This is a genomic window from Oceaniglobus roseus (genome assembly GCF_002869745.1).
GTDB lineage: Bacteria > Pseudomonadota > Alphaproteobacteria > Rhodobacterales > Rhodobacteraceae > Oceaniglobus > Oceaniglobus roseus.
In genome coordinates, this window is the sequence record NZ_PNOS01000003.1 from 57672 (window position 1) to 111551 (window position 53880).

Annotated in this window: 60 protein-coding genes (2 of these 60 running past the window's edge); 24 read left to right on the forward strand and 36 right to left on the reverse strand. The window is 69.8% G+C overall.

The features are described 5' to 3' along the window. Positions 1–218 carry the beginning of a zinc ABC transporter substrate-binding protein gene (locus A7B20_RS02765; RefSeq protein WP_245866491.1) on the reverse strand. The gene continues 739 nt to the left of window position 1, outside the view, so only the first 218 of its 957 coding nucleotides appear in the window; the start codon lies at positions 216–218; the stop codon falls past the left edge of the window. A gap of 85 nt (positions 219–303) precedes the next feature. Between A7B20_RS02765 and A7B20_RS02770 the strand changes: the two genes are divergently transcribed. From A7B20_RS02770 to A7B20_RS02780, 3 genes are all read left to right on the forward strand, one after another. Then, positions 304–774, forward strand: a complete 471-nt coding sequence (locus A7B20_RS02770; protein WP_102107027.1) for a transcriptional repressor — start codon at positions 304–306, stop codon at positions 772–774. Then, complete coding sequence (locus tag A7B20_RS02775; RefSeq protein WP_102107028.1) at positions 771–1568, forward strand: ATP-binding cassette domain-containing protein; 798 nt, start codon at positions 771–773, stop codon at positions 1566–1568. The genes A7B20_RS02770 and A7B20_RS02775 overlap by 4 nt, the downstream gene beginning before the upstream one ends. A gap of 139 nt (positions 1569–1707) precedes the next feature. Further along, entirely contained in the window at positions 1708–2517 is an 810-nt protein-coding gene (locus A7B20_RS02780) for an iron chelate uptake ABC transporter family permease subunit (RefSeq protein WP_102107102.1), read from the forward strand. A gap of 19 nt (positions 2518–2536) precedes the next feature. Here A7B20_RS02780 and A7B20_RS02785 read toward each other — a convergent pair whose 3' ends face one another. Genes A7B20_RS02785 through A7B20_RS02795 form a run of 3 tightly spaced genes read right to left on the reverse strand, consistent with a single transcriptional unit; the run spans position 2537 to position 6180 of the window. After that, entirely contained in the window at positions 2537–3628 is a 1092-nt protein-coding gene (locus A7B20_RS02785) for an ABC transporter substrate-binding protein (protein ID WP_102107029.1), read from the reverse strand. Positions 3629–3653: 25 nt separating this feature from the next. Next, on the reverse strand, positions 3654–4676 hold the full coding sequence (locus tag A7B20_RS02790) for an ABC transporter permease (protein WP_102107030.1): 1023 nt from the start codon (positions 4674–4676) through the stop codon (positions 3654–3656). Between the two features lie 10 nt (positions 4677–4686). Further along, positions 4687–6180: a sugar ABC transporter ATP-binding protein gene (locus tag A7B20_RS02795; RefSeq protein ID WP_102107031.1), complete on the reverse strand. Its 1494-nt coding sequence runs from the start codon at positions 6178–6180 to the stop codon at positions 4687–4689. Positions 6181–6337: 157 nt separating this feature from the next. Between A7B20_RS02795 and A7B20_RS02800 the strand changes: the two genes are divergently transcribed. Both A7B20_RS02800 and A7B20_RS02805 read left to right on the forward strand, forming a co-directional pair. Beyond that, complete coding sequence (locus tag A7B20_RS02800; protein WP_102107032.1) at positions 6338–7357, forward strand: LacI family DNA-binding transcriptional regulator; 1020 nt, start codon at positions 6338–6340, stop codon at positions 7355–7357. Positions 7358–7408: 51 nt separating this feature from the next. Then, positions 7409–7912 (forward strand): gluconokinase, encoded by a 504-nt coding sequence (locus A7B20_RS02805; protein WP_216641158.1) that lies wholly within the window; start codon positions 7409–7411, stop codon positions 7910–7912. A 53-nt stretch (positions 7913–7965) separates the two neighbouring features. On the opposite strand, the gene A7B20_RS21690 is transcribed toward A7B20_RS02805, so the two are convergent. The 4 genes from A7B20_RS21690 to A7B20_RS02820 all read right to left on the reverse strand — a co-directional run bounded on the left by A7B20_RS21690 (position 7966) and on the right by A7B20_RS02820 (position 10158). Further along, a complete protein-coding gene (locus tag A7B20_RS21690) occupies positions 7966–8097 on the reverse strand; it encodes a hypothetical protein (protein WP_281260086.1) in 132 nt (43 codons plus the stop codon). 1 nt (position 8098) lies between these two features. Continuing rightward, positions 8099–9349 carry a formate dehydrogenase subunit gamma gene (locus tag A7B20_RS02810; protein ID WP_102107033.1) on the reverse strand — a complete coding sequence of 417 codons (1251 nt, stop codon included), beginning with the start codon at positions 9347–9349 and terminating at the stop codon, positions 8099–8101. Positions 9350–9533: 184 nt separating this feature from the next. Further along, complete coding sequence (locus A7B20_RS02815; RefSeq protein ID WP_102107034.1) at positions 9534–9800, reverse strand: glycine zipper 2TM domain-containing protein; 267 nt, start codon at positions 9798–9800, stop codon at positions 9534–9536. A gap of 88 nt (positions 9801–9888) precedes the next feature. Then, entirely contained in the window at positions 9889–10158 is a 270-nt protein-coding gene (locus A7B20_RS02820) for a glycine zipper 2TM domain-containing protein (protein ID WP_102107035.1), read from the reverse strand. Positions 10159–10387: 229 nt separating this feature from the next. Between A7B20_RS02820 and A7B20_RS02825 the strand changes: the two genes are divergently transcribed. Beyond that, on the forward strand, positions 10388–10981 hold the full coding sequence (locus tag A7B20_RS02825; protein ID WP_102107036.1) for a hypothetical protein: 594 nt from the start codon (positions 10388–10390) through the stop codon (positions 10979–10981). A gap of 75 nt (positions 10982–11056) precedes the next feature. On the opposite strand, the gene fdh3B is transcribed toward A7B20_RS02825, so the two are convergent. The 6 genes from fdh3B to A7B20_RS02855 all read right to left on the reverse strand — a co-directional run bounded on the left by fdh3B (position 11057) and on the right by A7B20_RS02855 (position 16808). After that, the gene (fdh3B, locus tag A7B20_RS02830) at positions 11057–11650 is read right to left on the reverse strand and encodes a formate dehydrogenase FDH3 subunit beta (protein WP_102107037.1); all 594 of its coding nucleotides are present in this window, start codon (positions 11648–11650) and stop codon (positions 11057–11059) included. Positions 11651–11663: 13 nt separating this feature from the next. After that, positions 11664–14648 carry a formate dehydrogenase subunit alpha gene (locus A7B20_RS02835; protein WP_102107038.1) on the reverse strand — a complete coding sequence of 995 codons (2985 nt, stop codon included), beginning with the start codon at positions 14646–14648 and terminating at the stop codon, positions 11664–11666. Positions 14649–14747: 99 nt separating this feature from the next. Further along, positions 14748–14942 (reverse strand): twin-arginine translocation signal domain-containing protein, encoded by a 195-nt coding sequence (locus A7B20_RS02840; protein ID WP_102107039.1) that lies wholly within the window; start codon positions 14940–14942, stop codon positions 14748–14750. Positions 14943–15025: 83 nt separating this feature from the next. Beyond that, a complete protein-coding gene (locus A7B20_RS02845) occupies positions 15026–15631 on the reverse strand; it encodes a TorD/DmsD family molecular chaperone (RefSeq protein WP_102107040.1) in 606 nt (201 codons plus the stop codon). Further along, positions 15628–16251, reverse strand: coding sequence for a DUF3306 domain-containing protein (locus A7B20_RS02850; protein ID WP_102107041.1), 624 nt, complete (start codon positions 16249–16251; stop codon positions 15628–15630). The genes A7B20_RS02845 and A7B20_RS02850 overlap by 4 nt, the downstream gene beginning before the upstream one ends. Continuing rightward, positions 16248–16808 carry a DUF3305 domain-containing protein gene (locus tag A7B20_RS02855; RefSeq protein WP_245866493.1) on the reverse strand — a complete coding sequence of 187 codons (561 nt, stop codon included), beginning with the start codon at positions 16806–16808 and terminating at the stop codon, positions 16248–16250. The genes A7B20_RS02850 and A7B20_RS02855 overlap by 4 nt, the downstream gene beginning before the upstream one ends. A 304-nt stretch (positions 16809–17112) precedes the next feature. On the opposite strand from A7B20_RS02855, the gene A7B20_RS02860 reads away from it, so the two are divergent. Continuing rightward, a complete protein-coding gene (locus A7B20_RS02860) occupies positions 17113–19068 on the forward strand; it encodes a 4Fe-4S binding protein (RefSeq protein WP_102107042.1) in 1956 nt (651 codons plus the stop codon). Between the two features lie 4 nt (positions 19069–19072). On the opposite strand, the gene A7B20_RS02865 is transcribed toward A7B20_RS02860, so the two are convergent. Beyond that, positions 19073–19801, reverse strand: a complete 729-nt coding sequence (locus A7B20_RS02865) for a hypothetical protein (protein WP_245866495.1) — start codon at positions 19799–19801, stop codon at positions 19073–19075. A 93-nt stretch (positions 19802–19894) separates the two neighbouring features. On the opposite strand from A7B20_RS02865, the gene A7B20_RS02870 reads away from it, so the two are divergent. The 4 genes from A7B20_RS02870 to A7B20_RS02885 are packed head-to-tail and all read left to right on the forward strand — an operon-like array spanning position 19895 to position 22349. Further along, complete coding sequence (locus tag A7B20_RS02870) at positions 19895–20089, forward strand: DUF6494 family protein (protein ID WP_102107043.1); 195 nt, start codon at positions 19895–19897, stop codon at positions 20087–20089. Beyond that, positions 20090–21157 carry an Mrp/NBP35 family ATP-binding protein gene (locus tag A7B20_RS02875; protein ID WP_102107044.1) on the forward strand — a complete coding sequence of 356 codons (1068 nt, stop codon included), beginning with the start codon at positions 20090–20092 and terminating at the stop codon, positions 21155–21157. It begins immediately after the preceding gene. Beyond that, positions 21154–21858: a biotin/lipoate--protein ligase family protein gene (locus A7B20_RS02880; protein WP_102107045.1), complete on the forward strand. Its 705-nt coding sequence runs from the start codon at positions 21154–21156 to the stop codon at positions 21856–21858. Before A7B20_RS02875 ends, A7B20_RS02880 begins: the two co-directional genes overlap by 4 nt. After that, complete coding sequence (locus tag A7B20_RS02885) at positions 21855–22349, forward strand: DUF6505 family protein (protein ID WP_102107046.1); 495 nt, start codon at positions 21855–21857, stop codon at positions 22347–22349. The genes A7B20_RS02880 and A7B20_RS02885 overlap by 4 nt, the downstream gene beginning before the upstream one ends. 85 nt (positions 22350–22434) lie before the next feature. On the opposite strand, the gene A7B20_RS02890 is transcribed toward A7B20_RS02885, so the two are convergent. Then, on the reverse strand, positions 22435–23292 hold the full coding sequence (locus A7B20_RS02890) for a helix-turn-helix domain-containing protein (protein WP_102107047.1): 858 nt from the start codon (positions 23290–23292) through the stop codon (positions 22435–22437). Between the two features lie 121 nt (positions 23293–23413). Between A7B20_RS02890 and A7B20_RS02895 the strand changes: the two genes are divergently transcribed. Together A7B20_RS02895 and A7B20_RS02900 are read left to right on the forward strand one after the other, a co-directional pair. Continuing rightward, positions 23414–24352 (forward strand): fatty acid desaturase, encoded by a 939-nt coding sequence (locus A7B20_RS02895; protein ID WP_245866497.1) that lies wholly within the window; start codon positions 23414–23416, stop codon positions 24350–24352. A gap of 32 nt (positions 24353–24384) precedes the next feature. Next, entirely contained in the window at positions 24385–25287 is a 903-nt protein-coding gene (locus A7B20_RS02900; RefSeq protein WP_102107049.1) for a DMT family transporter, read from the forward strand. On the opposite strand, the gene A7B20_RS02905 is transcribed toward A7B20_RS02900, so the two are convergent. After that, positions 25282–25965 carry an NUDIX hydrolase gene (locus A7B20_RS02905; RefSeq protein ID WP_102107050.1) on the reverse strand — a complete coding sequence of 228 codons (684 nt, stop codon included), beginning with the start codon at positions 25963–25965 and terminating at the stop codon, positions 25282–25284. The two genes, A7B20_RS02900 and A7B20_RS02905, sit on opposite strands and share 6 nt — an antisense overlap. Positions 25966–25992: 27 nt before the next feature. Continuing rightward, entirely contained in the window at positions 25993–26394 is a 402-nt protein-coding gene (locus A7B20_RS02910) for a DUF983 domain-containing protein (RefSeq protein ID WP_102107051.1), read from the reverse strand. Positions 26395–26616: 222 nt separating this feature from the next. Between A7B20_RS02910 and A7B20_RS02915 the strand changes: the two genes are divergently transcribed. The 4 genes from A7B20_RS02915 (at position 26617) to A7B20_RS02930 (ending at position 28778) form a co-directional block, all read left to right on the forward strand. After that, on the forward strand, positions 26617–27225 hold the full coding sequence (locus tag A7B20_RS02915) for an EF-hand domain-containing protein (RefSeq protein ID WP_102107052.1): 609 nt from the start codon (positions 26617–26619) through the stop codon (positions 27223–27225). Positions 27226–27318: 93 nt separating this feature from the next. After that, entirely contained in the window at positions 27319–27903 is a 585-nt protein-coding gene (locus A7B20_RS02920) for an RNA polymerase sigma factor (RefSeq protein ID WP_102107053.1), read from the forward strand. Then, entirely contained in the window at positions 27896–28279 is a 384-nt protein-coding gene (locus A7B20_RS02925; RefSeq protein WP_102107054.1) for a dihydroorotate dehydrogenase, read from the forward strand. Before A7B20_RS02920 ends, A7B20_RS02925 begins: the two co-directional genes overlap by 8 nt. Position 28280: 1 nt before the next feature. After that, positions 28281–28778 (forward strand): periplasmic heavy metal sensor, encoded by a 498-nt coding sequence (locus A7B20_RS02930; protein WP_102107055.1) that lies wholly within the window; start codon positions 28281–28283, stop codon positions 28776–28778. Here A7B20_RS02930 and A7B20_RS02935 read toward each other — a convergent pair. Next, on the reverse strand, positions 28724–30163 hold the full coding sequence (locus A7B20_RS02935; protein ID WP_102107056.1) for a diguanylate cyclase: 1440 nt from the start codon (positions 30161–30163) through the stop codon (positions 28724–28726). The two genes, A7B20_RS02930 and A7B20_RS02935, sit on opposite strands and share 55 nt — an antisense overlap. A gap of 94 nt (positions 30164–30257) precedes the next feature. On the opposite strand from A7B20_RS02935, the gene A7B20_RS02940 reads away from it, so the two are divergent. From A7B20_RS02940 to A7B20_RS02950, 3 genes are all read left to right on the forward strand, one after another. Then, a complete protein-coding gene (locus A7B20_RS02940) occupies positions 30258–30536 on the forward strand; it encodes a DUF3572 domain-containing protein (RefSeq protein WP_102107057.1) in 279 nt (92 codons plus the stop codon). Positions 30537–30640: 104 nt separating this feature from the next. After that, positions 30641–31339 carry an HAD family hydrolase gene (locus tag A7B20_RS02945; protein ID WP_102107058.1) on the forward strand — a complete coding sequence of 233 codons (699 nt, stop codon included), beginning with the start codon at positions 30641–30643 and terminating at the stop codon, positions 31337–31339. Positions 31340–31421: 82 nt separating this feature from the next. Continuing rightward, positions 31422–32978: a trimethylamine methyltransferase family protein gene (locus tag A7B20_RS02950; RefSeq protein ID WP_102107059.1), complete on the forward strand. Its 1557-nt coding sequence runs from the start codon at positions 31422–31424 to the stop codon at positions 32976–32978. Positions 32979–33098: 120 nt separating this feature from the next. Here the strand turns inward: A7B20_RS02950 and A7B20_RS02955 are convergent, their stop codons facing one another. The 10 genes from A7B20_RS02955 to A7B20_RS03000 form a co-directional block, all read right to left on the reverse strand. Then, the gene (locus A7B20_RS02955) at positions 33099–33905 is read right to left on the reverse strand and encodes a lytic murein transglycosylase (protein ID WP_102107060.1); all 807 of its coding nucleotides are present in this window, start codon (positions 33903–33905) and stop codon (positions 33099–33101) included. Positions 33906–33961: 56 nt separating this feature from the next. Beyond that, complete coding sequence (locus A7B20_RS02960; RefSeq protein WP_102107061.1) at positions 33962–34753, reverse strand: creatininase family protein; 792 nt, start codon at positions 34751–34753, stop codon at positions 33962–33964. Further along, complete coding sequence (locus A7B20_RS02965; RefSeq protein WP_102107062.1) at positions 34750–35667, reverse strand: isopenicillin N synthase family dioxygenase; 918 nt, start codon at positions 35665–35667, stop codon at positions 34750–34752. The genes A7B20_RS02960 and A7B20_RS02965 overlap by 4 nt, the downstream gene beginning before the upstream one ends. Then, on the reverse strand, positions 35664–36287 hold the full coding sequence (locus A7B20_RS02970) for an NAD(P)H-dependent oxidoreductase (RefSeq protein WP_102107063.1): 624 nt from the start codon (positions 36285–36287) through the stop codon (positions 35664–35666). The genes A7B20_RS02965 and A7B20_RS02970 overlap by 4 nt, the downstream gene beginning before the upstream one ends. A 2-nt stretch (positions 36288–36289) precedes the next feature. After that, positions 36290–36871, reverse strand: coding sequence for an NAD(P)H-dependent oxidoreductase (locus A7B20_RS02975; protein ID WP_102107064.1), 582 nt, complete (start codon positions 36869–36871; stop codon positions 36290–36292). A 160-nt stretch (positions 36872–37031) separates the two neighbouring features. Then, complete coding sequence (locus A7B20_RS02980; RefSeq protein WP_102107065.1) at positions 37032–38432, reverse strand: FAD-binding oxidoreductase; 1401 nt, start codon at positions 38430–38432, stop codon at positions 37032–37034. Continuing rightward, the gene (locus A7B20_RS02985) at positions 38429–39694 is read right to left on the reverse strand and encodes a cytosine deaminase (protein WP_102107066.1); all 1266 of its coding nucleotides are present in this window, start codon (positions 39692–39694) and stop codon (positions 38429–38431) included. The genes A7B20_RS02980 and A7B20_RS02985 overlap by 4 nt, the downstream gene beginning before the upstream one ends. Further along, positions 39694–40563, reverse strand: coding sequence for an ABC transporter permease (locus A7B20_RS02990; RefSeq protein WP_102107067.1), 870 nt, complete (start codon positions 40561–40563; stop codon positions 39694–39696). Before A7B20_RS02990 ends, A7B20_RS02985 begins: the two co-directional genes overlap by 1 nt. Further along, the gene (locus tag A7B20_RS02995; RefSeq protein ID WP_245866499.1) at positions 40560–41348 is read right to left on the reverse strand and encodes an ABC transporter ATP-binding protein; all 789 of its coding nucleotides are present in this window, start codon (positions 41346–41348) and stop codon (positions 40560–40562) included. Before A7B20_RS02995 ends, A7B20_RS02990 begins: the two co-directional genes overlap by 4 nt. 44 nt (positions 41349–41392) lie before the next feature. Further along, entirely contained in the window at positions 41393–42397 is a 1005-nt protein-coding gene (locus tag A7B20_RS03000) for an ABC transporter substrate-binding protein (RefSeq protein WP_102107068.1), read from the reverse strand. A gap of 228 nt (positions 42398–42625) precedes the next feature. On the opposite strand from A7B20_RS03000, the gene A7B20_RS03005 reads away from it, so the two are divergent. Further along, positions 42626–43012 (forward strand): RidA family protein, encoded by a 387-nt coding sequence (locus A7B20_RS03005; protein ID WP_102107069.1) that lies wholly within the window; start codon positions 42626–42628, stop codon positions 43010–43012. A gap of 15 nt (positions 43013–43027) precedes the next feature. Here the strand turns inward: A7B20_RS03005 and A7B20_RS03010 are convergent, their stop codons facing one another. Beyond that, on the reverse strand, positions 43028–43768 hold the full coding sequence (locus tag A7B20_RS03010) for a sulfite exporter TauE/SafE family protein (RefSeq protein ID WP_102107070.1): 741 nt from the start codon (positions 43766–43768) through the stop codon (positions 43028–43030). Positions 43769–44159: 391 nt separating this feature from the next. Between A7B20_RS03010 and A7B20_RS03015 the strand changes: the two genes are divergently transcribed. After that, on the forward strand, positions 44160–45251 hold the full coding sequence (locus tag A7B20_RS03015) for an AbrB family transcriptional regulator (protein WP_102107107.1): 1092 nt from the start codon (positions 44160–44162) through the stop codon (positions 45249–45251). Between the two features lie 63 nt (positions 45252–45314). Here A7B20_RS03015 and ggpS read toward each other — a convergent pair whose 3' ends face one another. The 3 genes from ggpS to A7B20_RS03030 are packed head-to-tail and all read right to left on the reverse strand — an operon-like array spanning position 45315 to position 48748. After that, on the reverse strand, positions 45315–46823 hold the full coding sequence (ggpS, locus tag A7B20_RS03020; protein WP_102107071.1) for a glucosylglycerol-phosphate synthase: 1509 nt from the start codon (positions 46821–46823) through the stop codon (positions 45315–45317). Between the two features lie 21 nt (positions 46824–46844). Next, on the reverse strand, positions 46845–47597 hold the full coding sequence (locus A7B20_RS03025) for an HAD-IIB family hydrolase (protein ID WP_245866501.1): 753 nt from the start codon (positions 47595–47597) through the stop codon (positions 46845–46847). Between the two features lie 11 nt (positions 47598–47608). Further along, complete coding sequence (locus A7B20_RS03030) at positions 47609–48748, reverse strand: NAD(P)H-dependent glycerol-3-phosphate dehydrogenase (protein ID WP_102107073.1); 1140 nt, start codon at positions 48746–48748, stop codon at positions 47609–47611. Between the two features lie 347 nt (positions 48749–49095). Between A7B20_RS03030 and A7B20_RS03035 the strand changes: the two genes are divergently transcribed. Then, positions 49096–49989 carry a UTP--glucose-1-phosphate uridylyltransferase gene (locus A7B20_RS03035; RefSeq protein WP_102107074.1) on the forward strand — a complete coding sequence of 298 codons (894 nt, stop codon included), beginning with the start codon at positions 49096–49098 and terminating at the stop codon, positions 49987–49989. 152 nt (positions 49990–50141) lie between these two features. Continuing rightward, positions 50142–50615, forward strand: coding sequence for a carboxymuconolactone decarboxylase family protein (locus A7B20_RS03040; protein WP_102107075.1), 474 nt, complete (start codon positions 50142–50144; stop codon positions 50613–50615). Between the two features lie 248 nt (positions 50616–50863). Here A7B20_RS03040 and xylA read toward each other — a convergent pair whose 3' ends face one another. The 3 genes in view from xylA to A7B20_RS03055 are tightly spaced (at most 1 nt apart) and all read right to left on the reverse strand, a layout consistent with a single transcriptional unit that may run on beyond the window. Beyond that, the gene (gene xylA / locus A7B20_RS03045; RefSeq protein WP_102107076.1) at positions 50864–52168 is read right to left on the reverse strand and encodes a xylose isomerase; all 1305 of its coding nucleotides are present in this window, start codon (positions 52166–52168) and stop codon (positions 50864–50866) included. Position 52169: 1 nt separating this feature from the next. Beyond that, positions 52170–53606 carry a xylulokinase gene (xylB, locus tag A7B20_RS03050; RefSeq protein ID WP_102107077.1) on the reverse strand — a complete coding sequence of 479 codons (1437 nt, stop codon included), beginning with the start codon at positions 53604–53606 and terminating at the stop codon, positions 52170–52172. Beyond that, a protein-coding gene (locus tag A7B20_RS03055; RefSeq protein WP_102107078.1) for an ATP-binding cassette domain-containing protein crosses the window boundary here: on the reverse strand, positions 53603–53880 show its 3' portion. Its footprint extends 481 nt past the window's final position; the window shows 278 of its 759 coding nt (coding positions 482–759); the start codon falls outside the window, past its right edge; the stop codon is at positions 53603–53605. Before A7B20_RS03055 ends, xylB begins: the two co-directional genes overlap by 4 nt.

Sequence of the window (53880 nt, forward strand, 5' to 3'; positions counted from 1 at the left end):
TCGGACTCGGCCAGGGCCCCGGCCTCGGACGGGCGCATGTGGTAGTCGTGGGGCGAGACGCCCTTGCCCATCAGCAGGGCGGGGGTGCCGATGTCCTGCATGACCATCGCGGCCAGGCTCTGCACCGGCGGGATGTCGGTCACGACACGGGGCGGTTCGGCCAGGGCGGCGGCTGGGGAGAGGATCAGGGCGGCGGCGATGGAAAGGCGGAATGTCACGGCGAGTCTCGTCGGTCTGGGAAGGATTGCGCTGTCGTAGCAAGGATGATATAACATATCAATATCGAAACCGGAGGGCGGCGCGATGCAGGCATTCGAAAGCCACGACCACGGGCGGTGCATCCGCGAGACGGTGGAGACCGCGGCGCGGCTCTGTGCCGAGCGGGGGGTGCAGTTCACCGCGATCCGGCGGCGGGTGCTGGAGATCCTGCTCGACGATCATCGCGCCCTCGGGGCCTACGACATCCTCGACCGGTTGCGGGCCGAAGGACGCGGCGCGCAGCCGCCGGTGGCCTACCGCGCGCTCGATTTCCTCGTCGCGCAGGGCTTCGCGCACCGGATCGAGCGGCTGAACGCCTTCGCCGCCTGCGCCGCGCCCGGGGCGGAGCATTCGCCGGCCTTCCTGATCTGCCGCAACTGCGACGCGGTGTCGGAAGAGCGGACGGAACCCGCGCGCGGCGCCCTGGGCCGCGCGGCGAAGGCGCGGGGCTTCGTGATCGAGCAGACGGTGGTCGAGGCCGAGGGACTGTGTCCGAACTGCGCGGGCCACCCATGAGCCTGATCCGTGTCGAAGGGGTGAGCGTCCGGCAGGGCGGGGCGCGGGTGCTGCACGACGTCTCGCTGAGTGTCGAGCGGGGCGAGATCGTCACCATCGTCGGGCCGAACGGGTCGGGGAAATCGACCCTCCTGAAGACGCTGATCGGCGCGCTGCGCCCCGAGTCCGGGCGGGTGGTGCGGGCAGAGGGCCTGCGGATCGGCTATGTCCCGCAGACCCTGCACATCGACCCGACGCTGCCGATCACCGTCGCGCGCTTCCTCGGCCTGCCGGTGCGCATCGCCCACGCGCGGGCCGCGGAGGCGCTGTCGCGGGCCGGTCTGCCGGACGTGGGCGGGCAGCAGATGTCGGAGCTGTCGGGCGGGCAGTTCCAGCGGGTGCTGCTGGCGCGCGCGCTTCTGGAGACGCCCGACCTGCTGCTGCTCGACGAGGCGACGCAGGGGCTGGACCAGCGCGGCTCGGCCTCGTTCTATCGCCAGATCGAGGAGGTGCGCCGCGAGATGGGCTGCGGCATCCTGATGGTCAGCCACGAACTGCACGTGGTGATGAGCGCGTCGGACCGGGTGATCTGCCTGAACGGCCATGTCTGCTGCGAGGGGCGGCCCGAGGTCGTGGCCTCGGCGCCCGAGTACCGGGCGCTGTTCGGAACCGGGACGGAGGGCGCGCTGGCGCTCTATCGCCACGAACACGACCATTCGCATGACCATTCCCACGGCCACCCGCATGACCATGGGCTGGCGCACGGTCGGGACGGGACGCAGGACGGGGCCCGGGGCCGGGAAGCGGCGGAATGACCGGCGGGTGTCGGGGCAGACCCGCCGAGGCGGGCCTGGCGCCTGCGGCGGGCGGGGAGGGGGGCTCCGCCCCCCGGCGCTGGCGCGCCTCCCCCCGGAGTATTTGGACAAAGAAGAAGCAGGGGCGGGGTTCTCGGTGATTCTCGATGCGTTTCTGGTGCGCGCGGCGCTGGCCGGTGTCGGCGTGGCGCTGGCGGCGGCGCCGCTCGGGTGTTTCGTCGTCTGGCGGCGAATGGCCTATTTCGGCGATGCGACCGCCCATGCGGCGATCCTCGGCGTCGCGCTGGCGCTGGCGCTGTCGTGGTCGGTGTTCCTCGGGGCGCTGCTGGTGGCGCTGGCGATGGCGGCCACGGTCTCGGGGCTCGGGCACCGGGGGCTGGCGATGGACACGCTGCTGGGGGTGCTCGCGCATTCGGCGCTGGCCGTCGGGCTGGTCGCGGCGTCCTTCCTGAGCGGCGTGCGGGTGGACCTGATGGCCTATCTCTTCGGCGAGATCCTGGCCGTGGGCTGGGCCGACCTGGCGGTGATCTGGGGCGGCGTCGCGCTGGTGCTGGTCCTGTTCCTTTGGCGCTGGCCGGCGCTGCTAATGGCGACCTTGAACGGCGACCTGGCGCGGGCGGCGGGGGTCGATCCCCGGCGCGAGCAGATGGTGCTGACCCTGGCGCTGGCCGTGGTGGTGGCGGTGGCGATCAAGGTGGTGGGGGTACTGCTGATCGGGGCGCTGCTGGTGATCCCCGCGGCGACGGCGCGGCCCTTCTCGCGCACGCCCGAGGGGATGGCGCTGCTTGCGGCGGGGGTCGGGGTGTTCTCGGCGCTGGCCGGGCTTGCGGCGGCGTTCCGGTTCGACACGCCGACGGGGCCGACGATGGTCTGCGTGGCAGCCGCCTGTTTCGCGCTGTCGGCGGTGGCGGGCGGGATCCGGCGGGGGGCGGCCGGCGCCCGCGGCTGAGGCCGCGGGCGGGGGGCGGTTACATCTTGCCCCAGATCCTCTTGTAGGCGTCGCGGTAGCCGTTTTCCGGATCGAAGGTGTTCCGGTCGCCGCCGTCGTAGGCCACGTTCTCCTGCGTCACGACATGCAGCGGCGAGATGTAGCCCGAGGCGGGTTCGCCCTGCATCGCGCGGTTCAGCTCGTCCACCAGCTGCCAGCCCTGGAGGTTCAGGGGTTCCGCCACCGTCACCGCCTGGTACTGGCCCGCGCGGATTCGCTGGTAGGCGCCTTCCGAGCCGTCGCCTGCCGCCACCGCCAGCGGCGCGCCGTCACCGGGGATGCCGGCCGAGGCCAGGGCGGGGCCCATGAAGTCGAAGTAGATGTCGTTGATGGCGAGGCTGTGGGTCCACTTGTCGCCGTGGCGCTGGAGCAGCGCCGTGGTCAGCGTCGGCATCCGCGAGGAGGTGTCTGCGATGGGGGTGTCGACGTATTCCAGCACGGTGCCGCCGAGCGCCTCGATCGTCTCCTTGATCTTGTCGGCCTTGGCGATGGCGATGGTGTAGGTCGAATCGGTGAAGATCACGACGCCGGGCTTGCCGCCGGCGTCGACGAAGGCCCACTCGGCGGCGACCTTCGAGACCTCCATCGCGTCGGTCGAGACGTTGACGAACAGCCCGTGGCCCGGATCGGCGCCGATCACGGGGCCGGAGTGCCAGCTGACCATGGGGATCCCGGCCTTCGTCGCCTCGTCCAGCGCCGCCTGCTGCTCGTTCGCGTCGAAGCCGTTGATGACGATGCCGTCGGGCTTCAGCGCCAGGGCCTGGCCGAAGGCCGACGTACGGCTTTGCACCGAACCGGCACCGTCCAGCACGCGGACCTCCCAGCCGATGGCCTTCGCGGCCTCCTGCACGCCGTTGGTGGCGCCGAGGATGCCGCCGTTCTTCATGTCGCCCGCGAGAACGACGATGGTCTTGCCCTCGGCAGCCTTGGGGCCGGTCGTCGGGCCGTCCCACTCGGTCACGCGGCTGGCGTATTTCTCGACATCGGCCTTGGCGTCCGACATGGCGTCGGCGAAGGCCGGGGCCGCGAGCGCGAAGGCCGCGGCGGTGGTCAGAAGCGTGCGTCTCAGCATGTGTGGTCTCCTCCCGTTCTGCTGTTCACTTGTGGGCCGCGCCCTTCTTGCGCTGCGCATAGCCCGCGATGCCGATGGCGATGAGAAGGGTCAGGCCGTTGAACATCGGTTCGACCCAGAAGCTGCCGCCGAACTGCTGGATTCCGGAGATGCCGACGGCCAGGATCACGACGCCGACGATGGTGCCCCAGACGTTGACGCGCCCCGGCTTGATCGTGGTCGAGCCGAGGAAGGCGCCGACGAGCGCGGGCAGCAGGAACTCGAGCCCCACCGACGCCTGCCCGATCCGGAGCTTGCTGGCGAGCAGGACGCCGGTCAGCGCCGTCAGCGTGCCGGAGGTCACGAAGGCGCCGACGACGAACTTGCGGGTCGGGATGCCATTCAGCTCGGCAGCCTTCGGGTTGGCCCCGATGGCATAGAGGTAGCGGCCGATGGGGGTGTATTCGAGGACCAGCCAGAGGATCACAGTAATGATCAGGACGTAATAGCCGGTGATCGGCAGGCCGAGGACGAAGGTGCCGTTCAGGTCGTAGAACCCTTGCGGCAGGACGCCGATCATCTGCCGCCCGCCGGTGTGCCAGAGGGCGAGGGCATAGAGGACGGTGCCGGTGCCGAGCGTGGCGATGAAGGCGTCGATCTTTGCGATTTCCACGAGGAATCCGTTCAGCAGCCCGGTGAAGGCGCCGAGGCAGAGCACGGTGACGACCGCGACGGGCCAGGGGAAGCCGTAGAGCGTCTGGAGCGAGATCGCGAGGATGTGCCAGAGCACGATCCCGTAGCCCACGGTCAGGTCGATCCGCCCCGCGACCATGGGGATCATCGCGGCCAGCGACAAAAGCGCGATGATCGACTTGTCCGAGACGATGGCGCGCAGGTTCAGCATCGTCGGGAAGGTTTCGGGCAGCAGGACCGAGAACAGCAGGATCAGGCCGACCATCAGGATGACGAGGCCGTAGACCGGGGTGAGGCGGATCAGCTTCTGCACGGGCGAAAGGTTGGAGAGTTCGTCCCGCGTCGGTTCCAGCGCGTCGGATTCGATGGAGTTCATGGGGGCTCTCTCAGGCGGCTTCTCCGGCCGATGCGGCCTGGATCAGGGTTTCGGTGGACAGGCTGACGCCCGACAGCTCGTTCACCACGCGCCCGCGCGAGAAGACGATGGCGCGGTGGCAGATGTTGGCGACCTCCTCGAAGTCGGTCGAGACGACGAGGACGCCCATGCCGGTCGCCAGCGCGTCGAACAGCAGCTGGTAGATCTCGGCCTTGGCGCCGACATCGACGCCCGCGGTCGGATCCTCGGCGATCATCAGGCGCCGCCCGGTGTCGAGCCAGCGGCCCACGACGACCTTCTGCTGGTTGCCCCCCGACAGCGCCTCGATGGCGAGGGTGGGGTCGTTGGGGTAGAGACCGACGCGTCTGCCGAGGGCGTGGGTCGCCGCCTCTTCCTCGCGGGGGCGGGTGAAGCTCAGGAGCTTGCGGCCGGTGGCGACGGGGTTCAGGAAGGCGTTCTCGCGGATCGTCAGGGCGGGGGCGATGGATTCCACAACCCGGTCGCGGGCGACGAAGCCGATGCCCGAAGCCATGGCGGCGCGCGGGGACGAGAGGTCGGGCGCCTTGCCGTCGAGCATCACCTCGCCGGTGTGGGCCATGGTGCCGAACAGGGCGCGGCCGATCTCCTCGTGACCCGCGCCGCGCAGGCCGACGAGGCCCACCAGTTCGCCGCGGCGGATTGAGAAATCGACCGGGCCCGCGGTCTTCGTCTTCAGGCCCCTGACCGTCAGCGTCTCGGCACCTTCCTGCACCTCGGGCCGGGTGATGTCGCGCGCCTTGCGCCCGACGATGAGGTTCACCAAATCCTCGGGGTTGGTGTGGGCGATGTCGCGCATCCCCACCAGTTGCCCGTCGCGCAGCACCGCCACGCGGTCGGCGATGCGGAACACCTCGTCCAGCCGGTGGGACACGTAGATCATGCCGACGCCTTTTGCCTTCAGGGGCCGGAGCGCGGCGAACAGGCGTTCCACCTCGTCGGCGGGGAGCGACGCGGTGGGCTCGTCCAGCACGAGGAAGTCGCATTCCACGGCCAGCGCGCGGGCGATGGCGACCAGCGACTTCTCGGTGCGGGTGAGGCTCGCGATGCGGGCCGTGGGCGCGAAGGTGGCGTCGACGAGGGAGAGGGCGCGGCGGGCGACGTCCTCGGTCGCGGCCCAGTCGATACGGCCGCCCTTCTTCACGTAGCCGACGGCGAGGGCGATGTTCTCGGCCACGCTCATCCACTCGATCAGCCCGAGGTCCTGGTGGATGAAGGCGACTGCCTGACGATGGCCGACCTTGCCCGCGATATGGTTGTAAGGCGCACCGTCGACCATGACCTGGCCCGCGTTCGGGGTGTGGATGCCGCCGAGCACCTTGATCAGGGTGGACTTGCCCGCGCCGTTCTCGCCCAAGAGCGCGACGATCTCGCCCCGTCCGACGCGCAGGGACACGCCCCTGAGGGCCGCGGTGCCGCCGAAGCTCTTCTCGATCCGGTCGAAGAACAGACCGTCGGTCAGGGTCATGCAGCCTCCTCCCACAGGCGACCGGCGATGCATGAGTTACCGGTAACGCGTGCGATCCTTCGCCGATCCCTCAATTCTGTCAAGGGAAAAGGCGGGCAGCAACATTTACCGGTAACGCGGGATGTGCATAAGCTCTCGCGGGCAGGAGAGAGAGCGGATGGCGAAACGCGGCGGATCGGGACTGGAGGAGATCGCGAGGGCGGCGGGCGTGTCGAAGATGACCGTCAGCCGGGTGCTGCGCGGCGGCTCGGGCTTTTCCGAGGAGACACGCGCGAAGGTCATGCGCGAAGTCGACAGGCTGGGCTATGTCCCGAACCGGCTGGCCGCGGCCTTCGGTCCGGCGGGCAGTTCGACGCTGGTCGGCGTCTGCGTGCCACGCTTCACCTCGTCGCTCTTCGGCGCCCTGCTCGAATCGCTGAACGCGACGCTGGCGCGGCTCGGCTACCAGACGATGATCGGCAGCCACGGCCAGATCCCCGAGGAGGAAGAGACCTGGCTGAAGGGCCTCGCCTCGTGGCGGCCCGCGGGGGTGATCCTGGCGGGACGGCGGCATACGGCGGGCACGCTCGACATGCTGCGCTCCATGGGGGTGCCGGTGGTCGAGATCTGGGACCTGACGACCAGCCCGCTCGACATTTCGGTGGGGTTCTCGCACTTCGACAACGGACTCGAGATGGCGCGCTGCGTGCTGGCGCGGGGGCACCGGCGGATCGGCTATGTCGGCGCGCTCGGCGGGCGCGAGACCATGGGGCGGCAGCGGCTGGAGGGGTTCCGCGCCGGGCTGGCCGAGGCGGGGCTGAACCTGATCGCCTCGGAGATGCTGGAGGACGATTCCGGCTTCTATCCGGGCTTCTACGGCACCGAGACGCTGCTGAGCCGGGAGGGCAACCTGGACCTGATCTACTATCACGACGACGAGATGGCGATCGGCGGGCTGGCCTTCCTTCGGGCGCGCGGGCTGGACGTGCCGGGGCGGATCGGCGTCGCCGGCTGGGGCGGGATGGAGGCCGCGTCGGTGCTGCCGCAGCGGCTGACGACGACGAAGGTGCCGACGGCGCGGTTGGGCAAGGCGGCGGCCGAGGCGCTGGTGGGACGGCTGAAGGGCAGCCCGGTGCAGGACGTGACCGTCGTGCCGACGCAACTGGTGCCGGGCGCCACGATCCGGCCCGATGCTTGACCTCCCCGCCACCGGCACCCACAAGACGCGTACAGACGCAGGAGGGCAGGGATGAACCGTTTCGTGATCATGGGCGTGGCCGGGTCGGGCAAGAGCCTGATCGGCGACGGCCTGGCCCGGGCCCTTGGCGGACGCTACGTCGACGGCGACGACCTGCACCCCGCGTCCAACATCGCCAAGATGTCCCGGGGGGAGCCGCTGACGGACGATGACCGCTGGCCCTGGCTCGACCTTGTCGGCGGCGCGCTGGCCGCGCCGGCGGAGGGGCCGCTGCTGGTCGGCTGCTCGGCGCTGAAGCGGGCCTATCGCGACCGGATCCGGACGGCGGTGAAGGGGCCGGTGATGTTCCTGCACCTCGCCGGTAGCCGCGCGCTGATCGAATCGCGGATGTCCTCGCGCAAGGGACATTTCATGCCGACCTCGCTTCTCGACAGCCAGTTCGCGGCGCTCGAGCCGCCGGGGGCGGACGAGGAGTCGGTCACGGTGAATATCGACCAGACGCCGGACGCCATCGTCGCCGAGCTGGCGACGCGGATCCGGGCGCAGGTGGGATAGGGCGCCGCCGGGGCGGCGCTGCGGTTCAGGCGTTCAGGGTCGATCCCGAAGGTTCAGTCCGACAGGCGGACGTTGTTGCCCACGGTGGTGCGCTCGGCGGCCGAGAAGCCGACTTCGTGCAGGCCGTAGTAGGCGCCGGTGGCGATCACGGCCATGGCGACGAGGGCGAGAAGGAAGGACTTCATCTCAGACCCCCTTCGCCTGCGCGCCCGCGGGCGGCGCGTCGCGCTTCCCGATCACTTCCTCGGCCCAGAGGCTGTGGTGCTCCTTCGCCCATTCCTCTTCCACCTCGCCGCTGCCCATCGCCTCGAACGCGCCTTCCATGCCGATGGTGCCGATGTAGATGTGGGCGAAGATGATCGCCGTCAGCACCAGCGCCACGATCGCGTGCCAGAGCTGCGCATACTGCATCTCTTCCTGCGGCGTCAGGTCGACGGGAAAGGGGGCGAGGTCGAACCAGCCGGGCACGCCCCAGTCGTTCAGCATCGCGAAGGTGGGCGAGAACAGGTGGAACTGGAACGGGAACAGCATCGACAGGCCCGAGACCGAGATCGAGGCGCCGAAGACGACCACGGACCAGAAGATCAGCTTCTGCCCGGCGTTGAACTTCCACGCGGGCGGGTGGCCCTTGCCGAAGATGCCGCCGCCCTTCAGGAGCCACTTGATATCGGTCTTGTGGGGCAGGTTCTCGAACACCCACATCACGAAGATCAGCACCAGCGCCACCATGAAGGCCCACGAAACGTTGTCGTGGATCCACTTGGCCACCGTGGCGGACGAGGCGAAGGCCTCGTGCCCGAAGGCCGGGATCAGCACCTTGCGCCCGAAGAGGGAGTAGAGCCCGGTGAGGCCGAGCAGGATGAACGAACTCGCCAGCAGCCAGTGGCTGAACCGCTCGACCGCCTTGAACCGCTCCAGCTTGCGCCCCGTCTTCGGGCCCTCGATGCGGATGCGGCCGCGGATCAGGAAGAACAGCGCCAGCAGCACCAAAGTGCCGCCGAGCAGGTAGAGGCCATATTCCTGGAGCGGGCCCTGGCGGAAGTTCAGCCACCACATGCCGCCGTCCTGCACGAGGACCGAAGCGGCGGGGCCCTTCGCCTGGGTCGAGATGTCGGCGGTGTCGAAGCGCAGGCCGCGCCAGAGGTCGGCGTCCGAGGCCGGGCCGCGGGTGCCGAGCGCCTCGACCCCCGGCGGCGGCGCCTCGCTGCCGTCGAGCGCCTTCCTCGCGTCGTCGCTGACGTCCAGACCGGCCTGCCGCGCCAGGATGTCGGCGAGGGTCGGGGTGGCATCGCCGGCCTCGCGCGGGGCTTGGACGGGGGTGTTGTTGTCGGTCGACACGGCGGTGTCGGCGCCGGGGGGCCGCACACTCTGGGCCTGCACCACGGTGGCGCAGCAGATCAGGGCAAGCACCTGAACGAGGTGGCGCAGTCTCAACATTCCCGGTCTCTCCTCCCGCAAGGTTGCGGGCGACTTTAGACCAGCCCGCGGCCGCTGCAAAGGGCCTGCGAGATCAGCCGCTTGGCCTTCGATGTCGCAACCCGGCCCGGGTGCGGGGCCCGCAAACGGCAACAGGCGCCCGGGGATCCGGACGCCTGCTGCGGAACACGGTGTCGGGGGACGCTTACGACGGGCAGGTGTCGTAATAGCGCTGGCCGTTCGGGTACTGGTAGATGCACTGGCCCGGACGGTTCTGGGCGCGGCCAAGGTAGTTGCCGGCCGCCGCGCCAAGCGCGCCGCCGATCAGCGCACCCTTGGTGCGGTCTTCGTCGCTCGACACCGCGGCGCCGATGGCGGCACCCGCGGCAGCGCCGCCGACGGTGGACTGGGTCTGGGTGTTGCAGGCCGCCAGGGTGAAGGCGAGCGGGAGGGCAAGGATCAGTTTCTTCATGGTAACTCCAGGGATTCGGTACGCGGTTCGAAAGACCTGATCCACCGCGCCCCGGTCTCGCCAGGGCGCGGAGGATCGGGTCGATGGGTCAGGACGGGCAGGTGTCGTAGTAGCGCTGGCCGTTCGGGTACTGGTAGATGCACTGGCCCGGGCGGTTCTGCGCCCGGCCGAGATAGGCCCCGGCTGCCGCGCCGAGGGTGCCGCCGATCAGGGCGCCTTCCACCCGGTCGCCGTCACCGGCAACGGCGGCGCCGATCGCGGCACCGGCGGCCGCACCGCCAACCGTCTGATCCGTCTGGGTGGCCTGACAGCCGGCGAGGGCCGCGACCATCGGAACGATATAGAGAAAGGACTTCATGCTTGCCTCCGGGTAAGAATTGTCTGCAAACGCCGCAAATGGCTGGATGTTCCCCGCAATCTTCAGGGCGCGCGCGGGGTCGGCGATCCTCTGCCGAAACGGCCACTCGGCTTCGGGTTGAGCGGCGTGCCGGTCATTCGCCGAAAGACCTTGCGAGACGGCTGCCGTCACGTCACCCTGTCGGGGCGGGCCCGCCCCTTGGTCCGCCTTGCCCGAGGGAGACACCGCCATGACGACCGGCCAGGAATTGATGTCCGCCTTGCTGAAGAAGAAGACGCTGCTCGACAGCGCGGCCTGCAACCTTGTGCCGCCGCGGATCGGTCTCGCCGTCTACGGCCACGAGGCGGACAACAAGGGCGGGGTCGAGATCAGGGCCGGGACCGGCATGGAACTCGCCATCCGCCGGGCCCTCGGCTTTCCCGGCGCCAATTCCGAGACGGCGGTCTGGCACGTGATGGTCTCGAACGACGAGACGGCGGCCGACCGGCGGGCGGTGCACCACATCGCCATCCTGCCGCTCTACCGCCACGCCGCGCCCCATGGCCAGGCCTATGCGGTGCTGATGGCCTACGAGAACATGTACACGCTCAATGAATACTGCAAGGGCGAGGGGACCGTGGCGCCGCGGACGGGCGGCAAGGGCTACAGGCCCGAGTGGTCCTTCGACGAGGTGGCGCAGATGTTCCGCGACCTGCTGGCCGGCGGAAACGCCTGGCGCGACTATTTCGGCAGCGTCCCGGCGAGGGCGGCGACGAAGATCACCTGCTGGCAGCGTCCGCCGATCGGGCTGGACAAGGCGATGGCGAACGTCGCCCGGTACTGAGCGCCGGAATCGGAACGCCCCGGCGCGGGCCGGGGCGTTCGGTGTCACAGCTGTGCCGGAGGGTCGGCCGAAGGCTCAGCCGCCCTTCTGGTCGTAGGCGGTGCCCCAGCCCCAGGCGCCCGAGCCGAAGCCGCGGGCAACCACACGCTCGCGGTAGATGCCCGAGACCACGTTGCCGTCCCCGGCGAGCAGCGCCTTGGTGGAACACATCTCGGCGCAGATCGGCAGCTTGCCCTCGGCGATCCGGTTGCGGCCGTACTTCTGGAACTCGACGGTCGAGTTGTTCTCTTCCGGGCCGCCGGCGCAGAAGGTGCACTTGTCCATCTTGCCGCGGCTGCCGAAGTTGCCCGCCTGCGGGTACTGCGGCGCGCCGAAGGGGCAGGCGTAGAAGCAGTAGCCGCAGCCGATGCACAGGTCCTTCGAGTGCAGGACCACGCCGTCCTCGTTCTGGTAGAAGCAGTCGACCGGGCAGACCGCCATGCAGGGCGCGTCCGAGCAGTGCATGCAGGCGACCGAGATCGACCGTTCGCCCGGTTGCCCGTCGTTCAGCGTGACGACCCGGCGACGGTTGATGCCCCAGGGCACCTCATGCTCGTTCTTGCACGCGGTGACGCAGGCGTTGCACTCGATGCAGCGTTCGGCGTCGCAGAGAAACTTCGCTCTTGCCATTTCTTATTCCTCCTCAAGCCGCGCTGATCTTGCAGAGAGTGGCCTTCGTCTCCTGCATCTGCGTCACGCTGTCATAGCCATAGGTCTGAGCGGTGTTGGTCGATTCCCCCAGCACGATCGGATCCGCGCCCTCCGGGTACTTGTCCCTGAGGTCGACACCTTCGAGAACGCCGCCGAAGTGGAAGGGCATGAAGGCGACGCCGGGCGCCACGCGCTCGGTCACCAGGGCCTTGACGTGGACCTTGCCGCCTTCCGGACCCTCGACCCAGACCATCGCCCCGTCACGCACGCCAAGGTCGTTGGCGTCGCGCGGGTTGACCTCGACGAACATGTCCTGCTGCAGCTCGGCCAGCCAGGGGTTCGACCGGGTCTCGTCGCCGCCGCCCTCGTATTCGACCAGCCGGCCCGAGGTCAGGATGATCGGGTAGTCGTTCGAGAAGTCGTTCTTCTGGATCGACTCGTACATGGTGGGCACCCGCCAGAAGGTCTTGTCCTCGTAGGTCGGGTAGTCGGCCACCAGGTCGCGCCGGTTGGTGTAGAGAGGTTCGCGGTGGATCGGCACGGGGTCGGGGAAGGTCCAGACCACGGCGCGGGCCTTGGCGTTGCCGTAGGGCGCGCAGCCGTGCTTGATCGCGACCCGCTGGATGCCGCCCGAAAGGTCGGTCTTCCAGTTCACGCCGCCGACCTTCTCGTTGTAGTCCGACGGGATGTCGCCGGTCTGCGAGGTCTCGCCCACTTCCTCGGCATCGGGGCGGGTGTCGCGGAAGCCCGCCACCCACTCGATCATGCCGCGCTCGTACGGCGTCAGGTCCTTGTCCCAGCCGAGGTCCACCAGCATCTGCATCGTGAACTCGGGATAGCCGTCCTGGATTTCCGAGCCGACCGGGTAGGAGCCTTCGGCCAGCAGGTTCTCGCCGTTGCGCTCGACCCCGTAGCGGGCGCGGAAGCCCATGCCGCCCTGCGCCACCGGAAGCGAGGTGTCATAGAGGTTGGCCGAGCCGGGGTGGTTCATCTCGGCCGTGCCCCAGCAGGGCCAGGGCATGCCGTAGAAGTCGCCGTCGGCCGGGCCGCCCGTGGCGCGCAGGCTCGTGCGGTCGAAGGTGTGCTGGTTCGCCATGTGCATCTTCAGCCGCTCCGGCGACTGGCCGGTATAGCCGACGGTCCACATGCCGCGGTTGAACTCGCGGGTCAGGTCCTCGATGTTCGGCTCGTCCTCGCCGTCCATGGCGATGTTCTTGAAGATGCGGTCGGCGAAGCCGAACTTCTTCGCGAACTTCGCAAGGATGACGTGATCGGGCAGGCTTTCGAACAGCGGCGCCACGACCTGGTCGCGCCACTGGAGCGACCGGTTGGAGGCGGTCACCGATCCCCGCGTCTCGAACTGGGTCGAGGCGGGCAGGAGATAGGTGTTGTCCTGCCGGTCCTGCAGCACCGCTGAAACGGTGGGGTAGGGGTCGACCACCACCATCAGGTCCAGCTTCTCCATCGCCGTCTTCATCTCTTTCTGACGGGTGTTGGAGTTCGGCGCGTGGCCCCAGAGGACCATGGCCTTCACGTTGTCGGGCTGGGTGATGTTCGCCTTGTCCTCGAGAACGCCGTCGATCCAGCGCGAGACGGGGATGCCCGTCTCTTCCATCATCATGCGGTCCTTGCCCTCGGCCCCGGCGCCCGGCATCACCGCGAAGCGGGCCTTGAGCCAGTCCAGGTCCTCTTCCCAGACCCGCGCCCAGTGAGCCCAGGATCCCGGCGTCAGGCCGTAGTAGCCCGGCAGCGTGTCGGCGAGCACGCCGAGGTCGGTCGCACCCTGCACGTTGTCGTGGCCGCGGAAGATGTTGGTGCCGCCGCCCGCGGTGCCCATGTTGCCGAGGGCAAGCTGCAGGATGCAGTAGGCGCGGGTGTTGTTGTTGCCGTTGGTGTGCTGGGTGCCGCCCATGCACCAGATCACGGTGCCGGGACGGTTGTTGGCCAGCGTCATCGCCACCCGCTTCAGCTGCGACTCGGGCGCGCCGGTCACACGCTCGACCTCGTCCGGGGTCCACTTCGCGACTTCCTCGCGGATCTGGTCCATCCCCCAGACGCGGGTGCGGATGAACTCCTTGTCCTCCCAGCCGTTCTCGAAGATGTGCCAGAGGATGCCCCAGACCAGCGCCACGTCCGATCCGGGCCGGAAGCGGACGTACTCGTCCGCATGGGCGGCGGTGCGGGTGAAGCGCGGGTCGCAGACGATCAGCGGCGCGTTGTTCTCTTCCTTGGCCTTCAGGACGTGCAGCAGCGAGACGGGGTGCGCCTCGGCCGGGTTGCCGCCGATGATGAAGATGGCCTTGGAGTTGTGGATGTCGTTGTAGCTGTTGGTCATGGCGCCGTAGCCCCATGTGTTCGCCACGCCCGCCACGGTGGTCGAGTGGCAGATCCGCGCCTGGTGGTCGACGTTGTTGGTGCCCCAGTAGGCGGCGAACTTCCTGAACAGGTAGGCCTGTTCGTTGTTGTGCTTGGCCGAGCCCAGCCAGTAGACCGAGTCGGGACCGGCGCTGTCACGGATGGCGAGCATCTTGTCGCCGATCTCGTCGATGGCCTGCTCCCAGCTGATCTTCTGCCATTCGCCCGCGACCTTCTTCATCGGGTACTTCAGGCGGCGCTCGCCGTGGGCATGCTCGCGCACCGCGGCGCCCTTGGCGCAGTGGGCCCCCAGGTTGAAGGGGCTGTCGAAGGCCGGTTCCTGGCCGATCCAGACGCCGTTCTGAACCTCGGCCAGCACGGTGCAGCCGACCGAGCAGTGGGTGCAGACCGACTTGATCGTCTCGACCTTGCCCGCGACCGCTTCCTGCGCGGTGGCCTGGACGACCGAGCCGCCGGTGGCCGAGATCGCGGCGAGCCCGCCGATGGCCAGGCCCGAGCCCCGCAGGAACGTCCGCCGGTCGAGCGTGGCGTTCGCCACCTCGCCCAGAAGGCCGGTGCGTTGCGCACGCCTCGCCACCCCGTTTGTCTTTTTCCTCAGCATGGCATCTCTCCCCTGTCTGCGCCGGGCCGTCCCGATTGGACCCTTGCAGTCTTGCTTTTGGGCCGGCGGGTCATACGCCGCTTCGGCCGGTTTCGATCCTCAGAACCGCGCGCTGTCGAAGTAGGCGCGGGTGTGTTCGGTGTCCTGCATCGTCTGGGAGCCGGGATCCACCGGCGCCGCCTCGGCGTTCGCCGCGCCGCCCGAGGCCGCGGCGGCCAGGGCTGCGGGGGCGGCGGTGCCGGCCAGCTTAAGGAAGTCGCGGCGGCTCTGGGCGCCGTCCTTGCCGTTCTTCATCTCTCTCTCCCTCTTCGGTTTCGGGCCCGTCCCGGCCCGGTCTTTCTGTGCGGCCCCCGGGCCGCGGTCTTCAAGGCGGCCGCTCAGGCCGCGGTCAGCCGGAATGCCTCGCGCTCGATCTCCATGAACGCCCGCCCGGCGGTGCCGAGCGAGGCGTAGAGGACCGAGGTCTTCGCGCCCTCGAGATCGCTGAAGAAATGCGCGGCCCAGGGGGCGACGTGGGTCGCGAAGAATGTCTTCTGCCGGTCGAGGCCGGCGGGCGGGCCGAAGCGGCCGACGATCATGCCGCCCATCATCTCCATCAGCGAGGCGATGTTGTCCTCGGGCTCGAACACGTTCTTCGCCCTGACGATCCCGAGCGCGGCCATGTCGCCGCGCAGCCGGGCCAGCGGCTTCTCGTTCAGGAAGCCGGTCAGGTAGTAGCTGGCATAGGGCAGCAGCTCGCCCCGGCCGAGGCCGATGAACAGCGCGTTGAACTCGCTGCGGGCCTTCGCGGGCTTCGTCACCTTCGCGACCCTCGCCAGCGAGGTGATCGCGCGGCCGAGGTCGCTGTCGTCGCCCGAAAGCGCGGCCGTCTGGTCGAGCAGCATCTGGTCCGGCGGCGCCGAGAGCATCAGCCCGAGATAATTGTAGAGATCCGCGCGAAGGCGGTCCTCGGGCGCGACGTCATGGTGCAGTGCGGCGGTCATGTATCCTCGGACCCGAACGTGAAGCGCATCCGGCGCGGCGCCGGAGCGGGGATTTCATAATCGCCGCCATCCGTTTGAAATGCAACAGTTTCTCCACTGCATTCCTTCCCGTCGGCTTGCACGATTTCCGCATCTTCCGGGAAATCCTGCACAGGGTCCGCAGCGTCCGGTTCCGGCGTGACCGCGTCCGCCTCCGCCGCGGCGGCGCGGCGCTCGACCTCCTGAAGGTGGCCCAGCATCCCCTTGCCGACCTGGTAGGCGGTCCGGATCGGCCCGTTGCCGGTGGAGCCGGTCAGGTAGTCGCCGTCGTAGTCGTTCAGCCCGTCGAGACAGGCGAGCACGGGATTCGACCGCCAGAGCCGCCGGAGCGCGCGGTTGCGGATGTGCAGCGGCACCGCCTTGCCGAGGAAGCGGCTGAAGTCGTCGCCCATCTTCAGCGTGTCGGGATCGGGCAGGTCGAGGGCGGCGAGGATCTCCTCGTCGCTGCGCGTTTCGGGTTCCGCGGGGCCGGGGGGCGCGGCCTTCTCGGCCCTTTCCGCCTGCCGCGCCTCGGCAAGGGCCTTCTCCTCGGCCTCGACCGCGGCGCGGCGGCGGTCCCAGAAGGACAGCGGGCGGCTCATGAGGCGGCCTTGCCGCGGGCCGGGGCGCGGTAGACGTCGGTCGTCTGGGAAATCCGCGGATCGCCCACGCCGTCCTCGGTCCGGTCGGTGCGCAGCCGGTCGCGGCGGCGCTTGACGAAGGCCTCCTCGCGGTGGTGCTTCTCGACGAAGGCGGAAATCCAGGCGTGCATCGGGCCGGGCATCGCCACCTTCTCCACCAGCTCCTCGCCGGAATCGGAATAGTCCTGCGCGACATAGGGCGAGGCGGTGACGAGATGCGCCTCGAGCGGACAGGGGCCCGAGCCCTCCTGCCGCAGGATGACGTAGATCGACGGTTCGCGCGCCGCCAGCTCGTGCGCATAGGCCTCGGTATCCGAGACGTAGAGGGTCAGCGGCAGGGTCGCGGCGTGGAACAGCGTCGTCTCGCCCTCCTGACGCAGCACCTTCCAGTCGGCGGGTCCGGCCCCCGGCAGGACGTCGGTCGCCCGCCACGCCCACTTCGCCCAGCGGGTGACGCCGGGCGTGCGCTTGACGACGATCCCGACCGGCACGGTTTCGGCATCCGGATAGACGAACAAGGCGGCTCCTCCCAGGCTACGGCGCGCATATTGCAGGAAAAATCCAGCCCGACCAAGCGCATATTGCCGCGGATGCCGCGCAACACTTCGTGCGCGCGCCGCGGCGTGGCGGGTTGTATCGGCCTAATCCCATGAGCGTCCACCGGATTCCGCCGCCCTGTATCCGGGGCGCCCCGGTCCGCCCCGAGCCTGCCAAGATCGGTCCCGACCGGTTTCCGGTTTACCCCGGACGCGATTCCCGGCTACCTGCGGGCCGGGCCCGCCCCGCTTGGACGCGGCCCGCTGCACCTCGGGAGGGCGCGCCATGACCAAGACACTGATGATCTGCTCCTGCCTCGGCACCCAGAAGGTCGACCAGCAGGCGCTGAACGGACAGGCGGGCGTCACGTGCTCGCCGCTCTACGCCGCGCTCTGCACGGCGCAGGTCGGGGCGGCGGCGAAGGCGATGGCCGAGGGCGAGGTGATGATCGCCTGCCGGCAGGAGGCGCCGCGCTTCCGCGAACTGGCCGCCGAACTGGGCGTGGACGAGCCCGCCTTGGTCGACCTGCGCGACCGCGCTGGCTGGTCGGACGAGGCCGCGGCGGCGGGTCCGAAACAGGCGGCGCTGGCGGCCGAGGCGCAGTTGCGGGTGCCGCTGGCGCGGACCATGGATGTGGTCTCGGAAGGCACCTGCCTGGTGCTCGGCGCCGGTGCCGTGGCCGAGCAGGCGGCGCGCGACCTGGCCGACCACCTGGCCGTGACGCTGCTGCTGTCCGAACCGGGCGATCTGCCCGTCTCTCCCGGCTTCGACACCGCCGTCGGGCGGCTGTCCCGGGCGCAGGGCGCGCTCGGCGGTTTCGAGGTCAGGATCGACGCCTTCCGCCCGGTGATCCCCGGCGGGCGCGGCGCGCCGACGCTGGAGGATCCGAGGGACGGGGCCAAGTCGCGCTGCGACATCATCCTCGACCTCTCGGGCAACCCGCCGCTGTTCCCCGCCCACGAGAAGCGCGAGGGCTACCTGCGCGCCGATCCCGGCAGCCAGGGCGCGGTGGCGAAGGCGGTGCTGGAGGCCTCGCACCTTGTCGGCACCTTCGAGAAGCCGCTCCATGTCCGCCTCGAACCCTCGCTCTGCGCCCATTCGCGCGCGGGCCAGCCCGCCTGCAGCAACTGCCTCGACATCTGCCCGACCGGCGCGATCTCGCCCGCCGGCGACCATGTGAGCGTCGATCCGATGATCTGCGCGGGCTGCGGCGCCTGTTCGGCGCTCTGCCCCTCGGGGGCCATCGCGCTGGACGCGCCGCCGGTGGAGACGGTGTTCCGCCGCCTTTCGACCCTCGCCTCGACCTACCTCGCCGCGGGCGGCGCCGCGCCGCGGCTGCTGGTCCACGACGCACCCTTCGGGGCCGAGATGATCGGCCTTGCCGCCCGCCACGGCCGCGGCCTGCCCGCCGACGTGATCCCGCTGGAGGTGACGGCACTTGCGGGCTTCGGCCATGCCGAGATGCTGGCGGCGCTCGCCTGCGGTTTCGTCTCGGTCGACATCCTGCTGGCCCCCCGGACCGAGCGCGACACGCCCGAGCGCGAGGCGCTGCTGGCCGGGGCGGTGGCGGGGCAGGGCCGCGTCGCGCTGCTGGACCTCGCCGATCCCGATGCGCTGTCCGACCGCCTTTATGGGGCGGAGGTTCCCGCCCCGCTGACCGAGCCGGTGCTGCCCATGGGCTCGCGCCGCCAGATCGCGCGGCTTGCCGCCAAGGCGATCCACGGCGAGGCGGTGCTGCCGCTGCCCGAGCACGCGCCCTATGGCGCGGTGCTGGTCGACACCGACGCCTGCACGCTGTGCCTCTCCTGCGTCTCGCTCTGCCCTTCCGGCGCGCTCGGCGACAACCCGGACCTGCCGCAACTGCGGTTCCAGGAGGATGCCTGCCTGCAATGCGGCCTCTGCGCCAACATCTGCCCGGAGGACGCGATCACGCTGAAGCCGCAGCTGAACCTGGCGCCGGACGCCTTCAGCCAGGTGATCCTGAACGAGGAGGAGCCCTTCGCCTGCATCGAATGCGGCAGCCTCTTCGGGGTGAAATCGACCATCGAGCGGATCACCGAGAAGCTGGCGGGCAAGCATTCGATGTTCGCCAACCCCAACGCCGCGCGGATGATCCAGATGTGCGACGACTGCCGGGTGAAGGCGCAGTACCACAGCCAGGACAACCCCTTCGCCATGGGCGAGCGGCCGCGCGTGCGTACCGCCGACAGCGACGGGCCCAGCAAGCGGCGCGACCACTGAGGGGCTACTGCGCCTCGATCGGCGCGCCGAGGTCGGCGGGGGCGAGGGTGGCCGCATAGGCCGCGATCGCCTCCACATCGTCGAGCGTCATCTCCAGTGGCACGATGCCCGGCGGCCGCTGGTCGTGGAAGGGCGGGGTGACATCGACGATCTGGGTGAAGCTCGGGTGCGGGTTCAGGACGTAGAAGGTGGCGAAGCGGTTCTCCCACTCCGGCAGGGCGCGCAGTACCGCGAAGGAGGGCGTGGCGCTGATGCCGTTCATCCGGTTCTTCTCGCTCACCACGTGGCAGCGGCCGCACTGCGCCTCGGCCAGCTTCGCGCCCGCCACCGGATCGCCGTCGAACGTGACCGCCTCGGCCTGTTCCGGCTCGGCGACCGGTGGCGAGAAGGGCGTCTCGCCGTCCTTCTCGAAGGAGGCCACGGTGTTCTGCCCGATCTCCGAGAGCAGCCAGTCGCGGAACTGCTCCGCCTCCGCCGCCTCGCCGATCTCCAGCCGCCAGGTCTGGCCGAGCCCGGTGAAGACCGGCACGCCCTCGCCGCCCAGCACCGCCTCGGGTGCCGCGTCGGTCTGCTCCACGCGCACTCCGTGCTTCAGCGCGAAGCGGGGCAGCAGGTATTGCAGGAATCCGCTGTCGGCCAGCGCTTGCGGAGCGGAGAGGGCCAGCCTATTGTCCGCCGCCAAAGCCAGCGACGGGCTGAGCAGAAGCATGACGGGCAGCAGCGGTTTCAACACGGGATCGGCCCTCCGGGGCACGGGATCGCTGAGGCTTTCGAGCCTGCGACACGGCACCGCGCCCGTCAAGCGCACAGCAGAAGGGAGAGACGGATGAGCGACGATTTCAACATGTCGATGCGGAAGTTCCTGAAGCAGGTCGGCGTGACCTCGCAGCAGGCCATCGAGGAGGCGATGCGCCAGAAGGGCGACACCGCGGGCAAGAATTACTCGGCCAAGGTGGTGCTGACGGTCGACGGGCTCGACCTCGAGCACACCGTCACCGGCACGATCCAGGGCCAGTCCTGAATGGCCCTGTCGCGCGAGGACGTCCTTGGCGTCCTGAAGACCATCGCGGATCCGGTCTCCGGGTCCGACCTCGTGGGCGCAGGCGTGGTGAAGGCGCTTACCGTCGACGGCGGCACCGTGCGCTTCGTGCTGGAGATCAGCCCGAAGCACGCCGAAGCATACGGGCCGGTCAAGACCGAGGCCGAGACGAGGATCGGCGCGCTTCACGGGGTCGACAAGGTGTCGGTGGTGATGACCGCCCATGCCATCCCCGCCGCGCCCCCCGACCTGAAGCCGCAGCGGCGGGCCGAACCGCAGGGGCCGCAGAAGGTGCCGGGCGTCGACCGCATCCTCGCCATCGCGTCGGGCAAGGGCGGCGTCGGCAAGTCCACAGTGGCCGCGAACCTTGCCTGCGCTCTCGCGGCGGAGGGGCGGCGCGTCGGGCTTCTCGATGCCGATGTGTATGGTCCCAGCCAGCCGCGGATGCTGGGCGTCTCGGGCCGCCCGGCCAGCCCCGACGGCAAGACCATCCTGCCGCTCAGGAACCACGGCGTCACCATGATGTCCATCGGCCTGATGACCAACGAGGGGCAGGCGGTGGTCTGGCGCGGGCCGATGCTGATGGGCGCGCTCCAGCAGATGCTGACGCAGGTGCAGTGGGGCGCGCTCGACGTGCTGATCGTGGACCTGCCGCCGGGCACCGGCGACGTGCAGATGACGCTGGCACAGAAGGCCGAGGTGACGGGGGCGATCGTCGTCTCGACGCCGCAGGACGTGGCGCTGCTGGATGCGCGCAAGGGGATCGACATGTTCAACCAGCTGAAGACGCCGATCCTCGGCATGATCGAGAACATGAGCACCCACATCTGTTCCAACTGCGGCCACGAGGAGCACGTCTTCGGCCATGGCGGCGTCGCGGCGGAGGCGGCGAAGCTCGGCGTGCCGCTGCTGGCGGAGATCCCGCTGCACCTCGACATCCGCGTGGCGGCCGACGGCGGCGCGCCCATCGTGGTGGCCAAGCCGAACAGCCCGCAGGCGGCTGCGTTCCGCTCCGTCGCGAAGGCGCTGGTCGCCAAGGGCCAGGCATGAGCGCACCCGTCTTCCCGCCGCTCTTCTCCGGCGTGGACGCGGGGGCGGGGGATCCGCTGGCGCTCGCCTGCCGGGCCGCCGCCGAAGGCTGCGAGGCGGGGCTGATCGCCCATGCCCTCGCGCCCGACCGGCTGCGTGCGGCGCTGGTGCTGGCCCCCGAGGTGCCGCTTGGCAAGGCGATGGTCGCACTGCCGGTCTGCGGGATCGGGATCCAGAACGCGCTCGGCGTGCTGGCGCCGCCCGAGGTGGCGGTGCACCTCGGCTGGGAGGGGGCGGTGCGGCTGAACGGCGGCATCTGCGGCGCGCTGCGCGTGATCGCCCCGCACCGCGATCCGCTGGCCGAGGTGGACTGGCTGGCCATCGGCCTCACGCTCGACCTCTGGCCCGAGAGCGACGAGGGCGGCGAGACGCCCGAGCGCACCGCGCTCGCCGCCGAGGGATGCGGCGACATCGACCCCGTGACTCTGCTGGAAGCCTGGGCGCGCCACAGCCTCGTCTGGCTGAACACCTGGGAGGCGGAGGGCAACGCGCCGCTGCACCGGGAATGGACCGGGTTCGCCCATGGGCTGGGCGGGGACATCGCCGTGCTGGGGCGGACCGGCCGCTTCACCGGGGTAGACGAGGACTTCGGCCTGCTGCTGAAACAGGGTGAGACCACCCGCCTTCTGCCCCTGACCGACCTTCTGGAGGACGCCCCGTGAACCTTGCCCGCGCGATCCATTTCGACGAGTCCGACACCCGCGTGTTCCACAACCCCGCGCGCACCGGGGAATGGTGCATCTCGGGCGGGTTCGAGTTCTCCAACTGGACCGAGGCCGACCTGACCGGCAAGGCGCGGCAGGCGTTCTCGAACGGCTGGCTGGGCTGCGAGACCTTCGGGCGGGTCAGCTTCGTCGCCGTCACCCGGGTGGAGGCGGCCGAGCACGAGGCGCTCGCCGACATGCTGGCACGGCACTTCGTCGACGTCTACGGCGCGCCCTCGGTCGAGGTGGCGCGGGGCGTGGCGCTGGAGGAGCTGGCCCACATGGCCGAGCTGTGCGACGGCCACGCGCCGAACACCCTCCTGACCGTGGCGCGCGAGCTGACCGAGAGCGGCGTGCACGAGAGTTTCCGCGTGATCGAGGCCGAGGCGGCTGGGCTGGAGCAGTTCGCCATCCACGGATCGCTGGACGAGGACGGCCACGGGCACTGAGCCCTTTCCCCGGCGCGGCGCGGCCGTTCGGGTATTTCAGGCAGGAAGGTGACAGGGCGCGGCGCTTCGGTGCCGCGTCGGCGTCTCAGATCTCCCCGCGCAGTTCGGCGAGCTTATCGGGAAAGGCGCGGTCGCTGAGGACGGCGTCCCGCACGAGGTCGTCGAAGTGGCGCGAGAAGACGCCGACGCGATCCTTGTCGCGATAGGCGAGGTAGTGCTGGCCAAGGTAGAGCACCGCGAGCAGCGGGCCGAAGACGGTGATCGGGGCCGAGAAGACGCGCCGGATGTCGAAGTGGAACACCCGCAGCCGCGGATAGAGCTGTTCGTGCAGCCTGGCGAAATGGTCGAGCTGGGCGATCCGGAGGTCCCGCGGCAGACCGTGATAGTAGCCTTCGGCGCGGGCGAAGCTTTCGAGCTCCTGCACCGGCATCGCGATCTCGTAATCCGAGGACGAGCGGCGCATCCAGGCCAGCCGGTCGCGGCTCGATCCGATGGCCTGCTCCGTCGTGCGCCCGAGATGCGGCTCCGCCTCCCAGGCCATGACCTCCTCGGTCTTCAGTATGTCGGGCAGGTTTGCGGGAACGTGGCGGATCTTGTAGCCCGCGGCCTCCTGGTGCCAGGCGAAGATGTGCTCGTCCACCGAGGCGCGGGGCGCCTCGGTCAGGGACATCGAGGCGGCAAGGAGGTCGGCGGCGGGTTCGGGATGTTCGGCCAGCGACAGCAGCCAGTCGGCCGAGACGCCGAGGGCCGCGGCGCACTCGGCAACCAGCTGCGCGCCGGGCAGGCGGGAGTCGGTGGCCGTCAGCAGTTGCGAGATGGTCGAGCGGTCTACGCCGGTCTGGCGGGCCAGCGCGGTCTGGCTGAGCTTGCGCTGCGCCATCGCCGCGGCAAGGCGTGTGCGGAACTGTGCGGCGCGCAACCGCTTGTCGGTCATTCCCAGCATGGTGTGACTCTTATCACATTTGTTGGATTTTGCTAATAACCTTCCGTCTTCTCACGCCATGTCATGTGACATAGCGTCGGCGCCATCGTTTCCCCTTGTTTCGCGCCCGTCGGAGGTCTCCTTGCGCATCGAATGGCCCACCCTGCTGCTTGCCGTCTTCTGCTACGTCCTGTGGTTCGCCACCGCCTTCTGGCCCGGCCACCTGCCGCCGCTCCTCGCCGTCCCGCTGCTCGCGCTCGCCATGGTGCTCCATGCCTCGCTGAGCCACGAGACGATCCACGGCCATCCCTTCGCGCAGCCCCGATGGAACGGTGCGCTGATGTCGCTGCCGATCGGGCTGCTGGTGCCCTATGGCCGGTTCCGCGACACGCACCTCGCCCATCACCGCGACGCCGACCTGACCGACCCCTATGACGACCCCGAGAGCAATTACCTCGATCCCGCCGTCTGGGCCGGGCTGCCCGTCTGGACGAAGCGGCTGCTTCTGGTCAACAACACGCTCGCGGGGCGGATCCTGCTTGGGCCGGTGATCGGGCAGGCGGCCTTCATGGCGGGCGATCTTCGCGCGATCCGGGCGGGAGAGCGGGGCATCCTGCGCGAGTGGCTCTGGCACGGGCTGGGCGTTGCGGGCATCCTTCTGGCGGTCGCGCTGTGGGGGACGGTGCCGCTCTGGGCCTATCTCGCCGCGGCCTATCTTGCGGCGGGGGTGCTGAAGATCCGCACCTTCCTCGAACACCAGGCCCACGACCGCGCCCGCGGCCGCACCGCCATCGTCGAGGACCGCGGGCCGCTGGCCTTCCTGTTCCTGAACAACAACCTGCACGTCGTCCACCACATGCACCCCCGGGTGCCGTGGTATCGGCTGCCCGAACTCTACCGCGCGCAGCAGGCGCGGTTCCGCGCGGTGAACGACAACTACGTCTACCGCTCCTACGGCGAGGTATTCGCGCGCCACCTGCTGCGGCGCAAGGATCCCGTGGCCCATCCGCTGCGCGCGGCCCGGGCCATGGACCAGGGCGCGGCGCGGGCCACCGGCCAGGGCGAGGCGCTGCGGCCCTAGCGGCGGCGTCGGCGGCGTGGCAGAAGGCGGGGATGGACGCCTGGATTCCCATCACCGTCGCCGCCGCCTTCGCCCAGACCCTGCGGTTCATGGCGCAGAAGCAGCTGAAGGCCATGGCGCTGTCCACGGCCGGGGCCACCTTCGCGCGGTTCCTGTTCTCGGCCCCGCTGGTCGCGGTCCTGATCCTGTCCTACGCCACGGCGACGGACCAGCCGCTGCCGGGCACGAACGGGCGGTTCTGGCTGTTCGCGCTGGTGGGCGGGGCGGCGCAGATCCTCGCGACGATGTGCGTGGTGGCGATCTTCTCGACCCGCAACTTCGCCGTCGGCATCACCTTCAAGAAGACCGAGGTGGTGCAGACCGCGCTGGTCTCGACCGTGGTGCTGGGCGAGGGCGTGTCGTTCAGGGGCGCGCTGGCCATCGGCATCGGCTTCCTCGGCGTGCTTCTGCTGTCCGATCCGCCGGGGGGGACGGGGCCCTGGCGGCGGCGGCTCTGGAACCGGGCGGCGGGGCTGGGGCTGCTCTCGGGCATCTGCTTCGCCTTCTCGGCGGTCGGCTATCGCGGCGCCTCGCTGGCGCTCGACAGCGGCGACGTGATCCTGCGCGCGGGCTTCACCCTCACGCTCGTCACCGCGACGCAGACGCTGGCCATGGCGGCGGCGCTGGCCTGGCGCGAGAAGGGGCAGATCACGCGGGTGGTGCGGGCCTGGCGGGTGGCGGGGCTGGTCGGGCTGACCTCGATGGTCGGCTCGTTCTGCTGGTTCACCGCCTTCACGCTGGAGAACGCGGCCTATGTCAACGCGCTCGGGCAGGTCGAGCTGCTGTTCTCGCTCTCCGCCTCGGTGCTGGTGTTCCGCGAAAGGATCAGCCTGCGCGAGGGGCTGGGCATGGGGCTCCTGACGCTGTCGATCCTGGTGCTGATCCTCGCCCTATAGCGCGGCGCCGCCGAGACGGAGGAACAGGCTCTCCTCGTCGTCGTTGCGGAAGAACGGCACCGAGGCGGGGGCGTCGAGGGCGGGCAGGCGCGCCGCGACCTCGGCCAGCACCACCTCGGTGATGAAGGGCAGGTCGAAGTTCCGCGCCTCGGCCAGCGGGATCCACTGGAGATGCGACAGCTCGTCCGTCGCCTTGCTGAAATCGTCCGGATCGCCCGCGATCCGCGCGGCATCGGCCAGCAGGAAGCGCGCGTCGAACCGCCGCGGACGGCCCGGCGGCGTCAGCGCGCGGAAGACGAAGCGCAGACCGGCGGGCGAGGGCAGGTGGCCGGTGGCGGCGAAGCTTTCCCAGGGGGCGGGCGGCGTGCCGGGCCAGCGGTGCGGACGGCCGAGGATCAGCCCCGTCTCCTCCCAGAGCTCGCGGATGGCGGTGGCGACCAGCGTCAGCGGCTCGAGCCGGCCCGACGCCTCGGCCAGCCGCGCCTTGCAGAGGCCGTGCATCGCGCGGGCCATCGGGATGCCCGCGTCCGAGGGATCGACCGCGCCGCCCGGGAAGACGAACTTGTTCGGCATGAAGGCGGCACTCGCGCCGCGCTGGCCCATCAGCACCTTCGGCGCCGTCTCGGGATCGCGCACCAGAATGACGGTCGCGGCATTGCGAACGGCCGACTTGTCCATGGCTGCGATCCCCTTGCCCTTCGGGTGTCAGAACCCGTGCATGTGGCGCGCCCATTGCAGCCCCACGATCAGGCCCTTGAGCCTTGGCAGAAGATAGAGCGAAAGCGCGACGCAGCCCACCGAAAAGAGGGTGGCGAGGATCATCGGCTCGGGGCGGAACGTCTCGAACACGATCAGCAGCAGCGGCGCCATGATGTGTCCGACCAGGAGGATCGTCAGGTAGGCCGGGCCGTCGTCGGCGCGGGCATGGCTCAGGTCCTCGGAACAGACCGGGCAGCGGTCGCGCAGCGTCAGGTATCCCTTCAGGATCGGCCCCACGCCGCAGTGCGGACAGCGCCGCCGCCAGCCGCGCAGGATCGCCGGACGCAGGGGGCGTTCTTCCGCGGGGGCGGCGGACTCGGCAAGCGGGCTGTGGGTGTCGTCATACATCGGGGGGGGCTTTCGGTTTGCAGCAGCGCTGGAGAAGTATGCATTCCACCATAGAAGCGAAACCCCCCGCCTGTCGTTGCGTCCGGTTGTCGCGAAGTCCCGCCGACGGCGGCGCGGATTTTTCGCGCGGCACGGCGACGGAAGCCGGGCCGGCGCCCGTTGGAAGGGCATCGGACGGGCGAACGGCGCCGGTCCAGACCTGAACCGACCAAGGAGAACGACATGACCCAGAGGACACCCTTCCTGAGCCTCGCCGCCGCGCTGGCCCTCGGCACCGCCGCCTTCGTTTCGCCCGCCGCGGCGCAGGAAAGCGACGCGATGCGCGGGCCCATGCAGCCCCCCGCCTTCTCCGAACTGGACAGCGACGGCAACGGTCAGATCACCGCTTCCGACCTCGAGGCCTATGCCGCCGCCCGCTTCGCCGAGGCCGACACCGACGGCAACGGCAGCCTCTCGGCCGAAGAGCTGACCGCCCGCGCCATGGCCCGGGCGCAGGAGCGCGCCGAGCGGATGACGACGCGGATGCTGAACACCCGCGACATCGACGGCGACGGCGCCCTCAGCCGCGAGGAGATGGAAGCGGGCCGGGGCGGACGCGATCACGGCCGCATGGGGATGCGGATGCTGCAACGCGCCGACCGCGACGGCGACGGCGCGGTGTCGGAAGAGGAATACACCGCCGCGACCGAGCGCATGGCCGAGATGATGGAGCGCCACCACGGCAAGGGCCGTCATGGCATGGACCACGATCGCGGCAAGGGCATGGACCACCATCGCGGCGGGAAGGATGGCGGGCGGGATGGCGAACGCCACCCGATGCGCCACGACTGAGGCGCGCGGCAGCCGCAGGTCCGGACGCGCATGGCGTGTCCGGGCCGGGCCCTCTTGTGGGGCACCGACCGGAAGGGTAGCCCTCGAATCGTCATGGGACAGTGCAGTTCAGACCTGGACGGGGCGCCGGACCACGCGCTGCTCGCGGCCTATGCCGCGGGCGACCTTGCGGCTGCACGGGTTCTGACGGCACGGCTCGCGCCCAGGGTGCTCGGCTTTGCGGCGCGGATGCTGAAGGGCGACCGGGCCGAGGCCGAGGACGTGACGCAGGAGGCGATGCTGAGGCTCTGGAAGATCGCGCCGGACTGGCAGCAGGACCAGGCGAAGGTTTCCACATGGCTGTTCCGCGTCGCCTCGAACCTCTGCCTCGACCGGCTGCGCCGCGCGGGGCGGAACGTGGATCTGGACGACGCCGGAGAGCCCGCGGACGGCACGCCCGGCGTGGTCGAGCGGATGGTCGCGGCGGACCGGGCGGCGGCACTCGAGGCGGCGCTCGCCACCCTGTCCGAGCGGCAGCGGCAGGCGGTGGTCCTGCGCCACATCGAGGGGCTGGCGAACCCCGAAATCGCCGAAGTGATGGACATCAGCGTCGAGGCGGTCGAGAGTCTGACCGCCCGGGGCAAGAGGGCGCTGGCGGCGGCACTGTCCCCGCGGCGCGAGGAGCTTGGATATGGCTGAACCGGACAAGACCCGCATCGACGACGACACGCTCGAGGATTTCTTCGCCGCGGCCCGCGCCGCCCCCGTCGCGGTGTCCGATGATCTGGTCGCGCGGATCCTGCAGGACGCGGCGGCGGCGCAACCCTGGGCACCCGCCCCGGCCAGGGCGGCGCCGGGACCGCTCGCCCGGCTTGTCGGGGCGCTCGGCGGCTGGCCCTCGCTCGCCGGTCTTGCCGCGGCGGCCCTGGCCGGGGTCTGGATCGGCACCGCGCAGCCGGTGATGATCGAGGACCTGGGGATCGGCCTGTCCGCCCGGTCGGACACGGCGGCGGCCGAAGGCTACGACCTGGCCGACCTGATGCCCGGCTACGACATCCTCGCGGGGGGCAGCTGACATGGCCTTGTCCGACACCCTCAGGCGCTGGACCGCCTCGCGCTGGCTTCTCGTGATCTCGCTGGCGCTGAACCTCGCCGTGCTGGGAGCGGTCGTCGGCGCTGCCGTCTCCCACGGGCCCGGGCGGCACGGCCACGACCACGGGCGCGGCGACCGGCTCCGCGAGGCGGGCAACGTGCCCTATTTCATGGCGCTGACGAAGGAACAGCGGCAGGCGATCCGCGACGATCTCGGACTGAAGCGCGAGGATTTCCGCCGCAACCGCGAGGCCCTGCGGCAACGGTTCGAGGCGGCTCTCGCCACGCTGCGCATGGAACCCTTCGATGCCGCCCGCTTCAGCGGGCTGCTGGCCGAGCAGCGCGACACCCTGTTCCAGCGCCAGCAGCTGGGCGAGGCGCTGCTGGCCGACCGGATCGCCCGGATGAGCGCCGCCGAGCGCGCCGCCTATGCCGACCGGCTGGACAGGTCGCTGGAGAGGGGACCGCGCGGCAACGACTGAGGCGCGCCGCTCTCGTGGGCCGTGGGGGCGACGCAGACGCGGTTGCGCCCCGTCGTCTTCGCCCGGTAGAGCGCGCGATCCGCCTGGTCCAGCAGCAGGCCGCCCGTGCCGCGGCCATGGCCGCCGATGGCGATGCCGATGCTGACCGTGACCGGAACCGGCCGGCCGTCCGGGGCCGGAAGGCTCAGCTCGGCGATCCTGCGGCGCACGCGCTCGGCGGCCTGGCGGGCCGCGGGCAGGGAGGCTTCGGGCAGGGCGGCGACGAACTCCTCGCCGCCGTAGCGCGCCACCAGATCGACGCCGCGCAGGTTGTCGCGGATGGTCCGGGCCACCGCCCCCAGCACGCTGTCGCCCGTGGCATGGCCGAAGGTGTCGTTGATCCGCTTGAAGTTGTCGATGTCCAGCATCAGGACGGCAAAGCCCTTGCCCTGGGTGTCCGCCTGGCGCGCGAGCAGGCCGAGGTGGTGATCGGCATAGCGGCGGTTGAACAGGCCGGTCAGCGGGTCGGTCGCGGCAAGCCGCAATCCCTCCTCGACGGAGGCGCGCGGCGGGTCGCCCCGCCACTTGCGCTCGACCTGCCGGTTGATGCGCAGCGCCAGCTCGACCGGGTCGAAGGTGTCGTCCAGCACCCCGTTCGCGCCGAGGTCGAGCGCGGTCGCCTGGTCCTCGGCCGAATCGGGGGGATGGATCGTCAGGACCGCGGCGTGGCGCGTGGCCGAATGGCTGCGCAGCTGCGACAGCAGGCGAAGCCCGGCGCCGCCCGGCGCAGGGCCCGCGGCGATGCAGTAGAGGTCGGGCGCGGGGGCGTTCCCGTCGACCGCGAGGGCGGCCGGGCGCGACAGGACCGTCAGGCGATGGCCGGTCAACCCGCGCAGCGACGTCTTCCAGCCGAGCGCCTGCTCGGGCGTGGTCCCGACGAGCGCCACCCGGCCTTCCCGGAGCACCGGCATCGGCGCTTCCGCGAAGCCGAGCTGGCTTGCCGTCAGATCCCGGCGGCGCATCTCCTCGTCCGTCTCGAAGGAGCGCAGGAGGCTCCTGACCCGGGCGAGCAGCGCAAGGTCGTCGAAGGGCAGGGTCAGCACCTCGTCCGCGCCGGCCTCGAGCCCCGCGACCCGCCGCGCCCCTTCGTCGGCCGCGACCAGAAGCAGGACAGGCACGCCAGAGCCGGCCGGGTCGGCCTTGATCCGGCGGCACAGCGGCACCAGGGCCGCGACCGGCAGATGCGGCGGCAGGATGACGAGATCCACCTCCTGCGTACGCGCCATGCGCGGCAGATCGGCCATGTCCGCGCATTGCACGACATGGTATCCAGCGGCCGAAAGCTTGACCTTCAGCACGATCCGGTTCGTGGCAACGTCGTCAGCGATCAGGATTCGTCCGGGCATGGCCGCTTCCACTTTGATTAAAGTTTTTCCGCCTTGTTCATCTTTCGCTGGCAAGTGTTAATAAAGGCTTAGTGTCCTTGGGGAGCGTCACGCGATGCAGCAGGAAACCGCCGAGACCGTCGCGCTTCAGGGGCTGGGATGGATCGCGGGCAACGAAGAGCTTCTGCCGGTGTTCCTCGGCGCCAGCGGTGCCTCGCTCGACGACATGCGGCGCCGCGCCCGCGATCCCGATTTCCTGGTGGCCGTCCTGGATTTCATCAGCATGGACGACGCCTGGGTCGTCGCCTTCTGCGATGCCGCCGGACTGCCCTACGACGCGCCCGTCGCCGCGCGCCACGCGCTGCCGGGCGGGGCCGAGGTGAACTGGACGTGATTGCGGATTTCCTGCAATTTTCCGCGGTCTCGCGGCTGCGACGGCCGGTCCGCTTTCCATGATCGAACAATCGCCATTGCCAAGGTCCGAGGCGGAGCGGCGCGATGGCTGACATCGCCGGACTGCTCTTCGACAAGGACGGCACCCTGTTCGACTTCCAGGAAACCTGGGGCGGCTGGTGCCGGCGCCTGCTCTCCGACCTGGCGGGCGGCGATGACCGGCTGACCGCCCGGTTGGCGGAGTCGGTCGGGTACGACATCGCAACCGGCCGCTTCCGGCGCGGCAGCGTCGTGGTGGCCGACACGGCAGAGGCGATCGCGGCCGTCCTGCTGCCCCATCTCGAAGGGTGGGGGCAGGCAGGACTCGTCGATCACATGAACCGCCTCAGCGCCGAGGCGCCGCAGGTCGAGGTGGTGCCGCTCCTGCCCCTGTTCGACAGGCTGCGGGACGTCGGGCTGACGCTGGGCCTTGCCACAAACGACGCCGAGGCCCCGGCCCGCGCGCATCTCGCCGCCGCCGGGCTCGATGGCCACTTCGCCTTCGTGGCCGGGGCAGACAGCGGGCACGGGGCGAAGCCGGGACCGGGCCCTCTCCTGGCCTTCGCGGCGGCGACAGGGCTGCCGCCCGCCCGCGTCGCCATGGTCGGCGACAGCGCCCACGACCTGGTGGCGGGCCGGGCGGCGGGGATGGTCTGCGTCGCGGTGCAAAGCGGCATGACCGCGCCCGACGTCCTTGCCCCGCTGGCCGATGTCATGCTGCCGGACATCGGCGCGCTGCCCGGCTGGATCGAGTCCCTCGGCTAGAAAGCGACCCTTCGTGTCGCGGACGGCACGGCACCTGCCCGGCAATCGGCGTTTGCTCGGGGGGTGCAACGGAGGGCGCACCATGGAACAGACCCTGACGAAACGCCGCCGCGCGGGGGGGCGCGCGGGCCACTCCACCCGCCGCGGCCCCGCCGCCATCGAACAGATGCCCTGGCACCTGCCGGTCAACACCGACCGTCCGACCGAACCCCTGACCGAGGAAGGGGTGCAGGCGATCCACGACGGGGCGATGCGGATCCTGGAAGAGATCGGGATCGAGTTCCTGAACGAGGAAGCGGTCGCGATCCTGCGCGAGGGGGGCTGCACGATCGCGGGCACCAACGTGCGCATGGGCCGCGACTTCGTGATGGAGATGCTGGCCCGCGCGCCGTCGCAGTTCACCATCACGCCGAGGAACGAGGCGCGCGAGATCGTGGTGGGCGGCCGGTACATCCTGTTCGGCAACGTCTCCTCGCCGCCGAACTTCTGGGACATGGCCGGGGGCAAGCGTCCCGGCACGCGGCAGACCTGCGCCGACCTGATCCGCCTGTCGCAGTATTTCAACTGCATCCACTTCGTCGGGGGCTACCCGGTGGAGCCGGTGGACATCCACCCGAGCGTGCGCCATCTCGACGTGCTCTACGACAAGCTGACGCTGACCGACAAGGTCGCCCATGCCTATTCGCTGGGCCGCGAGCGGGTCGAGGACGTGATGGAGATGGTGCGGATCGCGGGCGGGCTCTCGGAGGAGGCGTTCGAGGCGAAGCCGCGGATGTACACCAACATCAACTCGACCTCGCCGCTGAAGCACGATTTCCCGATGCTCGACGGTTACATGCGCTGCGTGCGGCGGGGACAGGCGACAGTGGTGACCCCCTTCACCCTTGCAGGGGCGATGGCGCCGGTGACGCTGGCGGGCGCGGTGGCGCAGTCGCTGGCCGAGGGGCTCTGCGCCATCGCGCTGGCCCAGTACATCCGCCCCGGTGCGCCCTGCGCCTTCGGCACCTTCACCTCGAACGTCGACATGAAATCCGGCGCACCCGCCTTCGGCACGCCCGAATACATGCGCGCGACGCAGATGACCGGACAGATGGCGCGGTTCTATGGGCTGCCGCTGCGCTCCTCCGGGGTCTGCGCGGCGAACGTGCCGGACGCGCAGGCCACCTGGGAGACGTCGAACAGCCTCTGGGCGGCGGTGCAGTCGGGCACGCACATGGTCTACCACGCGGCCGGGTGGCTGGAAGGCGGACTGATCGCGAGCCCCGAGAAGTTCGTGATGGACTGCGAGATCCTCCAGCAGATCCAGCGGTACTTCGACCCGATGCTGACGGCGACGACCCCCGACGACATCGCGCTCGACGCCATCGCGGCGGTGGGGGGAGAGGGGCATTTCTTCGGCCTCCAGCACACCCAGGACCGCTATACCACCGCCTTCTACCAGCCGTTCCTGTCGGACTGGCGCAACTACGAGGGCTGGCAGATCGCGGGGGGCGCCTGGACCCACGAGCGCGCGCACCAGATGGTCCACGCGATCCTGGCCGAGTTCGAACCGCCCGCCATGGACGAGGCGATCCGCGAGGAACTGGCCGAGTTCGTGGCCCGCCGGAAGGCCGAGGGCGGCGCGCCCACGGATTTCTGAGGCGGATTTCCGAGGCGGATTTTCAAGGCCGGGTCTTTCGAAAAGGAGGCCCGCCAAGGGCGGGCCACGCCATGTCCCCATCCCCGCCGGGGGCGGGGACGGGTCCGCGGGCGCGGGGCGTCAGCCGTCGATCTTCGCGCCCATGATCGCGATCGCCTGCTGGTACACCCCGGCGGCGTTCCACTGCTTGATCACGGCATAGTTCGGCTCGCCCGGCTGGTAGCCGGCGCCGGGCCGCCAGCCCTTCTGGCGCAGGTAGTTGGCGGTGGAGGCCAGCGCATCGGCCATCTTCGTCAGGTCCACCCGGCCGTTGCCGTCGCCGTCGACGCCGTAGCGCAGCACGTTGCCCGGCAGGAACTGGGTGTGCCCGACCTCGCCGTGGCGCGCGCCGATGGTGTTCGGCGACAGGCTGCCGCGGTCCACCAGCATCAGGGCCGCCATCGCGTGGGGCGTGAAGAAGTCCGAGCGGCGGCAGTCGTAGGCCAGCGTCGTGATCGCCGAAAGCACGTTGCTGTCGCCCATGAAGTTGCCGAAGCCGGTCTCCATCCCGTGGATCGCCAGCAGCACGCCCGCGGGCACGCCGTAGGCGCGTTCGAGGCTGTTGAAGAAGGCCGCGTTCTGCGCCTTCCGCTTGCGCCCCTGGGCCACGATGGTGTTCGCGCCGCGCACCTGCATGAACTTGTCGAGGCTGTACTTGAAGCTCTTCTGGTTCCGGTCGGCAGCGATCGTCTTGCTGGCATACTGGGTGCCCGCAAGCGCCGCCAGACCGCGCTGGCCCACGCCCTGGGCGGCGGCCTCCTGGGCGAAGGCGGCCTTCCAGGCCTCGAACCCGCCGGCGTTGTTGCCGCAGGGCGCCGCCTGTGCGCCGAAGGCCGTCAGCGCAAGAAGGGCGGCAAGCTTGAGGGGTTTCGTCAGGGGAAATGTCATTCATCAACTCCGCGTGGGTCGCACATCACCGTGAAGCCTAGCGGACCCGGCGGGAATCACCAGCCAACTTTAGCGTGACCCGGGGGAAGCGGCGCGGCGCGGACCCGTTCGAGCAGGTCGATCATCCCGGCCACCTGGTGCGCGCAGGTGGCGCGGCCCTTCTCGGCCGTTGCACGACTGGCATCGCCGACGGTGCCGACCGGGTTCAGGTCGGTCGCGATCCAGCCATAGCTGACCGGGCCGATGGGGGGGATCGCGGACGTCACGGCGCTGGAGCGGTTGTCGGCCGCCCGGGCCATGTCGACCGTCCCGGGATGGAAGGCCAGCATCAGCGATGTCTCGACATCGCCGCCGTGGATGCCGAAGGCCTTCTCGTCCTCGCTGTACATCCCCTCGGGGGTGCCGAAGCCGGACCACTGGCACTTCACCGCCAGCATCCCGGCCTCCACCCGCAGCTCGCGGCTGAGGATCGAGACCAGGTCGAGGTTGCCGCCGTGGGAATTGACGATCACGATCTTGCGCACCCCGGCGCGCGCCACCGACAGCCCGATCTCGGTCCAGACGGCCAGTGCGGTGGGCGCCGAGAGCGTCAGCGTGCCCTTCGCCCAGAGATGCTCGTTGGACTTGCCCACGGCCTGCACCGGCAGGATGCGGAGGTCGAGGTGGCCGGGACACGCGTCGCGCAGGGCGGCGAGCATGCCTTCGGCGATCAGCGTGTCGGTGCCGACGGGCAGGTGGGGGCCGTGCTGTTCGATCGCGGCGGTCGGCAGGATGGCGATGGTCTCCATCGGGTCGACGGAGTCGAACTCCGGCATCCGGTACTCGGCCCAGTCGAGGCGGCGTGTCATGTGCTGTCCTTCGCGTAGGTGGCGTCGAGCCTCGACCGAAGGTAGTCGGCGCCGGTGACGGGCGGATACTTCGCCGCGCCGGTGCCGGGCAGGGCGGCGACGGTGGTGTCGGGGTTCGGATCGAGGAAGAAGGCGAGCGAGCGGCGCCGGGTCTTCGGCGGCAGCACCCGGTGCGGGGTCGAAACGTAGATGTCGTTGGTCCAGCGCATCAGGCAGTCGCCGATGTTGACCACGAAGGCGCCGGGCACATGGGGCACGTCCATCCAGTCCTGCCCCCGCGGCTTCACCTGCAGGCCGCCCACCCCGTCCGTCATCAGCAGCGTGAGCGAGCCGTAATCGGTATGCGCGCCCGCCCCGATCTCGCCCGCCGTCCCGCTGGCGGGCGGGTAGTGCAGCAGCCGCAGGATCGCCATGGGGGCATCGAAATGCGGCGCGAACCAGCCCTCCGCCAGGCCGAGGTCCCGCGCGATCGGCCGGTGCAGCGCGACGCCGAGGGCGTGGACCGCGGCGTAGTAGGCGAGGCAGGTCTCGCGGAAGCCGGGCAGGCCGGGCCAGACGTTCACGCCGCGGAAGGGCTCTCCGGCGGCGATGCGCGGGTCGTCTGGGGCGAGGTCGAGGCCGATGTTGAACGCCTCCTTCCGGTCGACTTGCCCGCCCGTCTCGTCCAGCGACTCGGTGCCCTGGGCCGCCCAGCCGCGGTTGTGCGGGTTCGCCAGGATCGACAGCGCCTGCTTCTCCGCCTCCGGCAGCGCGAACAGCCGGTCGGCGGCGGCGAAGACCGCGCCAATCAGTGTCTCGTCGAGGCCGTGGTGGGACAGCAGGAAGAAGCCGGGCCCGCGGCAGGCGGCGCCGAGGTCGGCGGCGAAGCCTGCCGGATCCGCCGCCTCCCGGCGCCAGTCGAGGACGGGGATCACGCCATCGCCTCGCGCCGGGGGGCCGCGCCGGTCAGCCGGTCGACCTGCCGCGCGACCCTGCGCAGGTGGCGGGCGCGGCTTTCGGGGGTCGAGCTGTCCATCAGGTAATGCGCGGCGAAGACAGTGCGGCAGCCCCTGGCGCAGATCATCCGGAGGCCTCGGAGCAGCGTCCGCTTGCCCGGCGCGCCGACCAGCGCGGTCAGCCATCGGCTGGCCCCGCAGGTGGTGAAGACGCCCATGCGCGTGATGTGGGTCAGGCCGGGGCGGATCGTGGCGTGTTCGGCGCAGGGCATCTGGAAGGCGATGCCCGGCACCATCACCCGGTCGAGCCAGCCCTTCAGCATCGCGGGAAGCCCGTACCACCAGGTCGGGTAGACGAAGACCAGCGTATCGCACCACTGAAGGTCCGCAACGTCCCGCTCGACCGGGCGCACGTTGCGGGTGACATCCTCGTAACCGGTCCACTCCGCGGCATCGAGGCAGGGCTGGAAGCCGCGGGCGTAGAGGTCGGTCAGCCGCACCTCCGCCCCCGCCGCGTGGAGCCCCTCGAGCACCACGTCGCGCACGGCGGCGGTGAAGCTGTCGGATTTCGGGTGGCAGTAGACGACAAGGGCACGCATGGTCAGAAGCTCTCCATCTCCCGGCCGACCCGTGCCAGGAAGGCGGCGCGGCGGGTCTCGTCGGCGCGGTTCATGTCATAAAGCGCGAGATACCGCATCCTCTCGGGACGGCAGACATGCCAGATCGCGCGCGTCACGCATTTCCTCGGCGGGTCGCCCACCAGCAGCGCGCGCGTGCGGGCACCGCCGTAGGTCGTGACGGCGGCAAGACGGCGGATATGCGTCAGGTTCGGTTTCACCCGCCCGCCCTCCAGCCGGAACGAGACGTCGGGCAGGAACACCCGGTCGAGGAAGCCCTTCAGGATCGCCGGGAAACCGAAGTTCCACACCGGGTAGACCATCACCAGCGCCTCGGCCGCGCGCAGCCGGTCGACATAGGGTTGCACCGGCGCGCGGTTCGCCGGGCTCTCGTGGTAGCCGCGCCGCTCGGCCTCCGAAAGCACCGGGTCGAAGCCCTCGGCGTTCAGATCGCAGTCGTCCACCTCCCAGCCCCGCGCCGTCAGGGTCTCGACCACCCTGCCGTGGAGCGCCGCCGAGAAGCTCTCGGGGCAGGGATGGGCAAAGAGGACGAGGGCGCGCGTCATGCCCGGCCCCCTGCGCGGGACGAGAGTGCGGGAGCCTCCGGCGGGGATATTTGGAAAGCAAAGATGACGGGAAGCACGCCGCCCCCATCTTTGCTTTTCAAATATCCCGGGGGAGCGCCGCAAGGCGCGGGGGCGGAGCCCCCCTTGCACCGCCGGACGCTCATTCCGCCGCCCGCAGTCTGGGGTGCGCGTACATCGCCTTGAAATCGAAGTCCGGCGTGTCCCAGGACAGCATCTTGCCGGGGTTCAGCAGGCCCTTAGGATCGGCCTCGCGCTTGAAGCGCAGCTGGCGGTCGTCGACGGTCTGGCGGCCGCCTTCCTCCAGCGTGTAGCGGTGGGGGTTGAAGATCATCGCGCCCGCCTCCTCGTGGATCCTCACGATCTCGTCCAGCCGCGCCTCGGTGGTGAACTTCACCAGCGAGAGCCCCGCGAACATCACGCGGCCATTCTCGCGCAGGACTTCGAGGTGCTGCAGGACTTCGGGCGAGAGGTCGTTCCTGAGCTTCTCCACCAGCTCCAGGTGCTGCGGGAAGCCGTAGCGGACTTGCAGGTAGGTGATCGACGGATCGACCTTCAGGGCGCGCAGGGTGGTGTGGTTCCAGCCGTATTCGAAGACGGGTCCGGGGTTCCGGTCCCAGTCGTTGTCGTCGCTGCGGTAGATCAGCCGCGCCTCGGGGATGCGGCCGAGGAAGGTCAGGAAGCCGTCCATGGAGTGTGGCGCGACCATCAGGCCGACGAGGCTGGTGCCCGGTTCGACATGGGGCTTCACCCGCTGGAAGTAGTCGTGGGCGATCGGCGCCTCGAAGACCGTGGCGAGCTTGATCAGCACGCCGTCGAGGTTGGCCAGCCCTTCGGCGAAGCGGGCGGCGGCCATGAAACCGTCGAATCCGACGAACATCTCGACCCAGTCGTAGGCGGGGGCCAGAGGCATCTCGATCTCGGTGATGATCCCGTTGGTGCCGTAGGCGTGGGAGACGCGGGCCAGCTCCTCGCCGCGGAACTCGAGGATCCGCGGCTCCTCCTCCATCGTCACCACGCGCAGGCGGATGATGTTGCCGAGGTCGCGCAAGCTGCCCCAGGTGCAGGAACCGACCCCGCCCGAGCCGCCGGCGATGAAGCCGCCGATGGTCGCGGTCGCCCAGGTGGAGGAGAACATGCGGATCTCCTGCCCCGAGTGCGCCTTGCACGCGGCGTCGAGGTCCTTCAGCAGGCAGCCGGGTTCCACGACGACGCGGCCCGGGTGGATCTCCTTCACCGCCGCCATGTGTTTCAGGTGCATCACGCAGCCGCCTTCCAGCGGCATCGCCTGGCCGTAGTTGCCGGTGCCGGCCCCCCGCGTCGTCACGGGGACGTCGTGGGCATGGCAGGTCTTCAGCACCTCGATCACCTCGGCCTCGCTCCGCGGGCGCACCACGAAATCGGCCACGACATGGTCCAGCCGCGCCTTCAGGACCGGCGAGTACCAGAAGAAGTCGCGCGAGGAGGCGCGGATGTTCGCCTCCTTCTCCTCGATGTCGAGATGGGCGAGGGCGGCCTTGGCGGCGGCGACGTTGTCTTTCATTGGCGCTCCATCAGGTCGTCGAGTTCGGCATAGTCGGGCAGCTTGCGGCCGATCTGCTTGCCCTGCCGCAGCACGATGCGGTCGGACTGGGGCCGGGCGAAGAGCTCGGTCCAGGTGCGGGCGTTGAAGATTGACAGGTCGGCGGGGGCACCTTCGGCCAGCGAGGGGGCATCGAATCCGCAGGCCCTCGCCGGGTTCGCCAGCACCGCGTTCACCCAGTCGGGGTCGGAGTGGTCGAGGTGGCCGATCCGCGTGGCCTGGCGCAGCACCTCCAGCATGTCGAGGTCGCCGAAGGCATAGAACGGATCGCGGGTGTTGTCGGAGGCGAAGGAGACGTTGACGCCTGCCGCCTTCATCTCGTGCACCAGCGTGATGCCGCGGTTCCTCGGGGTGCGGCCCGCGCGGCGGTCCTGGAGGTAGAGGTTGCACATGGGCAGGGACACGACGTGCAGCCCCGCCTTCGCCACCAGCGCGATGGTGTCGAGCGCGCGGGCCTCGTCCTGGGTCGAGAGCGAGCAGCAGTGGCCGACCACCACGGGCGCGGCGAAGCCCGTCTCCAGCACCGTCTGGGCGATCAGGCGCAGCGTCTCGGCCTCGGGATCCATCGTCTCGTCGACGTGGAAATCGACCGACAGGCCGTGCTTTTCGGCGAGCTTCAGGAAACCGGTCAGGCGCGCCTTCAGGTCCGGCACCGGATAGGTGACCATGCCGAGCACGCCGCCCGACTGCGCCACCAGCTCCGCCGTGTGGCGGAAGCTGCCGTCGAGGTCGACCCGGTCGCAGCCGATCAGGCAGCTGGCCTGCAGCGCGATCCGGTCCGCCCAGTCCGCGCGCAGCTCGCGGAACACGGGCCAGGAGATGTCGTCCTGCGGGGGAATCGAATCGAGGTGGGTGCGGATCGCGCGGGTGCCGTGGGCGAAGGCGCAGCGCAGCGCGAAATCGGCGCGGCGGCGCACGTCCCCGGCGCTCCAGTTGGCCTCGCGGTCCTTCGCGACCGTGGCGAGGGCGCCGTCGAAGGTCCCGTCGGGATTCGGCGCGCGGTTCCAGATGTGCCCCTTGTCGAGGTGGGTGTGCATGTCGACGAAGGCGGGCAGCACCATCGCCCCGCCCATGTCGATCGCGATGTTCTGCGGCCCGGCGATCCGCCCCCCGGCAAGCGAGATCGAGGTGCGGACAAGGTCGCCGGGCTGATCCAGCAGGCAGGCGGGCACGGTCACGTTCTCGAGCGTCACGGGGCCGCTCGGCAGGGCACGGAAATCCATCAGGTCTCTCTCTTCAGGGCGCTTTCGTGCCACTTTCTCAGCATGAAATGGCTGAAGAGGGAAAGGGCGGCGAAGATCATCACGCCCATCATCGCGACGAGGCCGAGGGCCGCGAACATCCGCGCGATGTTGAGCCTGTAGCCCGCCTCCTGGATGCGGAAGGCGAGCCCCGCGCCGACGCCGCCGGTGCCCGCCACCAGTTCCGCCACCACGGCGCCGATCAGCGACAGCCCCCCGGCGATCTTCAGCCCGCCGAGGAAATAGGGCAGCGCCGAGGGCAGTTGCAGCATCCAGAGCCGTTGCCAGCGGCTGGCGCCGTAGATGCGGAACAGGTCGCGCAGGTTGTGGTCGACCGAGTTGAGGCCCAGCGTGGTGGAGGACAGCACCGGGAAGAAGGCCACGATCCAGGCGCAGAGCAGCATCCCGACCGTCTTGGACGAGACGTAGATGAAGATCAGCGGCGCGATCGAGACGACGGGCGTGACCTGCAGGATCACGGCGTAGGGATAGAAGGACATCTCGATCATCCGGCTCTGGTTGAACAGGATGGCAAGCCCCGCACCGCCGATCACGGCCAGCGCAAGGGCCATCAGCGTCACCCGCCCCGTCAGCAGCGCGGCGTCGAACAGGATCGGCCAGTCGGTCGTCAGGCTCTCCCAGACGTTGCCGGGGCTCGGCAGGATGTAGTGGGGGATCTCGTTCCAGACCACGATCCGGTCCCAAAGGAACAGCATGGCCAGCAGCACGAAGGCGGGCAGGGTCCAGCGGGCGATCTTCTCGACGCTCTGGCGGCGGTGGCGGCGGCTTTCCTCGAGGTCGACCGGGGCCGAGGCGCCTGCGGGGCCGTGTTCGGCGTTCGTCAGGCTCATGCGGCCAGCTCCATCGCGGTGTGCAGCGCGTCCGAGGCGGCGCGGCACCGGGCGGCATATTCGGCCGAGGTGCGGAAGTCCTCGTGCCGGGGATAGGGCGCATCGACCGTCAGCTCGGCGCTGACGCGGCCGGGGCGGGCGGCCATGACCACGATCCGGTCCGACAGGAAGACCGACTCGAACACCGAATGGGTGACGAAGATCACCGTGCAGCCGATCGCGGCCTTCATTTCCAGCAGGTCGTTGTTCAGCTTGAACCGGGTGATCTCGTCCAGCGCGGCGAAGGGTTCGTCCATCAGAATCAGCTTCGGCCGCGTGACCATGGCGCGGGCGATGGAGACGCGCATCTTCATCCCCCCCGACAGCTCGCGCGGATAGGCGGCCCGGAACTTCTCGAGGCCGACCAGTTTCAGCACCTCCTCCACCCGGTCGCGCACCGAGGCATAGCTTTCGCCGCGCAGGCGGAACGGCAGCCACACGTTCTGCGCCACCGTCGCCCAGGGCATCAGCGTCGGCTCCTGGAAGACGACGCCGAGATCGCCCTGCGACTGCGCCTCGGTCCAGCGGATCCGCCCGGTCGTCGGCTGCATCAGCCCCGCGATCAGCCTCAGCGCCGTGGACTTGCCGCAGCCCGAGGGGCCGAGAAGCGAGATGAAATCGCCCTGGCCCACCCCCAGCGTCATGCCGTTCAGCGCCACGACATTGCCCCGGAAGGTCTTGTTGACCCCTTCCATGCGCAGGATCTCCGGGCGCTGGCCGAGGGGAGGGAGGGGGGCAGGGGGCATCGTCGGCTCCTTCGGAGGGGCGGGGCGCCCCTCCGGTCAGGGGATCAGTTGGCGGGCATCAGGTCCATGCCGACCTTCTGGTTCACGAACTCGGTGGTGAAGGAGGATTTCCAGTCGAGCCCGTCCTCGATCACCCCCGCATCCACCATCTTCCGGTAGAAGTCGCCGACCTGTTCCTCGGTCATGGCGCCAAGGCCCAGCGTCTCGGCATCGCCCGAGACGACGATCCCGTTCTCCTTCATCTTGTCGATGCCGAAGGCGATCAGCTCGTCCGTCATGTCGGGGTTGGCGGCCTTGATCATCTCGTTGGCCTTCGCGTTGTCGCCGTAGAGGTAGTTGTACCAGCCCTTGATCGAGCCCTCGACGAAGCACTTCACCTGCTCGGGCTTCTCCTTGATCGTGTCCGCCATGGTCTCGATCGTGGTCGCATAGGTCGAGTACCCGGCATCGGCGATCAGGAACAGGTCGGGCACGAAGCCGCCCTCCTTCTCGACGACGTAGGGCTCGGACGAGAGGTATCCCTGCATCCCCGAGTTCTCGTCGGCGATGAAGGGGGCGGGGTTGAAGGTGTAGGGCACGCGCTGCTCGACCGTGAAGCCGTAGGCGGCGATCATCCACTGGTAGTAGCTGGCGAAACCGTTGTCGCCGATGAAGAGCTTGAGGTTCTTCAGGTCCTCGAAATTCTTCGCCTTGCCCGGGTGGGTCACGATCACCTGCGGGTGCTTCTGGAAGATGGCGGCGACGGCGACGACCGGGATCCCTTCCTTCACCGCGTTGAACGCCTGGAGCATGTCGCCGCCCATGTGATAGTCGATCTTGCCCGCCAGCAGCAGCGCGCGGTTGTTCACCTGCGGCCCGCCCGGAACGATGGTCACGTCCAGCCCGCATTCGGCATAGGTGCCGTCGGCCACGGACTGGTAGAAGCCGCCGTGTTCGGCCTGGGCCAGCCAGTTGGTGCCGAAGGTGACGGCGGTGGTGTCCTGGGCCCCGGCGGCGGTGACGGTCAGGGTCAGCGCCCCGGCGAGGGCGGCGGTGGCAAGCTTCGGCATCGTGAACTCCCCATGGTTTTGCGGCATTCTCCGACGACCGCAGGGGCGCGCAAGGGAGCGGCGGACAGAGGCCGGGCCGAGGCGGGCAGACCGTCGTGAGCGCCTTCGGATTGGGCAGATCCCCAGCGGCTGCCCTGATTATGGGCGACACCGGCAGGGGCCTGCACGTCAAGGCTGGCCTCCGCCCGCCGCGGCGGGGAAAGCTCGGGCAGCACAGGGGAGAATCGGATGCGGATGCTTCAGCCGGGCGGGATCGCGCCGCCCTTCGCACGCTACGCCCACGGGGTCGAGACGCCCGCCGGGGCGCGCCTGGTGGCGACCTCTGGCCAGCTGGGGCTGGCCGCGGACGGCACCGTGCCGGAGGGGGCCGAGGCGCAGGCGGCGCTCTGCTTCGCCAACATCGACGCGATCCTGGCCGAGGCCGGGGCGGACCGGCGCCACGTCCTGCGCCTCAACGCCTATGTCACGGGGCGGCAGCACATGGCGGGCTACATGGCCGCGCGGGATGCCTGGCTGGCGGGGGGGGAGCGGCTTCCGGCCTCGACCCTCGTCATCGTCTCGGGCTTCACCCGCCCCGAGTTCGTGGTCGAGATCGAGGCGCTCGCGGCCGTCTGACGCGGGCCCGGAGCGTCAGGGCCAGACGATCAGCTTGATTGCGAGGACCACGAGCACCGACAGGGTCAGCCGGTCGAAGGCACGGGCCGAGATCGAGCGCGCGAGGCGCGCGCCGACAGGCATGAAGCCGAGGAGCGGCACCAGCGCGAGGGCGGACAGGACCACCATGTGCAGGTCGTAGAGGCCGAAGCCGATCAGCGTCGGCAGCTGGGTGACGCACATCGCGGTGAAGAAGAGCGAGATCGTGGGGATGAACCGGCCCCGCTCCATCCGGATGGCGTTCAGGAAGCTGACCGACACCGGGGCCGAGATCCCCGCGGCGCCCTGAAGCAGCCCGGCGGCGATGCCCGCGGGCGGGGACAGCCGCCGCGCCAGGGGTTCGGGCAGGTGGAAATCCGCCTTCGCCAGCCTCAGCCCGACATAGCCGAGCACGGCGAGCGCCACGGTCAGGGTCAGCGCGCGGGCCGGGACCGAGACCAGGAGGAACGTCCCGAGCAGCGCACCGATGCCCCCGGCGATGGCGAAGCTCCAGGCCAGCCGGTCGGGACGGCGCGCCCGCCAGGTCCAGAGCTGGGTGAGGTTGGTGCAGAGGTTCGGCAGCACCATCAGCACCACGGCGAGGCGGACGTCGAAGAACGCCGCCATCACCGGGATCGCCACCACAGGCGCGCCCATGCCGGTCGCGCCCTTGAGGATGCCGCCAAGGGCGAGGGCGATGAAGATGGCGACGTATCCGGGAAGGTCGAGCTCGATCATGCCGCAAGCGGTAGCGGATCGCGGCGGCGGGCGGAACCGCAAAGCGACCGCCGTTGCGCTCGGCCTGCGGCGCGGCAGCGCCCTCGGCCGAGGCGAAAGCGCCGGTTGCACCTGCGGGAGCCTCCGGCGGAGATATTTAAGAAAGCAAAGATGAAGGGGGCGTCACCGCGCCCTGTCCTCCGGAACGGGCCCTCGACCCGGGTCGCGTGACCCGTGCGCCTTCCGCCAGCCGTGGCGTGTCGCGCTCCGCCTCGTCATCCTTGCTTTCCAGATATCCCCGCCGGAGGCTCCCGCACTCTCCACCCGCGCGTCGGACGGGGACGAGGGCGCGGGCGCCAGGGAAGCGGCGGAGCCTCTGGTCCTTTCCGTGGCGGGGCGCTATGGCGAGGCCATGGCATTGTCATTCAATCCGCCGCCGCTGCGCTGGCCCACCCGTCCGGCCCTGATCTTCACCGCAGCGCTCCTGGCGCTTGGCGCCGTCGGGGGCGAGGTGGCGCGGCTGGTGTCGATGCCGCTGCCCTGGATGCTCGGCAGCCTGATCACCACGGCGCTGGTGGTCGCCTTCCTGCCGAAGCGGATCCCCGCGGGCTACAGGTTCTCGCAGCCGTTCCGGATGGTCTTCATCGCCATCATCGGCGCCATGATCGGCGCGCAGCTGACGGCGGAGGTGTTCCAGCAGTGGCCGCGCTACATCCTGAGCCTTGCCGGGGTGACGCTGTTCGTGGCGCTGGCGCATGGCTGGAACTACTGGATGTTCCGCCGCATCGGCGGCTACGACCGGCCGACCGCCTTCTTCTGCGGCACCCCCGGCGGGCTGATGGAGAGCATCGCCATGGGCGAGGCGGCGGGAGCGGACATCCGGGTGCTGACGATCCAGCAGTTCCTCAGGATCATCCTCGTCGTCTCGCTGGTGCCCCTGGGCCTGTCGATCTTCCACGGCCATCCCGTGGGCAGCGCGGCCGGAATCGGGTTCTCGCAGGGGGCGGGCGAGATGGCGGCGATCCCGGTGCTGCTGCTGGTCGCCGCCCTGGGGCTGGTCCTCGGGGTCAAGCTGAAGCTGCCCGCGGGGCAGCTGATCGGGCCGCTGATCGTCGCGGGGGCGGCGACGCTGTCGGGGCTCGTCGTGCTGGACCCGCCGAACTGGGTGATCTCGGTGGCGCAGGTGGTGATCGGGGTCAGCCTCGGGGTGCGGTTCATCGGCATCACCGGGCGGATGCTGGGCCGGGCGCTGGGGCTGTCGCTGGCCTCGGTCGCCGGGATGCTGGTGCTCGGCGCCCTGCTGGCCGGGGCGCTGAACCTCTGGACCGGGCAGCCCTTCGAGGTGCTTCTGCTGAGCTTCGCGCCCGGGGGCGTGACGGAGATGGGGCTGGTCGCGCTGTCGCTGGCCGCCAATCCGGCCGTGGTGGCGTTCCACCACCTCTACCGCATCGTGCTGACGGTGGTGCAGATGTCGGTGCTGAGCCGGTGGATCGGCGCGCGCTGAGCGGGGGGCTTCGGCCGACGCTGGATCGAAGGAAGCCCGCCCTTTCGGGGCGGGCTTCGGCATTCACGCGGCGGGCTTCTTGGCACCCTTCCGCAGTTCGCCTGCCAGTTCGAACATCCTCTGCTGTTCGCGGCCCCAGGCGCGGATGTCGTACTTGTTCACCACCTTGCGCAGCTGGCGCATCCGGTCCTGCCGCTCGGCCTTCTCCATGTTCAGCGCCTGCAGGATGGCGCTGTCCATCGAGCGGTGGGAGTAGGGGTTGGTGATCACGGCCGAGCCGAGCTCGACCGCGGCGCCGGCGAATTCGGAAAGGACCAGCACGCCGTCCTCGTCCTCGCGCGCCGCGGCGAATTCCTTGCAGACGAGGTTCATGCCGTCGGCAAGCGGCGTGATCCAGCAGACGTCGGCCGCCTGGTAGTAGGCGATCAGCTCGGTGAAGGGCACGGCGCGGGAGATCAGGGTGATCGGCGTCCAGTCGAAGGTGCCGAACTTGCCGTTGATCCGCCCCGCCGCCTGTTCGATGGCGTCCTGCACCTCGGCATAGGCGGTCATGTTGCGGTTGGCCGAGACCGAGACGTGCATCAGGCGGACCTTGCCGCGCAGCTCGGGGTGGGCGTCCAGAAGGCGGCCGAAGCTTTCCAGCTGCACGGTGCCGCCTTTGGTATAGTCGGTCCTGCCGACCGAGAGGATCAGCTTGCGGTCGCCCATCTCCTCCTTGATGTGGGCGACCTTCTCAGCCGTCTGCTCCAGCGCGGCCTGCTTGCCGATGTAGTCCACGTCGACACCCACGGGGGCCGAGCTGATGTGGACGGTGCGCCCCTCGTGGACGATCTTCGTCGGCACCGTGCGCTCGGTCAGGGCGGTGCCTTCCGAGATGAAGTCGTCGTCGACCCGGACCCGGTCGAACACATCGACGTCGTGCAGGGAGCGCGCGACGGAGACGAAGTTCGAGGCATAACGGGGAATGTGGAAACCGACGACGTCGCAGCAGAGCAGGCTCTGCACGATCTCCTTCCGCCAGGGCAGGACGTTGAACATGTCCGCGCCGGGGAAGGGCGTGTGGTGGAAGAACGAGATGCGCACGTCGGGGCGCAGCTGCCGCAGATAGCCGGGGACCAGCCACAGGTTGTAGTCATGGACCCAGACCACGGCGCCTTCCGCGGCCTCGGCGGCGGCGGCCTCGGCGAAGGCCCAGTTCACCTCGCGGAAGTTGGGCCAGTCGACGGGGTCGTAGTTGTAGCGTTCGCGGAAGTTGTGGAGGATCGGCCAGAACGCCTCTTTCGAGGTGATGTGGTAGAACTCGCTGACCTGGCTCTGGGTCAATGGCAGGCGCGACACCGAGTAGTCGCCGTAGCTGTCGGAAATCTCGATCACCCGCTCGAAATCGGGGTTCTTCGGATCCTCGGCCAGCTTCCAGGCGACCCAGGCGCCGTGCTCGACACCGCCGAAGAAGCTTTTCAGCGTCGGCACGATGCCGTTCGGGCTGGCGTTCTCCTTCAGCTTGGTTTCGCCGTTCTCCACGACCTCTTCATAGGGCTGGCGGTGGTAGACGATGACCAGATCGGAAGACATGCGCGCTCCTTCGGCTTTTGTTCAGATATTGGAGTGAAGGTTGAGAACCCGGATCGCGTCCAGGATACCGGCGGCGCCGATGGCGTCGGACTTGTGAACATGACTCAGATCACCAACGCGTGAAAGAAGGTCGGGTTCCGACCCGCCCACGGCCACGGCCGGAACCCCGACAGCAAGCATGGAGTAGTCGTTCATCGTGTCGCCCGCGGCCAGCAGCCGGGCGTGGTCGATGCCGAGGTGGTTCGCCAGCAGCACGAGCGAGGGGCCCTTGCTGATCCCCTTCGGCAGCACGTCGAAATAGCGGCTGTCCGAGATCAGGGTGTCGAAGCCCATGCCCGCGACGATCTCCTCGGCCCTGGGGTCGTAGGTCTCGGGGTCGTAGTGGAAGCTCTGGCGGTACCGGAAGGGCGTCTCCTGCGGGCGCAGGCCGGAAATGTCGGCCAGCGCGTCGCGCACCTTCGCGCCGCTGTCCTGCCAGCGGCTCGCGATCTCTTCCTCCAGGGCGGGGATGGGCGACACCTTCCGGTCCACCACCTGCGCGATGGTGGTGCCGACGTCGCCGATGACGAACTCGGGCCAGGGCAGCCCGTCGCCGCACATGCCCTCGATGAACATCGGGTCGCGGCCGGTGACGAAGATCAGGCCCACGGTGTCGCGGTTGTCCTCGATCCAGCCGTAGAGCCGCTGGCGGTCCTCCTCGCTGCCGCCGAGGAAGGTGCCGTCGAGGTCGGTCGCCAGGACGAATTCCTTGGACGAGATCGGGTGGTCTTGCATCGTGCGGTCCTTCATGTGGTCTCGGGCAGGGGGGTCTGGGGGCCGCGGGCGGCCGGGTGGTCCAGCAGCAGGCCCATGGCGCGCGGTTCGGATTCGATCGGGCGCGACCAGAGCCGCGCGAAGGTGTCGTTCAGGTCCGCGCCCTCGTGCAGCACGGCGCGCACCGCCTCGCAGATCGGCATGGAAACCTGCACCCGGCGCGCAAGGTCGGTGACGGAGATGGCGTTGAGCTCGCCCTCGACCACCACCGGTTTGCCGCCGAAACACTCCTCGCGAGGGGTGCCCGCGCCAAGCTGCACGCCGAGCGACATGTTGCGCGAGCTTTCGGAGGAGCAGGTGAGCGTCAGGTCGCCCGCGCCGGAAAGGCCGGTCACGGTCTCGCGCCGCCCGCCGAGCGCCTCGGCCAGCTGCTTCATCTCGTCCATGCCGCGGGTGATCAGGGCGGCGCGGGTGTTCTTGGCGAAGCCCGCCCCGGTCATCATCCCGCAGGCGATGGCGATCACGTTCTTCACCGCGCCCCCGACCTCGACCCCCACGAGGTCGTCCGAGATGTAGGTGCGGAAATGCTCGGTGCTCATGGTCACGGCCATGCGCGCGGCGGGGCTTTCGAACGGCGACAGGCGGTCGTGGTAGCTGAACTCGAACGCGACGGTGGCGGCGGTGAGGTGGCCGAGCGCGGTCTCGTCGGCGAAGGTCGGTCCCGAGATCACGCCGACCGGGTGATCGGGCAGCTCGTCCAGCGCGACCTGGCCCATGAGGTATCCCGTCGCCTCCTCGATCCCCTTGGCACATAGCGCCACCGGCACGCCCTTGCCGATCAGCCGGGCGATGTCGGCGCAGATCGCGCGGACGCTGTGCGAGGGGATGACGATCAGCACCGCCTCCGCCCCGTCGAGGGCCGCGGCAAGGTCGGTGGTGGCGCGGATGCCGGCGGGCAGGGGGATGCCGGGCAGGAAGGCCTCGTTCCTTGCGTTGTCGTTGATGTCGGCGGCGACGTCGGGATTGCGGCCCCAGAGCCGCACCTCGGCCCCGGCGCGCCGGGCGACGCTGGCGAGCGCGGTGCCCCAGGCCCCCGAACCCAGGACCGCGACCGTGCCGTAGGGCCGGGCGCGGGCGGGCGGACGGGGACGGGTCATGTCATCGGATGGCATGGCGTTCCTTTGCAAAGAAGCGCCGTCAACGGCCCGTGGCCGGACAGCGGTCGTCGGATGAAATGGGTCGTCACGGGTCGATATCAATATCGTGAGGGGTATGGCCACCCCTGGACCGGTCATGTTCAGCTGCAGCAAGATCGCGGATTCTCCCGCTGCACGCCGCCTCTACAGGCCGCACGGAAATGATGCAGATGCCGCAGGACGCGCCGATTTCCGATGTTTTCCCTTCTTCGGCGGGAACAGATGCGGCATTTCCCGGTTTATCCTCCGTCAATCCATTCGTGCGGCAGTGCAGAAAGCGCAGCGGCGCGACCCGTCTTTTGCAGGAACAGGAGAATGCGACGATGAGCAGCAAAGTCAGGACAGCGATCTTCCCGGTGGCCGGCCTCGGAACGCGGTTCCTGCCTGCGACGAAGGGCACCCCTAAAGAACTGCTGCCCGTCATCGACACGCCGCTGATCCAGTTCGCCATCGACGAGGCCCGCGCGGCCGGGATCGAGCGGATGGTGTTCGTGTCGCACCCCTCGAAGGGCGCGATCGAAAGCTACGTGCGCGACGATACCGAGCTGCGCCGCACCCTCTGCGAGAAGGGCAAGGAGAAGATCGCCGAGACGCTGCACGCGAATGCCGTCCACACGCAGGACCATGACGTGGTGTTCGTGATGCAGGACGAACCCCTGGGTCTCGGCCACGCCGTGCTCTGCGCGCGAGATCACGTGCTGGAGGGGCCGGTGGCCGTGATCCTGCCCGACGACCTGATCCTCGGAGAGCCCGGGTGCCTCTCGGAGATGATCGAGGCCTACGGTCGTTCCGGCGCGGGCCATCTGGTGGCCACCATGGAGGTCGGCCGGGACGAGACGGCGAGCTACGGCGTTCTCGAAATCGCCGCGCGCGAGGGGCGGCTGACCCGCGCCAAGGGCATGGTGGAGAAGCCCGCGCCCGAGGATGCGCCCTCGCGCCTCGCGGTGGTCGGGCGCTATGTCCTCGACCCGGCGATCTTCGAGCGGCTCGAAACGCAGCCCGCCGGGGCGGGAGGCGAGATCCAGCTGACCGACGCCATCGCCCACGGCATCGACACCATCGGCCTTGCCGGGTTCACCTTCTCGGGCGAGCGGTTCGATTGCGGCTCGAAATCGGGGATGCTGCGGGCGACACTGCACCTCGCCCGCGGCCGTGACGAGTTCCGCGACGTGCTGGACGACTTCGCGCCCGCCTCGGTGGTGCTTGCCGCCGAGTGAGCCGCTTGCTGCCGCGTTGAGCCTGGAATGACGGCGCCCCCCGGGGCGCCGTTTCGCGTTTCGGGGCGGCGCGGCTCCCGACCCGCGCGACTGGTGGCGCCGGGCGGTTGCCGGTATCTCTGGGCCGACCGCCCCGCGCAGGAGATGCCGCGATGACCGAACGCCCCGATTACACCGAACTGGCCGCCGACCTGACGGCCGAGATGATGGCCTTCACCCGCAGCCTCGCGAAGACGTCGATCCCCCGTCGCCTGCGGGAACTGGTCAACGTGCGCGTCTCGCAGATCAACCGCTGCGCCTTCTGCGTCGACACCCACCTGAAATACGCGCTCGCCGCCGGGGAAGAGACGGCGCGGCTCCATCACCTCGCAATCTGGCGCGAGTCGCCGCTGTTCGACGCGAAGGAAAAGGCGGCGCTGGCTTGGGCCGAGGCGCTGACGGTGCTGGGCGAGGAGGGGGTGCCGGATGCCGTCTACGACGCCGTTCGGGCCGAGTGGAGCGAGCGCGAGATGTGCGAGCTGGCCTTCGTCGTCATGGCGATCAACGGCTGGAACCGGGCGAGCGTGGCCTTCCGGCTGGTGCCGGGCTCGAAGGACGAGGCGTGGAAGCTGACGGCGAAGTTGTGATGGGCCGTCGCTCCGCGCGGGGCGCTTCGTTTTGATGCCGGGTTGGTGGGGTGGAACCCCACCCTACGGTGAGGCGCTAGCCTACGAATGAGGAGCTAACCGCGGAGATGTCTCGCCCGGCGGCAACGCCGGGCAGCCCCCGACCGCCCCCACGGGCGGGGGCTTCTCCCCCGCCCGCGGTCGGGGGCTGCCCTTTGTGCCAAGTGGGAGCGGTCGAGATTTCGCTCTCGAAGAAGGCGTTGGCCCCCTCAGATATACCGCGACACCACGTTCTCGAGGATCTCCTGCCGGCCCGACTTCGGCTCGGGGCGCAGGTCGGCGGCGACGACGAGATCGTGGATCTCGGCCAGCGACTGCTCCTTCAGCATCTTCTTGGCGTCCGGCGTGTCCCAACCCGCGTAGCGGGCGGCCCGGTGGGTCTCCAGCACGCCGTCCGACAGCATCGCCGCCGCGGCCTTCAGCCCCCGTGCGCAGACGTCCATCCCGCCGACATGGGCCGCCACCAGGTCCACCGGGTCGAGCGACTGGCGGCGCAGCTTGGCGTCGAAGTTGGTGCCGCCGGTGGTGAAGCCGCCGGCCTTCAGCACCTCGTAATAGGCCAGCGCAACCTCGCGCGGGCTGTCGGGGAACTGGTCGGTGTCCCAGCCGGACTGGTAGTCGTTCCTGTTCATGTCGATGGAGCCGAGGATGCCGAGCGACGCGGCCATGGCAAGCTCGTGCTCGAAGGAATGGCCGGCGAGGATCGCGTGGCCCTGTTCGAGGTTCAGCTTCACCTCCTTCTCCAGCCCGAACCGCTTGAGGAAGCCGTAGACCGTGGCGGTGTCGTAGTCGTACTGGTGCTTCGAGGGCTCCTGGGGCTTCGGCTCGATCAGGATGGTGCCCTTGAAGCCGGTCTTGTGCTTGTAGTCGACGACCTTCGACAGGAACGCGCCGGCCTGCTCGGCCTCGCGCGTCAGGTCGGTGTTCAGGAGCGTCTCGTAACCCTCGCGCCCGCCCCAGAGGACATAGTTCTGGCCGCCGAGCTTCATCGTGGCGTCCATGCAGCTTTTCACCGTGGCCGCGGCATAGGCGAAGACGTCGGGATCGGGGTTCGTCGCCGCGCCGGACATGAAGCGGCGGTGGGTGAAGAGGTTGGCCGTGCCCCAGAGGAGCTTCGTCTTCGACGTCTCCATCTTCTGGCCGATGTAGTCGGTGATCGCGTCGAGGTTCGACGCGCTCTCGGCGAAGCTCGCGCCTTCCGGGCGGATGTCGAAGTCGTGGAAGCAGAAGAACGGCTGGCCCAGGATCGCGAAGAGGTCGAAGGCGGCGTCGGCCTTGGCCCTGGCGTGCTCCATCGTGTCGCCGAACCAGGGGCGCTGGAAGGTCTGGCCGCCGAACGGGTCGCCGCCGGGCCAGGCGAAGCTGTGCCACCAGGCGACGGCGAAGCGCAGGTGGTCCTCCATCCGCTTGCCCATCACCACCTCGTCGGGGTCGTAGTGGCGGTAGGCGAGGTCGGACGTGCTGTCGGGCCCCTCGTAGGTCACGGGGGCGATGCCGTCGAAATAGCTGGTCATGTCAGAGATCCTTGAGAGCGGGATAGGCGGCCTTGTAGCGCGCGTGCTGGTCGGCGAAGGCCTGTGTGAGGCTGGCGTCGGGGGCGACGGAGCGGGCGATCGGGGGCTGGGACGCGATCTCGGCCCCCGCGCCGGTCGCCGCCATCATGCCGAGCCGCGCGGCGCCGAGGGCCGCGCCGAAATCGCCGTCCTTCGGCACTTCGAGCGTGATGTCGAGCGCGGTGGCCAGCACCTTCAGCCAGTAGTCGGACCTGGCCCCGCCGCCGAGGGCGAGGGCGCTGTGCAGCGTGGTGCCCGTGGCCTTCAGCGCATCGCGGCAGTCGGCAAAGGCGAAGGCGACGCCTTCGAGGACGGCCCGGGCCGCGGCCTTCGCGTCGGTCGCGTGGTCGAGGAACAGGAACTGGCCGCGGATGGCGCTGTCGTTCAGGGGCGTGCGTTCGCCGCCGAGGTAGGGGAGGAACAGCGTCTTCGACGGCGCCCTGAGGTCGCCGAGGCCGCCTGTCAGCTCGGCCGCGGACTTGCCCGTGAGACGGGATAGCCATTGCAGCGCGTCGGCGGCGGCGAGGATCACCCCCATCTGGTGCCAGGTGCCGGGGACGGCGTGGCAGAAGGTGTGGACCGCGGTGGCCGGGTCGGGACGGTAGCCGTCGTTCGCGGCGAAGAGCACGCCGGAGGTGCCGAGCGACAGGAAGGCGGTGCCGTCCTTCACCACGCCCGCGCCGATGGCGGCGGCGGCGTTGTCACCCGCGCCGCCCGCGACCGGGACCTGCGGGATGCCCCATGCCTCGGCGAGGGCGGGGCGGAGGGTCCCGGAGGTCTCCGAGCCTTCCACGAGGGATGGCATGTGGTCGCGCGACAGGTGGCAGGCCGAGAGCAGGGCGTCGGACCAGTCCCGCGCGCCGGTGTCGAGCCAGGCGGTGCCCGCGGCGTCGGACATCTCGGACACGTGGCCGCCGGTGAGATAGAGGCGCAGGTAATCCTTCGGCAGCAGCACCTTGGCGATCTTCGCGAAGGTCCCGGGCTCGTTCTCGCGCACCCAGTCGACCTTGGGGGCGGTGAAGCCCGGGAAGACGATGTTGCCGGTGATCTCGCGGAACTGCGGATCGGCGTCCATCGCGGCGGCCTGCCTGTGGCTGCGGGTGTCGTTCCAGAGCATGCAGGGGCGCAGCACGGTGTCGTCCGCGCCGACCAGCGTCGCGCCGTGCATGTGGCCGGACAGGCCGATGCCCGCCAGCCCCTCGCAGCCGTCGGCGGCCTTCAGGGCCTGCACCGCTTCGGCGGCGGCCCGTTCCCAGGACGCGGGATCCTGCTCGGACCAGCCGTCGTGGCGGCGTTCCACGGTCAGCGGCACGCTGTGTTCCGCGAGAACGGTCTGCGCCTCGTCGATGAGGATGGCCTTCAGCGACGAGGTTCCGAGGTCCAGTCCGATGTACTTCACGCCGCCCGCTCCGGCCGCTTGCCGAGGATGATCATGCCGAGGATCTCGTCGTCGGTGACGTCGGCCACCCGCTCGGTCCCGACCAGCTGGCCGTTCTTCATCACCGAGACCCGGTCGCACAGCTCCATCACGTCGTGGATGTCGTGGGAGATCAGGAAGATGCCGAGGCCCTGGCGCTTCAGCTCCTGCACCAGTTCGGACACCATCTTGGTCTCCTGCGGCCCGAGGGCCGCGGTGGGTTCGTCCATGATCAGGATCTTGGCGTTGAAATAGA

Coding starts and splice junctions, on each gene's coding strand:
- A7B20_RS02770 (WP_102107027.1), top strand. CDS start 304: ATGCAGGCATTCGAAAGCCACGACCACGGGCGGTGCATCCGCGAGACG.
- A7B20_RS02775 (WP_102107028.1), top strand. CDS start 771: ATGAGCCTGATCCGTGTCGAAGGGGTGAGCGTCCGGCAGGGCGGGGCG.
- A7B20_RS02785 (WP_102107029.1), bottom strand. CDS start 3,628: ATGCTGAGACGCACGCTTCTGACCACCGCCGCGGCCTTCGCGCTCGCG.
- A7B20_RS02790 (WP_102107030.1), bottom strand. CDS start 4,676: ATGAACTCCATCGAATCCGACGCGCTGGAACCGACGCGGGACGAACTC.
- A7B20_RS02795 (WP_102107031.1), bottom strand. CDS start 6,180: ATGACCCTGACCGACGGTCTGTTCTTCGACCGGATCGAGAAGAGCTTC.
- A7B20_RS02800 (WP_102107032.1), top strand. CDS start 6,338: ATGGCGAAACGCGGCGGATCGGGACTGGAGGAGATCGCGAGGGCGGCG.
- A7B20_RS02805 (WP_216641158.1), top strand. CDS start 7,409: ATGAACCGTTTCGTGATCATGGGCGTGGCCGGGTCGGGCAAGAGCCTG.
- A7B20_RS21690 (WP_281260086.1), bottom strand. CDS start 8,097: ATGAAGTCCTTCCTTCTCGCCCTCGTCGCCATGGCCGTGATCGCCACC.
- A7B20_RS02810 (WP_102107033.1), bottom strand. CDS start 9,349: ATGTTGAGACTGCGCCACCTCGTTCAGGTGCTTGCCCTGATCTGCTGC.
- A7B20_RS02815 (WP_102107034.1), bottom strand. CDS start 9,800: ATGAAGAAACTGATCCTTGCCCTCCCGCTCGCCTTCACCCTGGCGGCC.
- A7B20_RS02820 (WP_102107035.1), bottom strand. CDS start 10,158: ATGAAGTCCTTTCTCTATATCGTTCCGATGGTCGCGGCCCTCGCCGGC.
- A7B20_RS02825 (WP_102107036.1), top strand. CDS start 10,388: ATGACGACCGGCCAGGAATTGATGTCCGCCTTGCTGAAGAAGAAGACG.
- fdh3B (WP_102107037.1), bottom strand. CDS start 11,650: ATGGCAAGAGCGAAGTTTCTCTGCGACGCCGAACGCTGCATCGAGTGC.
- A7B20_RS02835 (WP_102107038.1), bottom strand. CDS start 14,648: ATGCTGAGGAAAAAGACAAACGGGGTGGCGAGGCGTGCGCAACGCACC.
- A7B20_RS02840 (WP_102107039.1), bottom strand. CDS start 14,942: ATGAAGAACGGCAAGGACGGCGCCCAGAGCCGCCGCGACTTCCTTAAG.
- A7B20_RS02845 (WP_102107040.1), bottom strand. CDS start 15,631: ATGACCGCCGCACTGCACCATGACGTCGCGCCCGAGGACCGCCTTCGC.
- A7B20_RS02850 (WP_102107041.1), bottom strand. CDS start 16,251: ATGAGCCGCCCGCTGTCCTTCTGGGACCGCCGCCGCGCCGCGGTCGAG.
- A7B20_RS02860 (WP_102107042.1), top strand. CDS start 17,113: ATGACCAAGACACTGATGATCTGCTCCTGCCTCGGCACCCAGAAGGTC.
- A7B20_RS02870 (WP_102107043.1), top strand. CDS start 19,895: ATGAGCGACGATTTCAACATGTCGATGCGGAAGTTCCTGAAGCAGGTC.
- A7B20_RS02875 (WP_102107044.1), top strand. CDS start 20,090: ATGGCCCTGTCGCGCGAGGACGTCCTTGGCGTCCTGAAGACCATCGCG.
- A7B20_RS02880 (WP_102107045.1), top strand. CDS start 21,154: ATGAGCGCACCCGTCTTCCCGCCGCTCTTCTCCGGCGTGGACGCGGGG.
- A7B20_RS02890 (WP_102107047.1), bottom strand. CDS start 23,292: ATGCTGGGAATGACCGACAAGCGGTTGCGCGCCGCACAGTTCCGCACA.
- A7B20_RS02900 (WP_102107049.1), top strand. CDS start 24,385: ATGGACGCCTGGATTCCCATCACCGTCGCCGCCGCCTTCGCCCAGACC.
- A7B20_RS02905 (WP_102107050.1), bottom strand. CDS start 25,965: ATGGACAAGTCGGCCGTTCGCAATGCCGCGACCGTCATTCTGGTGCGC.
- A7B20_RS02910 (WP_102107051.1), bottom strand. CDS start 26,394: ATGTATGACGACACCCACAGCCCGCTTGCCGAGTCCGCCGCCCCCGCG.
- A7B20_RS02915 (WP_102107052.1), top strand. CDS start 26,617: ATGACCCAGAGGACACCCTTCCTGAGCCTCGCCGCCGCGCTGGCCCTC.
- A7B20_RS02920 (WP_102107053.1), top strand. CDS start 27,319: ATGGGACAGTGCAGTTCAGACCTGGACGGGGCGCCGGACCACGCGCTG.
- A7B20_RS02925 (WP_102107054.1), top strand. CDS start 27,896: ATGGCTGAACCGGACAAGACCCGCATCGACGACGACACGCTCGAGGAT.
- A7B20_RS02930 (WP_102107055.1), top strand. CDS start 28,281: ATGGCCTTGTCCGACACCCTCAGGCGCTGGACCGCCTCGCGCTGGCTT.
- A7B20_RS02935 (WP_102107056.1), bottom strand. CDS start 30,163: ATGCCCGGACGAATCCTGATCGCTGACGACGTTGCCACGAACCGGATC.
- A7B20_RS02940 (WP_102107057.1), top strand. CDS start 30,258: ATGCAGCAGGAAACCGCCGAGACCGTCGCGCTTCAGGGGCTGGGATGG.
- A7B20_RS02945 (WP_102107058.1), top strand. CDS start 30,641: ATGGCTGACATCGCCGGACTGCTCTTCGACAAGGACGGCACCCTGTTC.
- A7B20_RS02950 (WP_102107059.1), top strand. CDS start 31,422: ATGGAACAGACCCTGACGAAACGCCGCCGCGCGGGGGGGCGCGCGGGC.
- A7B20_RS02955 (WP_102107060.1), bottom strand. CDS start 33,905: ATGACATTTCCCCTGACGAAACCCCTCAAGCTTGCCGCCCTTCTTGCG.
- A7B20_RS02960 (WP_102107061.1), bottom strand. CDS start 34,753: ATGACACGCCGCCTCGACTGGGCCGAGTACCGGATGCCGGAGTTCGAC.
- A7B20_RS02970 (WP_102107063.1), bottom strand. CDS start 36,287: ATGCGTGCCCTTGTCGTCTACTGCCACCCGAAATCCGACAGCTTCACC.
- A7B20_RS02975 (WP_102107064.1), bottom strand. CDS start 36,871: ATGACGCGCGCCCTCGTCCTCTTTGCCCATCCCTGCCCCGAGAGCTTC.
- A7B20_RS02980 (WP_102107065.1), bottom strand. CDS start 38,432: ATGAAAGACAACGTCGCCGCCGCCAAGGCCGCCCTCGCCCATCTCGAC.
- A7B20_RS02985 (WP_102107066.1), bottom strand. CDS start 39,694: ATGGATTTCCGTGCCCTGCCGAGCGGCCCCGTGACGCTCGAGAACGTG.
- A7B20_RS02990 (WP_102107067.1), bottom strand. CDS start 40,563: ATGAGCCTGACGAACGCCGAACACGGCCCCGCAGGCGCCTCGGCCCCG.
- A7B20_RS02995 (WP_245866499.1), bottom strand. CDS start 41,348: ATGCCCCCTGCCCCCCTCCCTCCCCTCGGCCAGCGCCCGGAGATCCTG.
- A7B20_RS03000 (WP_102107068.1), bottom strand. CDS start 42,397: ATGCCGAAGCTTGCCACCGCCGCCCTCGCCGGGGCGCTGACCCTGACC.
- A7B20_RS03005 (WP_102107069.1), top strand. CDS start 42,626: ATGCGGATGCTTCAGCCGGGCGGGATCGCGCCGCCCTTCGCACGCTAC.
- A7B20_RS03010 (WP_102107070.1), bottom strand. CDS start 43,768: ATGATCGAGCTCGACCTTCCCGGATACGTCGCCATCTTCATCGCCCTC.
- A7B20_RS03015 (WP_102107107.1), top strand. CDS start 44,160: ATGGCATTGTCATTCAATCCGCCGCCGCTGCGCTGGCCCACCCGTCCG.
- ggpS (WP_102107071.1), bottom strand. CDS start 46,823: ATGTCTTCCGATCTGGTCATCGTCTACCACCGCCAGCCCTATGAAGAG.
- A7B20_RS03025 (WP_245866501.1), bottom strand. CDS start 47,597: ATGCAAGACCACCCGATCTCGTCCAAGGAATTCGTCCTGGCGACCGAC.
- A7B20_RS03030 (WP_102107073.1), bottom strand. CDS start 48,748: ATGCCATCCGATGACATGACCCGTCCCCGTCCGCCCGCCCGCGCCCGG.
- A7B20_RS03035 (WP_102107074.1), top strand. CDS start 49,096: ATGAGCAGCAAAGTCAGGACAGCGATCTTCCCGGTGGCCGGCCTCGGA.
- A7B20_RS03040 (WP_102107075.1), top strand. CDS start 50,142: ATGACCGAACGCCCCGATTACACCGAACTGGCCGCCGACCTGACGGCC.
- xylA (WP_102107076.1), bottom strand. CDS start 52,168: ATGACCAGCTATTTCGACGGCATCGCCCCCGTGACCTACGAGGGGCCC.